The organism is Carboxylicivirga sp. M1479 (genome assembly GCF_007097485.1).
Lineage (GTDB): Bacteria > Bacteroidota > Bacteroidia > Bacteroidales > Marinilabiliaceae > Carboxylicivirga.
In genome coordinates this window covers 353,281-410,951 of the sequence record NZ_VKDE01000001.1, presented here as the reverse complement: position 1 = coordinate 410,951, position 57,671 = coordinate 353,281, and the positions used below count along the sequence as shown (strand labels likewise).

Sequence of the window (57,671 nt, the reverse complement as noted above, 5' to 3'; positions counted from 1 at the left end):
TCTTTTAGAATTGGTTTCGTTTTAAAAAAAGCCTTGGTAAAATCGTGAAGCCGATCTCGATTATTCAGGAGAAGATCGCGCGGTTGCACTTTGCACAAGGCTATTTTGGGTTCATCCTTTCAGGATTTTCAACTTTTGCTTGCATTCCACTTTTTGAGAAAGCGCTGATGAATTAAAGTGAAACTAGTTTCTTTAGAGCCTTAAACCCGCAATATGCATTAGAAAATCTATTACACATTGAAATTGCTTCAAAACAAGTCACTCCGTTGTTTCATCTCAACTCACCAGAACGGTGCTATGTCTCGTTTCGATAAAACCTTGTTTTATTGCACTTTCAATGTTCATAACGACATTCTAATACATAATGCGGATTAAACCTTTATTGGAATAATATCTTTGGGCGAGATGCCTTTGACTTTTTTAAACATCATGGAAAACTTAGAAAGGTTTTGGTAGCCCAAATCATAACCAACATCCATTACCGAATAGTTACCTGTTTTGAGTAAACGGTAGGCCTCATCCATTTTAGCATGCGTATAAAACTGATATAAGGAACAATCGAAGAGGGCTTTAAAGTCGCGCTTGAGCTTTGATACGCTAATGCCAAACTCTTGTGCTATATCATCAAGTGAAATACGTTGATCAAAGCTCGACAACAACTTTTCTTTTATCTTGAGTAAACGCTCATAATCATCTACATGAAGCCCATGGAGGTTATTATTTTCGAAGTGATTTTTAGCACTCAAAAACAAGGATGAAAATACTTCAAAGCCACGTGCCATCACCATCATTTGTCCGCCAAATTCCACGTCTCTAAAATAGAAAATATCGTCGGTTAGCCGCTCAATCTCTTTCGATGCCTGCATGTGGTAAGCTATTGGCTGCTGGTCACCAAATAACTCATCGAAGATGTAAACTGCTTCGGGTATTAATTTTTCCAATGCTCGCTTATTAAATTTAAAAGCAACCGACTTATAATTGATACGGGCAGGTATTTCTGCTTTTAAAGGGAACAAGCCATTGTATACAAACACACCTTTGGAGGTATCTGCTTCATCAAGCTGCTTTTGATTGGAATAAAACTGTGTTAATTGCCCCTCTTTAATAATGTTTATATGGATGTAGTTGGGATCATCGTCGGGTTCCCGATCAATTTCCATTGCATTGGAACAGGTACCTGAAGCAATTAGCAACTCTATATCTTGTTCGTACTGATATGCGGACATATGAATATCAACAAGGGCATTCTTAACCTGATATTCTCCATTATTGACAGAACCACCAAAAAGCTTTTGTAAGGCTTGGTAATAATTAATGGCAGGCCCCTCTTTGGTTTTAACAATCGTTTTATCTGGCATATTGGTATTTATTAAGCGGCTATTAAATTACAAGAACTTCGAACACAAATCAAACATTGAGCTAAATGGGATACAGCTTGAACTTTTAGGATTCAAATCATGCATTCCAACACTGCATATTTGTATTGTAGTAATTAACTAAGTATTCATTAATTTTTTGAGTCATGAAAACGTTTAAATCAATTTTCGCATTAGGCATTTTTATTGTCGGTTTAAGTCTAACATCTTGCAGTAGTGATGATAAATATGTTGAACCACAAAATCCAGAGCACTTACCTGAATACCCAGGACCAGTTCATCCTATGGAACCAGTTAAAGAGCCTGTATAATTTAATACATTATTCTTTAATATTACTTTGAGTCGATATTCGTGACTCCGTATATACTAAAAGGTTGCTAGCCCACTTGGCTAGTGGCCTTTTTTTGTATTCGCTAACTTTTCTACTTAACACTCGTTATTCAACTAACTTTTTAGTTATATTTGACTAATCAAAAATCTAAACCTATGAAAACAAGCTTTTATCTTACCTTCCTTTTGCTATTAATAACATTGAGTAGCAATGCCCAAAACCAGTATCAATTGCTGTTGGCCGAAGGTCGCTACTCAGCGCTTATCGAACAACTATCAGCTCAGGAATCCACTCTCAGCCCAAGCAACAACTACTATTTAGCCATCGCCTATCAACAGAATGGATATCCACAAAAAGCCATCAATTGCTTACTAAAAGATTCGACTAACTTAAGCACACAACAATTAGATTTATTGAGCAGAAGCTATTTATCTTGTGGCCGATATAATGATGCTCTTCCCATCTGTGTACAGCGCTATAAAGAAGAACCCCAAAATATTGCCAACCTTTTACGGTATGCAGAGATTAACAGCGTTTATAAAAATTTTGATGCCAACATTAAACTACTTGAAACATATACTGAACATGATTCAACTAACCTAAGCATCAATACACTGCTGGCCGAAACATATGAAAAGGAAAAGTTATTTGATGCTGCAATGGATAGCTATAAGAAGATATTGGAGCAACACCGCGACAACCAAAAAATAGCGCAACGTTTAGCCAATATTTATTATCGCCAAAAAATGTATGTCGAGTGCCATGAGTTGTGCATGATTTACATCGAAAAGTTAGAGCTTAACAAAAACTTCTTGCTTCTTGCTTCTTGCGGGTTTGGCAAATTACAGGAACGGTTCGAACCACAATGCAAAAGTGATGTTCCAGCGCTTAGAAGCACAAGGCGATAGTTCGTTTATGACCAAAAAGCATTTGGGCATTACGCTTTACCGCCTAGAGAACTTTGATAAGGCAACAGTATACCTAAAAGCAGCCTTTAAAATTAAAGATACAGATCCTGAAGTCGCTTTCTTTTTAGGAGCTTCATTAGGGCAATCGAATCAACCCATGGAGGGATGTTATTATTTGTACCTCGCTCAATCCTTAATTAAACCATCGCCTGCTCTAATGGAAAAAACCAACGTAAAACTAGCCTTGATACACTTTGATACAGGTCATTACCAAATGGCTATTAATTATTATCACGAAGCTTTTAAATATGATAATAAAGCACAATACCTGTATCGTCAGGCAGTTATATACGATTATCAACTGAAAGATTTGAAAAATGCCAAAGAGATGTATGAACTGTTTATTAGCTCTCTACCAGAAGATTTAAATCCCAAAAAAGGGAATGATCGCTATGCGATTCAACTTAAAACAGTTGCCTCCAAACGACTGACAGCACTAACCGAAGAGGACTTTTTTAGAAACGGTATCTAATAACACGGATGACATCAATATTAACATCCTGAAAATATTGATGTCATCCGTTTTTATAAAAAATAAAAGCTGACTTGTATGAACAAGCCAGCTTTTTGAGAATAAAACTAAACAACTAATTATATTATAAGGCTTTTAAAGCAGCTTCGTAATCTGGTTCGTTGACAATATCATCTACCTGCTCGCTATGCGAAACTTTACCATTACCATCAATAACAACAACAGCGCGTGATAATAAACCTGCTAAAGGTCCATCTGTCATTTTAACGCCATAGTTTTGACTGAAAACTTCATCTTTATATTCTGATAAAGAAACCACATCATCTAAACCCTCAGCACCACAAAAACGAGCGTGAGCAAATGGTAAATCGCGCGATACGCACAACACTACTGTATTATCTTGCTTAGATGCTTCGCTATTAAAACGACGTACCGAAGCGGCACAAACACCTGTATCAACACTTGGGAAAATATTTAATACGACATTCTTTCCTTTAAAATCACCTAAAGAAACTTCGCTTAAATCAGTTTTTACTAATGAAAATTCCGGAGCCTCAGCTCCTACTCTTGGTAGGTCACCTGCTGTATTAACAGCCGAACCTTTGAATGTTATTTTTGCCATTTTGTTCTATAGTTTTGTTATGATTCCTAAACAACGCATTGAAGTCTTTTGTTTGCCCATAATCAAAAAAAATGGCTGAAAGTATTAATAACCTTCAGCCATTCCTGTGATAATGTATCACTTATCTCTTTAAAATTTATTCTTTCTTTTCTTCTTCCAAAAGGGCTTTTTGCACTTTACTCTCGTTGTAATAGGCAAAAAAGGAAACAACAGCTACCACCACAATGGTATAATAAACAAACGATGGTATTGGTACCGGATCACCTTTGGCATAAGAGTGCATCCCGGCTAAATAGTAGTTTACCCCCAGGTAGGTCATTATTACTGAACTAAAACCAATGACTGACCAAAAGTTGAAAGTTGTTAAACCTTTCATCCCCGGAATAAATCGCATGTGTAACATAAAGGCATATATTAAAATAGTTACAGCCGACCAGGTTTCTTTTGGATCCCAACCCCAATAACGTCCCCATGACTCATTGGCCCAAACACCTCCTAAAAAGGCACCTATCGTTAACAGATAAAGCCCTACCGTCATTGTCATCTCACTAATAGACGATAACTCTTCAATGGTTAAAGAAAATGCTTTATTGGTTTTGGTTGACTTGATGCCGAATAATATCAAATTCAGAAATCCTAACAAAGCTCCCAACGCTAAAAATCCGTAACTCGCTACAATAATGGCTACATGAATAGTTAACCAATAGGATTTTAATACTGGCACCAGATTCGTAATTTCAGGGTTCATCCAACTAAGGTGAGCCACCATTAAAATAATACCTGTGAAAAACGATGTGACAGATAAGGCTATTGGGCTTTGTTTACTAAATAACAACCCGGCCAACAAAGTACTCCAACCAATGTACAGCATCGATTCATAGCCATTACTCCATGGCGCATGGCCGGAGATATACCAACGAATGGCTAAACCAAGCGTATAAAGGGCGAAAGCCACCACAACCAATAACAAGCCTCCTTTTATCAACCACTTAAATTGCAATTGCGGTTTTACAAGCGTTATTAATTGGAAGAACAACAAGATTAAACCCAGTACCAAAAAGTAAGGCATCAGGCTCATAAACAATGAGCTGTTATTATAAAAAATCTCTATATCCTTTCTAACTTCAGATGGTAATATTTCACTTCCATATTTGCTCTGATAGTTGGCAATGGCAGTCATGTATTGGTTTCCTTCAATCACATTGCCCGATGAAAGGGCATTGATGTACATGCCAAATAAGTTACGTACCAACAAGCTATCTTCATGCGAGAAACCTTCCGATTTACTACCTGGCGCTAACCAAGATGCTTGCTGATCTGTTGGTTGAGGGAAAATACGCAGCAGGCTTCCCATTTGCGACATGTAAAACACATTAATCTGCTCATCAACCTTAACAGCTTCTTGCTCCAGTTTATTTCTATAGGCAGGTCGCTTACGGTACGAATCTTCAACTAACTCGCGAATTTTATACTGCCCCTTGGGAGTAAAGAAATCTTTAAAAGCAGCCTTTTTACCACTAATCTGAAGTTGTCCCTTCAGGTCATCGTGCTTCACTGTTATCATGGGCACAGTTTGCCAATAGGCGGGATCAACCATCATACTTAATACCACCTTATCAGCCGACCATCCTTTAAAGGTATGGTGCTTAGCCAATTTTCGAAGCACTTCGCTATTCAAGGTATTTAAAGGCTTCATGCGCCCTCCATTATCCTGCACCCACAATTGGCCAAAAGCTTCAGCTGACTCATCGCTTATCGCATGTGGTGGATTAATTTCGATGGCCATTAAAGGCGTACTCATCAAAGCAAACAGTAAAACCGTTAAGGTCTGCTTCTGTTTGTAAATTTCTGAAGTACGTTTTATCAACTGTCGGAAACGGGTATTAGGAGCTATTAAAGCGCCAAACATACCCAAGGTTAACAGCAAGTAACCTGCATAGGTCAACATTGTTCCCCACCAGTCGCGGTTAACAGATAACACGGTTCCCTTTTCGTCCATATCATATGATGACTGAAAAAAGCGATATCCATGGTAATTCAAAATGTTATTCATAAAAATACGACGATTTTCCACCAAGCCAGTACGTTCATCCTTTAGTGTTACTTCACTAGCGAATGAACTCGGACTTTCACTCCCCGGGTAACGCTCTAACTCAAACTTATTCAAATGTAAAGCAAAGGGTATATGAATTTTTTTAGTTCCATAGCTCACCTCAAATTGAACACCATCAATTTCTTCGGTATAAACCTGTCCTAACACATCCTTTTTTCCAAACACAAAGAAATCCTTGCGCTTATCACCCAACTCAGCCACAAACTTAATCGCATCAGGCAAGCCACGTCCTTGATCTCCTTCGACCGACACCGGCTCAATAACGGCACTTTCAACATAAGAACTTAACACCATGCGTAAATCGGCAATACTATATAATACACCATTAAATAATTTATGAAGCGAATCGGCAGCAAAAGTCTGACTGGTGCCTGTTTGCATTTGCATCATACTGGCCTCAACCGATGGCTTATAGTAAGGCATTCCATCTTTTACACTTAACACAATTGTTTGACCATTTTCCTGCGTTGGATTAAACGCAACACGATGCTCTCCCACCTTCACTTCGTCGCCTTCAAACAAAGAAAATTCCTGTCGGCCAGATGCCGCAGACAGAACCAAATTGATCACTTGCTTGCCCCCTGGCTTTTCAACTGATCGTGACATAGCCTGAGGAATATAAATAGTACTGCGTAGTTTGAGTTTCCCTTTAGGCGTTGAAAAACTACCCGAATACTCATTGGGACTCACAACAGAATACAAAACGTGCTCTTCATCCGTATCAGAATAGGCACCATCGCTCACCTTTACATTTACAAATTGCTCGCTGGATAATATATCGCTCGACTCTTCGCCCTCTCTAATGTGCATTACTCCTTCGTAGCCAATGTAGCGCGTTACAGCTGCTCCTACAATAATGAGTAAAAACGATAAGTGAAAAACTAGACCTGGTAACTTTTTTAAACTAAAGCTTTTAAACTTGATTAAATTACCTAACATATTAATGGCCAAAATAACAAACACCAGTTCGAACCACCATGCATTATAAACCAATGCTTTAGAAGCATTAGTACCAAAATCATTTTCAATAAAAGTAGCAACACCAAGTACTGCTGCCAGGAACAATAACAAACTACCCATCAGCCAATAGGCAGTTAAAAATTCAAATAACTTCTTCATATTTTAATCAATTGGATTTACTAAACATTTTTATAATAGTGCTACCAAAGCAGGCAAACATATATACCTCCCGAGAAAGCGAGCTCAAAATAGCAAATAAGACCAAGAAATCTTTAATTAATTCTATATTTTTTGCATTAAGAAAAAAGTACTTGAATTACCCATTTACCGGGTTCGCTTCGCTGTCAAATTCATCATTAAAAAAACAACCTTTTAAGCGAATGGACGTAAGCTTGGCTCAATCCAATTCAAGTGATAAACTAACATTATGCAAATCACAACAAAAATTATTGTCTTTTCATTAGGCATGCTAGTTCTATTGGCCTTGGCCACTACAATTCCGTCAACTGTAATTTCTGTACAAACACATAAAAAAGAGCTTATAGAACTGGAAAAAAGTCTGCGAAACGATTTTGATCAATTAGTAAAAGATGAAGTTGTAACTGTAATAGGCATATTAACCGATATCAAAAAGCAAATAGACTCAGATAGTCTTACGCAACAGGAAGGCATTAACATTGCTACAAGTATTGTTAGAGAATTAAAATATGGCAACAACGGCTATTTTTGGGTAGATACCAAAGAAGGTGTTAATGTTGTGTTACTAGGAAAAGGCGATGTTGAAGGTAAGAGTCGATGGGATTTGAAAGACGCAAATGGCAAGCGTTTGATACAAGAGATCATAAGTTCGGCTACTTCAGGAGATGGGTATACTGAATATTGGTTTCCTCGCCCTGGAGAAACTGAGGCAGCACCCAAACGAAGTTACGCCGCCTACTTTGAACCATTTAACTGGGTTGTAGGAACAGGTAATTACATTGATGACATTGATAAGGTAATTACAGAAAGAAGTAATAGACAACTTCAAGAATTAAAAAACAACATTATTACCAATGCTATTATCGTCTTGATATTTCTACTTGTATTTTCTTCCCTCATCATCATTATTGGCCGTCGGTTTGCTGCTAACATTGTAACATTATCGCATTCTACCGAAGAGATTGCCAAAGGAAACTTATTAGTCGAGCTTAAAAAAACACAAAACGATGAAATAGGTACGCTTCAGGAGTCCTTACAACACACTATTCAAAAGCTAAAGGATATAATAGGAGAAATAATAAATGGTTCGGCCAATGTTAATGCTGCCAGTCAGCAAATGGCACAATCGGCTGAACACATATCCAATGGGGCAACATCGCAAGCTGCATCAACCGAAGAAATATCTTCCTCCATTGAGGAGATGGTGTCAAACATACAATCGAACGCCAATAATGCTCAAAGAACTGAGGTAACAGCTGCTAAAACAGAAAAAGGCATCAACGAACTACAGCATACAGTTAAAAATAATTTGGATGCCATGCAGCTCATAAGCGATAAGGTTGCTGTTATAAAAGACATTGCTGTTCAAACCAATTTACTAGCATTAAATGCCTCGGTGGAAGCTGCACGTGCAGGTGATGCGGGCAAGGGCTTTTCGGTTGTTGCCAGCGAAGTGCGAAAATTATCGGAAGTAACACAGTCCGCCGCAGGTGAAATCGATGACTTATCATCAAAAAGTTTGTCAATAGCTGAAACATCATGGCATTCGATGGAAGAGCTACTACCCGAAATTGCAACCATCATACAAATGATACGTGAAATATTAGCCTCGAGCAAAGAACAAGAAGCAGGAGCTAATCATATCAACAGCGCCATTCAGTCATTGGTTAATATCACATCGGCCTATTCTGCTTCTTCGGAAGAGATGGCTTCCAGTTCGGAAGAATTATCCAGACAATCAGAAATACTAAAAGAGACAATTGCTTATTTTAAAATCCAATAAGTATCAAAGCTCAGCTATTACAAGCCTCTAGTTTCTTGCACAGCTAAAGGCTTTTTCGTTGCTTTGCATCGTTTTTTAAAACGCACATAACTTAGGTAGATAATTATATAACAATGAAAAAAGTTCTAAGCACATTATTAGTAGCTATAATAACTACAGTAGCGTTCGCACAAGAAGAAAAAAAACCATTTAAAGTTGAGATACATGGTTTTGTAGGTGTTAATGCACACATGGATACCCGTCAAAGCGCTACAGCCCGTAATGGTAATATCTATTTATTTCCAAAAGCTGAGCAACTTGATGCTGAAGGAAACGATTTGAATGATCACGCATCGTATGATATTGATGCTGCATTTAGCCGCTTTAACATTGGCGTATCAGGTCCTGATATGTTTGGCGCAAAGAGTTTTGCATTTATCGAAGGGGACTTTTTGGGTGATAAAAACCCAAATCATCAGGATGTAAACTTCCGTCTTCGCCATGCATTTATTCGTTTAAATTGGAAGAAAACCAGCTTATTGTTCGGTCAGTACTGGCATCCATTGTTCATCACTGAGAACTTTGCGAATACCGTTAATTTAAGTTGTGGTACACCCTACCACCCTTTAAACCGTCAGCCAATGCTACGCGTTGGACGCCAACTTAGTGATAAAATAGAGGTAATTGGATTCCTTATGTCACAGAATGACTTCCTGGACAAAGGCATGCCTAAAGCAGCGGAAAACTCACTGATCCCGGAAATGGCCTTACAGGCAAAATATAAGTCAGAGAACTTTTTTGCTGCGGCAACAGGTGGTTATAAAGTTTTAAAACCAAGCTTAGCTGATCCTAACACTGGTATTAAAACTGACGAAACAGCCACGGGCGGTTACCTTGCTGGCTCATTAAAATATAACTTTGGCGCTTTTACATTCAAAACAGAAGTTTTATATACGGCAGGTATGACTAATGTAGTAATGCTAGGTGGATTCGCAGAGAAGACAACCGACACACCAGAGCGTGAATACTCGGCCATTAAAAACTTTGCCTACTGGGCCGATGTTGAATCAAACGCTAAAAAAGTGAAACCAGGTGTATTGTTTGGCTACACTAAAAACCTAGGTGCAATCGACGAAGCAACTCCGTTAGTCAATGGCAATGGAATACCAACTCACACAATTGGTGGCAACATTGCCAACATGTACTCATTCATTCCACGCGTTAAGTTTATGGCTACACCAAAAATATGGTTCGGTCTTGAGTGGATGTATACAGTGGCAGCAATTGGCAGCACATATGATGAATTTGCCATACCAACTGACACGAAAGACTATAGCAATAGTCGTTTCACAGCCAGCATGCGTTACACATTTTAATTAAAGCAATGAAACGAGCCATCAGAATAGCTTCTTAAACAGGAGTATGATTGTTTTTGGCGAGTTCCATCTGACAAATGGAAAATAAATTCAAACAGATGAAACGAGCAATGTAAATTTGATTATCCAAATTTTCACACAGGAGGATGATAAAATTTATTTGGGAATTCCATATGGCCTCTGAAAATAAATAATAATCATATGAAAAAACAAAAATTAGCAGTTGTCGCCATCCTCATGATTATTACTGGATTTGGCTCTATACACAGCACCAAAGGAGCTATGGAGATAATTAGTCTCTTATTAATTGGCTTGGGTGCTGCATATCTGTTATTTTTGTTGTTGAAAAATAAGTCCGACGATCGCAACCCTAAGTCTGAAGACGAGTAAATTGTTGATGCATGTTTTCCAAAGATGAAGCAAAAGAGATAAGGCAACAATTCTGGCACAAGCTAGAAAATCGCACACGTCGCCTACCTGGTCAAAAAGGTAAAAAAATCAAATGGATATTTGATGACACAGGCATTAAAGGCCTTGACTTACGCTTTGACATTGACAGGCAACGAGCGATTGTAGCCATTGAGGTTAACCATCGTAGTGAAGCAAAGCGCTTGCAGCTTTACGAAAAATTGGAAGCATGTAAAACCATTATTGAGAATGAATTTGGAGGTGAACTCACTTGGGATTACCTCTATACAAAAACAGAGGGCAAGGAAGTTTGCAGGGTATACGACAAGTTGGCACCCGCCGATTTATATCAGCAAGAGCAATGGCCTGAGGTGATGAAATTTATGATTGACCGCATGATTCGAATTGAAAAGGCTTTTAATGAAGTAAAGGACTTTTTATTACACGATGAATTAGGTCAATAAAAACCTATAAATACAAATGGCTAAAGGCTTATCCACTTGGATAGGCCTTTTTTGTACACCCCACATACATGTTCAGTACTTGTAAACAATTGACCTAGCTCTTTGCTACAACAAGGAAATTCCAAGGTTAAATTAGCCCCTGCGTTATTTCGCAACATATGGTAAACAATGGCTTTTATACCCATTAAACCATCATCTTCACTAGCATAATGAATAAGTGACAAACATTTGTTCGACCTCAACACAAAAGCCACTCCTATTAATTGGTTAAATTGATTGTAGGCCGTATATAAGCCTGCACTCTGATAACGTAAAGCATAACTCAACAATGGCCTCAAATGCACTAAATGTATTGTCTTAGGCTTATAATCTAATTGTTGGCAAGTTGTCAAATATTCCGTAACATCTAAATCTCGCACCACAGCCACCTTTTTATTCTTATACAAGTCTACCACAGGCTCTACTTGGGGCTTAAACTGTTGCTCTATGCGTGCAATATCGCCAACCAAATCAAGTACGGAAAAGCGTTCTTGCTTATGACGATTAAGAGCCTTAAACGGCAACTTATTATACGGATTTAGAACCAATTCAATATGCTTGTACGGTATTGCCTGAATCATTTGCCATAATACCTCACTAGCCATTGGCATTGAGTTGATGACACCTGTATAAGGAATTAATGTAGGACAGTAGACTCTTTTAAACCAACCCTTACGAATGACTGGCAAAGGTAGTACTGCGTAATAATCGGCGAGTACAACAGCTTCCCAATCGGGGCAAACAATGTCGAGATACCACGTCATTGCAAACACATAGCCATTCGTAGATTTTTGAACACATGCATTCCACTTCTTCTCGTTGATGTCGATGCGTCGTAGCCATTTTACTTGCATAGTTCAAGTTATAACATGCCCTCATCAGCGTAACTAAAATAGGCATTATCTGTAACGATGATGTGATCCAGAACTGGAATGTCCATAATTCGTCCAGCCTCACTCATCTTATTGGTAATTTTATTATCGGCCTCACTGGGTTGTCTGTTTCCACTTGGGTGGTTATGGCATAAAATAATTGATGAAGCCAGATGATCAATGGCTGATTTAAGGATTAAGCGTACATCGATAACAGTGCCTGAGATACCTCCCTGACTCACTTTATTTTTACCTATTACCTTATTAGAACGATTCAGCATTAGAACCCAGAACTCTTCATGGGGTAAATCGCCCAATAAGGGCTCCATTATGTCGAACACGTCATGGCTGCCAGTAACTTTACTCCGCTCCTCTCCCTCTTGTAATTTACGACGACGCCCCAGCTCCAATGATGCCACAATACTAATTGCTTTAGCATCGCCAATACCATGGTAATTCGCCTTAAGATCATTAATCGTTTTCTTACCTAAGGCGTTCAAATTGTTTTTACAATCTCGAAGTATTTTCTTTGAAAGCTCAACAGCACTCTCTTTAGTGCTTCCCGAACCTATTAAAATAGCCAATAGCTCGGCATCAGACAATGATGATAAACCTTTATAAAGTAATTTCTCACGCGGCCGGTCTTCCAGAGCCCATTCCTTAATACTGAGGTGTTGATAGGTATCCATTTTTCTCTTTTATCAGAAAAGATAAAGAGGGTAATCGACAAAGTAAATATCAGATACTAAAAAAGCTCTTCAAAAATTTGAAGAGCTTTTTTAGCGTAGTCCCTAGGAGAATCGAACTCCTGTTTCATGGATGAAAACCATGTGTCCTAACCACTAGACGAAGGGACCTTAATGCCTTTTATAAGGCAAATAAAGTCATATGTAGTCCCTAGGAGAATCGAACTCCTGTTTCATGGATGAAAACCATGTGTCCTAACCACTAGACGAAGGGACCTAGTGCCTTTTATTAAAGCTTATTAACGAAAATCGTTAATTTAGACTTCATATTGGCTGCCTTATTCTTATGAATAATGTTTTTCTTAGCTAATTTATCAAGCATAGAAGTTACTTTAGGAAGCAATTCCTGAGCTGATTCTTTCTCAGATGTACCTCTTAATTCTTTCACAGCATTACGAGCAGTTTTTGCGAAGTAACGGTTGTGAACTCTTCTCTTCTCTATCTGACGAATTCGTTTTTTTGCTGATTGATGATTTGCCATCGTACTACAATTATAAATTGTTATTCTTTATATCTTTGTAGTCCCTAGGAGAATCGAACTCCTGTTTCATGGATGAAAACCATGTGTCCTAACCACTAGACGAAGGGACCATTAATTGCTTTTGAACAAACTATCTGTCTCAAATGCGGATGCAAAGATATATCAAATTCAAATCCTTGCAAATTTTTTGATAAAAAAAACCGTTAAAAGTTTACAATTTCACATCATCAAACAGCATATAACACACTACATCAAATCAATACAAAGATAAAAAAAATTAATCAAGACAATTTACTCTTATTTAATTTGCACACATTTTATTTATTACGTTATTTTGCACCTAGTGAAAGTGGAGGGATTTGGCTGATTGCAACCACTTAAAAAAAGTGCTAAAACGCATGTATCGTTTTTAACTTCCCTCTTTTTTCATATCAATTAGTTTTAATTTATATCTGTATGTTATAAGGTACAGACTTTATTTTTTAATGATATGGGATATTTATTTACATCAGAATCGGTTTCTGAAGGACATCCAGACAAGGTAGCTGATCAAATTTCAGATGCTTTACTTGATAACTTTTTAGCTTTTGACAAAGATTCAAAAGTGGCTTGTGAAACATTGGTTACCACCGGCCAAGTTGTATTAGCCGGAGAGGTACACTCAAAGCATTATGTTGACGTTCAGGAAGTAGCTCGTCGTGTTATTAATAAAATAGGATACACCAAAAGCGAATACCGTTTCGATGGCGATTCATGTGGTGTTTTTTCATCTATACATGAGCAGTCTGCTGATATTAACCAGGGTGTTGATCGTGCTGAAAAGATGGAACAGGGTGCTGGCGACCAGGGAATGATGTTTGGCTATGCGTCGAAAGAAACTGACGATTACATGCCAATATCACTTGAGCTATCACATCGCTTGTTAATGGATATGGCAGATATCCGTCGCGAGGAGAAAGAGATGACTTACCTACGCCCTGATTCAAAAAGCCAGGTAACCATCGAATATGGTGATGACAATTTACCAAAGCGTGTTCACACCATTGTTGTATCAACACAACACGATGATTTTGACGCAGACGAACCAATGTTGGCTAAAATAAAAGAAGATGTTCGTAACATCTTAATTCCGCGCACCATCTCACAATTACCTGAGCGTGTAAAGAATTTATTTGATGAAGATTACATACTTCATGTTAACCCAACAGGTAAATTCGTAATTGGTGGCCCGCATGGCGATACTGGTTTAACAGGTCGTAAAATTATTGTTGATACTTATGGAGGTAAGGGCGCACATGGTGGCGGTGCTTTCTCTGGTAAAGACCCAAGTAAAGTAGACCGTTCGGCAGCATATGCATCGCGCCACATGGCTAAAAATATGGTAGCCGCTGGGTTGGCTGATGAAGTATTAGTGCAATTATCATATGCTATTGGCGTTGCTAAGCCAGTAGGTGTATTTGTAGATACTTATGGAACGTCGAAAGTTGGTTTAAGCGACGGTGAAATTGCAGTTAAAATTGCTGAGGTATTTGACCTTCGTCCAGCTGCTATTGAGGAGCGCTTACAACTTCGCAACCCAATGTACGAAGAAACAGCAGCATATGGTCATATGGGACGTACACCACGAAAAGTAACTAAAACATTTGAATCACCTTATTTTGGCAAAAAAGAATTCAATGTAGAGCTGTTCACATGGGAAAAACTTGATTACGTAGATGTTATTAAAAAAGCGTTTAACGTGTAAACGTTATCAAGCATAATATATTTAAAGCCTTATTGCTTAAGACAAAGTTCTTAAACAGTAAGGCTTTTTTTGTGATCTCTATAAAAGATTTTTTTTATTCAATACAATCAATTAATTTTAATACGATATTTTACTAACATCCTAACACCTAACCCAATGAAACACCTTTTATTTCTTCTGCCAATTGCCATAATATTGAGTTCATGTGCCACTCACACAGGTGTCATGACTGGTAACGCTACTATCTCTGATGCTAATTTTAATGTTGTTGGATTAGCGGTTGGAAGCTCTAAAACCAAACATGTATTTGGCATGGGTGGCTTGGGTAAAGATGCACTTGTATTCGAAGCCAAAAGAAACCTTTACTCTAATTACCCATTGAAAAAAGGGCAAGCACTGGCCAATGTTACAGTTGATTTCAAACGTAGTTATTACCCCTTTGTAAATAACACCATGGCTGTAATATCAGCTGACATCTTTGATTTTAACACACGTGCAGCTGATTCTACATTTAATACAATTGATCGTTACAGTGCTAAATACTCAATAAATCCAAAGCTCAATATTCATCAGAATGTTGTTGCTATTATCAACAACAAGCCACGATCTGTTAGAATTGTTGAATTATCTTACCCAAAAACAACTGTATTATATAAAGATGACAAAGACAACGTCAAGTTTAAAAGAGTCGCCAATAAAAAAATAGACTTTCTGAAAGCTAATACAAGTGATGAAATTCAAGTAGGAAACTTTATCGAGTTTACATATTTCCAAAAGACTTATACTGGTGTAGTTAAATCCATGGAAGATGATCATTTATTAGTATCGACCTTTTTGTTCAAAGACACATCAAGTCTTGTTAAAATTAAGTATGACGATATTTTAAAGCATTAAAAAAAGCCGCAGCTTATAATAAACTGCGGCTATCTCTATTTTTTTTTTGCTTTTAGCGTTTAAAGAAACTAATAGCCTCCTTTAATTTCTCTGCCAACTGGGTTAAATGCTCCGAGTTATTTGTGAATATGGAAGCCGAACCTGAATTCTGTTGTGTTACTTCATTCAACTCCTGTATGGCTTTATTGACCTGTTCTGCACCACTCTGCTGCTCATAGCTCGAAGCAGTGATCTCTTGAACCAACTGTGTTGTTTTTTCAATTTCAGGAATTATTTGCTCTAGCTGATTTCCAGATTTCTCAGCTGCCTGCACTCCATGCTCTGTTAAATCCATTATTTCAACAGCTGCTTTTAACGAACGTTCGGCTAGCTTTTTTACTTCTGCAGCAACAACAGCAAAACCTTTGCCTTGCTCACCGGCGCGGGCCGCTTCCACTGCAGCATTTAAGGCTAATATATTCGTTTGCTTTGCTATCTCATCAATTATAATAATCTTCTCCGAAATCTCCTGCATGGACTTGGTTGTGGCTTGAGAACTTGCGAAACTCTCTTTAATCCCTTCTGCTGATTTTAATGCAATCGATTCTGTTTGTTTGGAATTCTCACTATTCTGCTGAATGGTGGCTACCATTTCCTCCATTGAAGAGGATATTTCTTCAGATGAAGCTGCTTGGTTTGATGCGCCGGCCGACAACTGATTAGACGAACCTGACAATTCAACACTGGCTGTATTTATGGCATCTGAACTCTCAACAATTTCAGCGATAATATTTTTTAAATTCTGAATCATATCGCGCAAAGCACGACCCAAATCACCCGCTTCATCCTTTTGTTCATCGTTAACATCAATTTCAGATCTTAAGTTACCATCTGCAATAGCGCGAGCAACTTCAGCACTTTTTACAATTGGGCTTACAATATTACCTGCTGTGATATAAACGATGATGTATAAAATTATCAGTCCAATAAAACCAATGATAATGCTTCGATAAAAGATTCGATTAGCACTGGCCAGAATAATTTCCTTTGGCACCTCAATACCCAATGTCCAGGTGGTTTCAATACCTTTAAACTCAATTGGTGCATATGAAACATAGAACTCCTCATCCACATCAGGCTTTACAAAATCAAATCCATAACTTTCTGAAACAAGTGTTTTATCTAGTGCTTTTTTATAGTCATCAGAATTAATGCTAATAGCAGAAAATAACTTTTTAGCAACCAAATCAGCATTAGTATGCGCCACAATACTGGTATCACGCGACAAAACATAGGATACCGCCCCTTCATACAAATCTAGATTTGATATTATTTTGGACATATCGTTCAATCCAACATCAACCCCGACCATGCCAATAAACTCTCCTTGAGCATCCTGCTGTGGAACAATTATAGATGTCATCAAGATACCTGCTAATTCCTCAGTAACAACATCGTAGTAAGGATCCCATATGTCTGTTTTATTATAATCACGCCCCTGGTAGTAAAGACTAGTTAGGTTATCGTTATTCATATCGACCGTTTCCGATGTAGTAGTTATCTGACCATTTAAGCGAAAGCAAACATTTCGCTGTCGCCCATTTTTCATATCGTATGATTCATCCAAAGCTTTGAGCTCCCATATTTGCCATGTCGATAACAGCTCAGGGTTATTATCCAACCAGCCGTACAGGATGTCTCCATACACATCGTCACGGTACGACTCATCCTGAGACAAATACCCATCATAAGCATCACGAATGGTTTTGGTTGCCACAATCACTTGATTAATGTCGTTCTCAATCAAGTTACTTGATGCTTTAAGGTTGGCATCAATAATGGCTTTTGAATCTTTGAGTGAATTTTGCTTGAGACTAATACTTATGTATCCAAGTGTTACTCCGTAAATAATAGTAAACGACGCTAATATGTATAGCAACAGCTTACTCTTGAGACGTAAATTAATTAATTTGCTCACAACAGTTGATTTTGGAATTAATACAGAAAGTAGCTAGTATCTAATTTACGTGTAAAAGAAGTAAAAGTTTTGACTTTGAACAATAATAAATATCATAAAGTCCGACACATGACCGGACTAAACGATATTTCACCTAAGATTCGTAAATTATTAACCCCATTTATTTCAATAAGAATAACTTATTCAATAGCTTATATTACAAAATTTAAATTCGTAAGTTTTAATAGTTTTTTTAAACAAAAAAACATTCCAAAATCACCTATCAGACTACATCACACACAATTGAACCCTTACAAAGAAAAAGTGGTTTCATAATTTGAAATCATCACACCATCAATACCGAATCGAATTTATTTAAGTAAGGCCACTTTAAAATTAAGCTCAAATACATCATCTATCATTTTATCACCCAAATTATCAAAAAACTTACCAGAACCGTAACGGACATCGTAAAGTGTTCGATCAATTGAGACTTTTCCGCTAAAATAGCTTCCCGATTGTTGAACAGAAAAAATAACAGCTTGTGTTTTTCCTTTGATAAATAAGTCGCCTTTTACTTCATAAGCATCACCTTTGGCCTTTACCTCTGTTAAGGTTAAAGTGCTAACCGGGTAGCTGGCTACTCCAAAAAAATCGTCGGACTTGAGGTGCCCTACCAACTTCGCGTTATAATCTTCATTTTCAATATCGGTGCAGGAAATGCTATTCATATCAATTACAAACTCACCACCTTTTAATTTTTTTCCATCAGTTATAACGCTACCTGATTTAAAAGCAATATTTCCACTGTGCTCACCACTTACTTTTTTACCCAACCAACTAACTTTACTTAGTTTTACATCTATTGGCTTATTCTGCGCCGTAAGAGTAAAAACACACATTAAGAGTGCTGCTAATACGAATGTTCCTTTTTTCATAATCGTCTATTTAAGTTATTACAGGCCTATAAACCTAACAGCACCTCAACTTAAAAGGTTTAGTATTTAAACTGTTAATGCGTTGTTAACGCATAAAAAAAGACTCCACCTTAAGTAAGAGTCTTTTCCTGTTGTTTTTCACCTCATCAGACAAACATTTATTGCGGTTCTGATTAAACTTTATGACTTAGTTTTTAAAGACTTTAATCACTTTCTGCTCTTTTCCTGCATCTACTTTCAATACATAACACCCTTTGCTAAGCCCTGATAGATCAAGCTGATCACTACCTGACATAACAGTACCTTCTGTAACTTTCACACCCGTTAAACTATACACAGCTATAGTTGCTCGTTGAGATACCTCAACATTAATAAAAGAATTGAATGTTGTTGGATACACTTTAATACTAATTTGAGGTGATTGTTCAAGATTAGTAGAAACATAAGAGAATGTTTCACGCGATTGATTTTCGTATTGGCTATTTGGCACACTCCATGCTTTGTGAACCTTTATAAGCACCTTTGAGGTAGCTCCTTCGTAGGTGTAAACATATTGCATCCCTCCTTGCTGTTCCCATGCATCATTGGTATAATTCTCATTTTTTTCTTCCAACAAATTATCAAAAGTATCATAAGTACTAGAGTATTTACTCCCACCTGTCATCACCCCATCGGTATAGTATTCATCAAGATTATAGGCCAGCATATCCGTATCATACATTTGTAAATACGTTTTTATCCAAGCTGAACCATTCCATTCTTCGTCCAAATAACTTTCATAGTCACTTTTATCTTCATACGTCCATCGAGAATCATCAACCCAGGCACTACCAGTCCATGTTTGATAGGTCTCTACAGTTACTGGAGGCATACCACTACCCGTTCCTTCAGGATAGGTTCCTAGCATCTTCTCGCTATTTTCGTAACTCGCATCATCATTAACATCGCCAGAGCCATCGTAGGCTTGAAAAGTATAGGTAGAAACAACATTTTCTGATCCTAAATTTGGCAACCATACTAACCAATCCACATCAACAACTCGAGCATCCAATACCCAAGCACCCATGTCGTAAGAATAAAACATTCCACCATCAATTTCATCATCAACATTATAAGACCATTCTATTTTACTCTCTTCCATCCAAGCCCCATTCTCACGATAGTATTCGATTTCAGAGTCGACCAAGCCATTGCTCATTATATACTCTGTTTTATACCCATCTTGTTCTTCCCAGCCCGGAGTACTTGTATTATAGCTAAAAGAGATTTCTTCGATATCGTTACCGTTACTATCATAGACCCTATCGAAACGAGATCCGTATTGAATTACCCAAGCACCATTTTCCCAATTTGAAGTAATGTAAAGTGACTGATCACCAGCCTCATCATAAGCCCACTCACTTTTTGATGAGTTCTCCCATGCAACACCATTGTGTGATTCGCTAATTAACTCACTTACGCGATTTTCATCATCATATTGGTAGGTTAAGCGATGATACTGCCCTTCCTCAATGTGCAAATTACCGTTGCCATAGTACTGTAAACTCACCATATCATTTTGTAACCACTGGCTACCATCCCAGTAGTCAACAATCTTAGAGTCTGCTCTATATTCGGCCTGCACGGCTTTTAATTGTGTTTGTTTTTCAGTTTGCTTCTTAAAGTGAGTACGCTTACTTAATTGCGTTACTTCTTGTGCATTGATGGACAACCAAGCCATAGCACCAATTAAAATAGTAGTTGTTTTTTTCATCTAACATGTGTTTTTCAGGTTTTTAACTAACTATAAAACAACAATGCTATTCTATGGTTGTCTGAGCAATTTACAATTTAAGACCTTTAGGTATGATTATGTTTATTCTACTTAGAACAGCCTAACACCAACAACCTAACTACACTGACCTACATGTACATAAACTCACATACAAATACCCCTCTAATTTAAAACTCAATGCGATAATTAATCACGGGAAACAGAGCCCATTGATATCCCTCTTCAATCACTTCCTTATTCGGATGCCAATAGTCATACACCACTGCTTGCGCGTTTGTAATATTCTGAATATCTAACTCCAAGGTATGCGTGCTCTTTTTACGATTAACTTTATAGCTTACTTTTAAATCCACTTTAAAAAAGTCATCGCGCTGCTGACTAAAGGCCAATTCATCGGGGCGAATGGTATAACCTTTATCCTGCGACTCGTTAACATCGATGGGAGAATAATAATTACCACCTGCTACAATGGTTCGCAGGTTAAGCCCAAGGGTTTTGTTCTTCTCTTGGCCTAAGAAAAAATCTTTACCACCAGTAAAGTTTACTACATAACCATTGTTAAAGCGGCTGTTACGCTCTCGCTTATCAAAAGCTGTGTACTTGGCATTAAAAACAGAACTCGTTAGCAAGAAATAAACATTGTTGCTCAGGTACTTTTCCAAAGTAGCTTCAATACCATAATTCTTTCCTGTGCCGTCATTATTGAGTCGCTCAGTAATATAGCCCGACATATCGTTAAGGATGGAGTAGGACGAACCCTCTTCCATTTCAACAGGCACATCGTACAAGTTTTGATAATAGGCTTCTAACTTCAAGAGTAAATTACGACTGATTCTGTTTTCGTAACCCACCACATAATGCATCGATTTCATCATATCCAGGTTCTTATTGTACTGCACAATTTGTCCATCATCGAGCAAGGTGCGCGCCAGGTAAATGGATGTATTCTCGGCTTTAGAATGCAAACCCACTCCAGCAGTAAAGGCATGCTTATCGTTTACCTGATAGCGCATACCCAAACGTGGATCGATGGAATAGTTGTTATTGAGTTGTAGGTATTGCGCGTGAGCACCAGCAGTAATGGTTAATGCCGATGCGGGCCGCCACTTAACACTTGCATAACCGTTAATAAAACCAGCCGAACCATCATCGTCAAGCGCCGTATACACTTGCTGCTGCTCATCGTCGTATATAAGCATGTTCATATTATAAAACTGTTGGTTATAATAGGCCCCTCCCTTTAGCGTTAACTGCGACGAAACCTTATGCGTTACATCGGCCCCCAAGCGTAGAGTATGATATTCGAACCGATCGCTCCCTCTAAACTCGTAGCTCTCGCTATCCTTTACATACTCTTCGTAATACCATTTATTAAATGTTCCATTGTACGATACACTTGACTTCAGGTAAGTACGCTCGTTGAGCGGGCATAAATAATTTAAACCAGTGACCCACATGTCGGCCTCAAAATCCTGCTTATAATCCTCCTCATCGGCCTCAATATTACTATAGCCTGCCACGCCAAACAGCTGCAAACGACCATTTTTACACCCTGGCAAGTTGATGTTAAACGATGCATCGCCATATTCTGGAACGGCCTCTCCAGCCACTTTAACGCCCATGCTTTTAAGCAGTGCCAAAGATGAATAGCGTGCATTTACCAAATAAGAACCGCCATTACCCAATGGCCCTTCGGCAGCGGCATCAAGGCCCAAAACACCACCTTGCACCACATACTCTCGCTTTTGGTCGTTGCCTTGTCGTAAATCAATATCAAAAACACCCGAAACGGCATTACCGAATTCAGCCGGAAAAGCACTGGTATAAAAATCAGAATTGCTGAGGATGGAACTATTAAGGATGCCAATGGCACCGCCCGTGGCTCCTTCATTAGCAAAATGATTGGGGTTAGCAACTGGCACTCCTTCTATTCGCCATTGCAAACCGCGTGGAGAGTTACCACGTACAATAATTTCATTATTCCCACTAGGATCGGCCATTACGCCAGCATAGGATGCCACCATACGTGCAGGATCGTTAAATCCACCAGCATAACGTTGCGTTTCTTCAACACTAAAGGAGCGTGCACTAATCATGGCCATTGAGTTTTTGGCCTCTCCTTTTTTTGTGGAGCCTAGTACTTTTACCTCTTGCAAACCAGTAATTGACTCACGCATGCTAATGCTCAGCACCGTTTCTTTACCCGACGATAATAACACATTGGGTATTGTTTGAGACTCATATCCTAAAAACTGAAATTGCAGATGGTAGCGACCAACCGGCATAGGCTCAAACTCGAACAAACCGTTGACATCGGTAATGGTGCCCACAATAGGATCAGATCCTTTTATAATCACGGCCACTCCCACCAGTGGCATTTTAGTATCTTCTTCGATTACTTTACCCCTGATAACATTATCGGGAGAAAAGTTATTGGCGCTTGCAATAAGGCATAGCATTCCCATGACACATAGTGCCCATTTTTTAGGTAAAAGCATGATTTACGGTTAATTAGTTAATTTCATTTTAAAGACAAGAGCTACCTGAAAGGGTTGCACCAGATTAAAAAAATAATACCAATGCATCAAAATTGCTTTTGCTTTGTTGTACTTTTACGCCCCAACCGTATGTGGCTAAACAACTAATTACTAACAAGCTTAACCGTAGCTATGAAACAAATCAAAAAGAGATATTATGCACTAATATCTTTATTCGTAATCATTTTCGTTGTTCTCTTTTTTCTTTCGAGCATCATTACCAACTACATTAATAAGAATGGTCAAGAATTAACTGGCCGCAAACTAGAATTAGGCAATTTAAGCATTAACTATTTTCGTGTTTCGGTGAGTGCTAGCGACTTGATCATATACGAAGCCAATGGCACAGACGCTTTCGCAGGCTTTAATGAGTTGAGCATTAATTTCGACCCCATCAAACTTTTTAGAAACGAATATTCCTTTTCTAAAGTAAGCATAGACAGCTTATTTGTTAATGCTATTCAAACTGATATGGGCTTTAATTTTGATGACTTAATACCCGCCAGCGACTCAACAGTTATTGAAGAAACGGATAGTATTGATGCCTCTCCCTTGCGTTTTTCGGTATACGATATAAAGCTAACACGTGGTAACTTGCAGTTTGACGACCAAACCGTGGACAACCTGATTAAATTTGATGATCTGTACCTAAATTTACCCATGATTGCCTGGGATAGCGAACAGTCCGATGTGGGTATTAATTTCGCTTTTGGTGAGCAGGGCAAAGTATATGTTGGCGCCCAGGTTGATCAGCTAAAAAAAGTTTACAGTGTTGATTTTAAAGTTGAGAAACTGGAGTTACAGGATATCTCCAATTATGTTGAAGATATGATTGATGCCGGTGGCATTGAAGGGTATGTTAATACGAGCTTAAACATTAAAGGAAGCATCGTTAATACGCAGGAGATGGTTGTTAAGGGCAATGCCTCCATAGAAGATTTCCGTTTATGGGATTTGGATGAAAACGATGTGTTTACCCTGGACTCCTTGAGCATAGGCATGCACTCGCTTGATTTATTAAACAATAACTACCATTTATCACACATAAGCCTTAAGCAACCCATTTTTACGGGTCATTTATACAAGGATATGAGTAATATTGAGCGCATGATGGCTCCCTTAATGGCAACCGATAGTATAAGTGAGGAGCTTGAGGAAGAAATTGAAGAAGCACAGGCCGATAGCATCAAGTATCGTATTGATAAAATTAGTATTTCTGATGGACAGGTATTATACACCGATCATACCCTATACCGTCCGTTCCACTACGATTTTAAAGATATTACTTTACAAATGGATGATCTGTCACAGGCATCTGAATCTGTGCCCCTCACATTTTCAATTAACATGAATGATCAGGGTTCGTTTACAGGCCAATCGAGCTTTAGCATGATAAACCCGGGGGTATTTGACATGCAGGCCAAAATAGATAATTTGCGACTTCTGAGTTTCTCTCCCTATTCGGAGTACAACATAGCGCGCCCCATAACCAAAGGACGCCTGAATTACGACTTAAGCATTAGCATGACGCCGACCCACATGCTTAATACCAACAGTATTTCCATTAAAAACTTGGACATAGGCAGTAAAACGGAACACAAACCTCAGGTTAAAGCACCGGTTAAGTTGGGGCTATACCTAATGAAAGACCCTAAAAACAAGATTGCTTTTGAAATGCCTGTTGAAGGCAACCCGTCGGATCCTGATTTTAGTGTGCGAAAACTAATTTGGAAAGCCTTTGGAAACCTACTGGTGAAAGTGGCTGCCTCACCCTTTAATGCCTTGGGTAAGCTAGTAAGTACACGCCCCGAAGAGTTGGAGAATATACCAATGCCTTATGCCCAGGATTCCTTATTGATTGATCAACGCGAGATATTGGATAAAATTGCTCAAATAACACAGAAGAAGCCCGAGCTGATATTTACTTTTGAGCAACAGACCGACCCTGCAGAGGAGAAAAATGTGCTCGCTGTTAAACTTGCTAAAAAGCAAATGTTGGCCGAAAAGATGTCGCTTAAAACACCTGATGACATGCAGGCCTTTGCCACTGCTTTAAATACGCTATCCAACAGCGATGAGAAATTTGTTGCCTACCTCAACAAAAATGTAGAAGGCAGTGAAACAATGGACTTGACTCAATTATGCCGCACACTAATTGGAGATGATAGCCTTGATGATGAATTTAGAAAACTACTGATAAACCGTAATGAATTTATCCGCTATTACATGCTGGAAGAAAAAGGAACCGACCCAACCAGCATTGAAGTGAGCACAGCTGATTTACGTAATCTGCCCGAGGAACTGAAAAGCTGTAATTACAAAGTGGCCGTATCGGTTAAGTAAAAAGATATGCCTGTGTTGTAACGCAAGGGTAAAGGTATATGGATTGTCTACTAATTGGTAATTTGCTAATTAGTAGACGATCTTTTTTTATTCGTAACGCAAAGCTTCAACAGGGTTGCGTCGAGCGGCACGCCATGTTTGCCAGCTTACAGTTAGCATTACGATTGCAAACGCTATAGCACCCGACGAAGCAAATAGCCACCAGGTAAGATCAGTTTGATAGGCAAAATTTTGAAGCCACTTACTCATCACAAATACAGTAAGAGGAATAGAGGCTAGCAAAGCAACTATACAATAAACAAATTGCCATTTAAGAATGGGCCAAAAAATACTACCTAGTGAAGCGCCATTGACTTTTCTGATACCAATTTCTTTCGTTTGAGATTCACTAATAAAAAGGCTTAGACCAAATAAACCCATTACTGCAATTAAAATAGTAAAGATGGCAGCTATACTTATAAGTATACTTAAATTAAGTTCCTCGTCATACACTTCCACAATAAAGTCATCAACCGTACTATATTTAAACGGCAGTTCTTCATCTAGCTTATTCAAAAGCTGCTTTAAACGAGGCAAAAGAGATGGCAATACCCCATCAGCATAGTGTACCGAAATATTAAAATAGTAATCTTTAGCCAAGTACATTGCCAGAGGTGGAATTTTGGAATGCACAGAACGAAAATGAAAATCTTTAACTACACCAATCACTTGCCACTCCTCTATCTGCTTACCAATAGTATCGTCGAGCCCCAACTCATGAACCGCCGTTTCATTTAAAATCATCAGGCTTTTTTCGTCCGTATCCGTCGATGCTAAACTACGCCCATTTAATACACTCAGCCCCATTGTTTCAATAAAACCATAATCAATAACAAGGCCATCCATCTCTACTTTTTTATCTTTCTCTTGTTGATGTGGCCACAAAAAAGTACCACCACCCAAACAGGGTAAGCCATACATCGACCCTCCTGCTGACAAAACATCGGGCATGGCCCTTACTTCATCCATAAACACATTGTAATGCTTAAAATGACGGCCTAAATCTATCTGTATAATATTTTGCCGATTAAATCCCAGTTCTTTCGTCAAGGCATAATGGTATTGCTTTTGTATGATGAGTGCAGAGGAGGCCAAAACGCAAAAAATTAGTAATTGTAATACAATTAATACTTGCCTACTTTGCACCTTTCTCTTACCCAATGTTGCTTTATTCTTTAATACTTGAACAACATCAAGCTTTGATAAATAAACCGCCGAATACCACCCCGACACCATGCCAATAAGAAAAACAATTACGACATAAGTGAGTATGTATAATAATAAATTGGACTCAAGAATAAGTAGTTCGTGTTGTATTAGTTTTTCTGCAACAGGTAGCATAAGTGAGGTTAATAAAACCGCTATTGGCAATGCCAGAAGCGTTAATAATACAGACTCGAAAAATAGCTCACCTCGTATTTGACCAGTATTGGCTCCACTGGTTTTTCGAACACCTATTTCCTTGGCTCTTTTGGACGATATGGCTGTTGACAAAATGATATAATTAAGTGTGGCAACCAACATTATTAGGAACGCAATACCCGATAAACTGTATATCTGAATAAGATTACCCTCCGCATTAAGCTGTCTTACATCTTCGTAATAAAGGTAGATATCACTAAAACGTTGCAAACTATGCTTAAAACGATACTCGTCTCCTATGACAAGTTTTTCCATAGCTCGAAAAGCAGCATCAAGCATTTTCGGATCGCAATTATCGCGCAGTAATAGCCAAGTATCCCAATAATTAAAATCCCAATTTTCATGGGCATCACCTACGCCAAATGCCTGATTCAATTCAGATAAGAGATGACGCTCATTGATAAAGCACTCAGCTTTAAACGTTGAATTAACAGGGAAATCTTCAAAAACAGCAGTGACGAAAAACAAGTACTCAACATCGTAAATCGATAGCTTTACCTCTTGACCCAATGCATCGGCATTAGGAAATAACATCTTAGCATATTTCTCTGATAATGCGATCGCATTCATCTGTTCTAAGGCACCACTTTGTTGTCCTACTACCTTTCTGTCAAACACCTTAAACACATCCGATCCTGCACCATACACATTTGTTTCTTTCAAAAACACACCGCCTCGTTTAAGCTTGCAGTTTCGTACTGCCCGTGTTCGTGACAAAGCTTCAATTTGAGGGAAGCCATCGTTAAGGTGCTCAGCCAACACATAGGCTGTGCTAGCAGTAGTGCTTTTAAACATGGTATCGTAAGCAATAACTCGTGCCATACGATCCTTATGCATATAGGTGCTATTAACCCGTAACTCATTTATTACGAATAGCACAATGATAAACGTAACGGCCAAAGCCAAGGACAATCCAATAATATTGATAGATGCAAATAATTTATTGCGCTTAATAAAACGAAAAGATGAAGTAATGAGCTTGCTTATCATTATAAATGTGACAATAGGTTATATATAAAATTAGTTACTCGTAACGCAATGCTTCAACAGGGTTGCGCCGAGCGGCACGCCATGTTTGCCAGCTCACCATTGTTAACGCTATAAAAAGAGCAAAGCCACCAACAACGATAAAGAACCACCACGAAAGATGGATGCGGAAAGCAAAATTATTTAGCCATTGGTTAAGTGAAACAAAGGCCAATGATGCAGCCAAAACAAAAGCCAAACCAACCCATTTTATAAAATCAACATTTATCATCAAAAGTACTTCTGGTACCGTGGCACCATTTACCTTTCTAATACCAATTTCTTTGGTTGAGTTTTCAATTATAAAAGTTGTTAATCCAACAAGGCCTAGGCTACTAATAACAATTATTAAAATACTAAACAGAAGCAGTAATTTTTGCTGAGTGTCTTCTTCGTTATACATATTACTTAGCAGTGCCTCCATTGAGTCTATTTCAAATGGGGCATCCGATTTCGAACGCATTAAGTCGTTAAGCCCCGCTGCTATCTGAGCATACTTTCCCGGTTTTGATTTTATCATCAAGCCGCAAATCCATTGCGTTCGGTACAACATCACTAAAGGCTCAATTTCTTGATAATAGTTTTCAAAAATAAAATCTTTACAAACACCTATAATTTTATAATCCTCACCAGCATGGGTAAGACTGGTATTTATTACTTCATTTACTCCACCCAACTTTATAGCATAGGTTTCGTTCACAACTAATTTTTTTGATTCATTAAAGTGCAATGGCTCAAAAAAACGACCGGCTAAAAGTGGAATATTGACAACGTCTAAGAGATGCTCATCACTGCGATACATCACATTGTAAAAATTATTTTCTTCAGGAGACCAATCGTCTCTCTTAAAACCTGTTGTGCGCGATCCAAGTTTGTTAAATCCTCGTTCACATACCGAGAAAGAGGCCACATTTGGGTTGCTAGATAAGTACTCTGTAATGGCGGCCTTATGCCTATCAAATGGGTAGTCCCAAGTTTCTACAACCATTAAATCACTCGAGTCATAACCCTTATCCGATTCGATGGCAAACACCAACTGCTTATGCATTACAAGCGCTGCAATACCTATGAAGATAGCCAAAGTAAACTGAGCAACCACAAATACCTTACTTCCTCTGCTAAGTTTATTCTTTTTAGATTGTTCCATTAAGGAATTTCCGTTAACAACGTCTTTAGCATTACTTAAAACCATGTAGGTAGCCACCACAATAAAAATCACAATTGCACTACATAAATGGATAAGCAACAAAGTTGATTCATCGACAATTTGTAAGACCTTAAGGCCTGTTACGCTGCCAATAAAAGGTAGTATTGCATAACTTAATACAATGGATGATAGAAATGCAAGGCCTAGGTATATAACTATTTCAACAAGTGCTTCTTTTACACGGTCAAAAGCAGATGCTCCTAACATACGTTTGATGGCTTGTTGCTTGTTGCGTTTATTATTGATTGCCGTTTGAAGATTTACATAGTTGATAGTTGACACCAACAGTACCAATAAACCACTAAAAAAAATCATTAAAAGATGCGATACAATGGATTTCTCTCCGATGGGTTGAAAATGATAACTCGTAAGAGGCGACAGGGCATATAAATCATGTTTATCATGCTCCTGGTGTAATAACTGTGTTATGAGCTGCCCGATCTTTTTAACATCTGCCTTAGCTGGCACCTTGCACAAGGTAACGTAGCAGTTACTATCCCACCCGCTACAATGTACAAACGCCGCTTCATTAAGGGCATAGCTACACAATGCAACTGGCTTAAAGGTTGAGTTCTCTGGAAAATCTTTATAAACAGTTCCCACATGTGCAAGAATGGAGTCCTTTACCAGCAGGTTTTCTCCTATGCAATCGGATGAACCAAACAACTTTATGGCTAGTGATTTACTTAAAGCCATCGCATCGGGCTGCATTAGCGGTTTTCCATTACTGGCAATAATATCAAAATCTAAAATATCAAAAACCTGTGGTTCAACAGATGTAATGGGCACGAACAAAGTGCTACCATCAGCACTCAGTTTATCCTGATCAGGCCACATAGTAAGGGTGGCTGTGTTAGCCATTTCGGGTATATGATCCCTTAATTCTTGTGCTAAAGGAAATGGCATCACCATGTCCGTTTCGTAATAAACGGTATCGGTATTCTGAATGAGGTAAATATTTTCGGCTCCCTCATGAAAACGATCAAAAGACCAATGAGCATAAGCCCAAACAAGTATAATGGTAAAGCAGCTTAAGCCAATAGTTAAACCTAATAAGCTTCTTGCGGCATTGTATCGATAGGCCAATATGCCTCTAATAATAAATTTTAGTTTCATTATCAATTAGGGTTTAGGTTTGGTAGGTTACTCGTAACGCAAGGCTTCAACAGGGTTGCGATTGGCTATGCGCACATAATTAAACATTGCAATAAGGCTCACCAAAACTATAATGGCTAAACTACAGCTTACAAAAATGCTCCAATGCAAGGGTATTTTTGATGCAAAATTTTGCATCCAACGCTCCAGCATTATCCATGCACCAAGCAAACCAATTGCAATAGCCGGCACGGCTACCAACTGCAAGTCAATAATAAACACGCGTAAAATATTTGTTAGACTAGCACCGTTAATACGGCGTATTGCTAATTCTTTACGGCGACGAGTTGCCTCATTGGTGGTATAACCCAACAGGCCAATTATAGTGGTAAGCAATATTATTAGATTACCAGCTAGCATGGCGTTCCTAAAACTCTTCTCCCCTGCATAGAGCTCCATCTGTTCGTTCTCCAAACTTTTTATTACGGCATCGTTATGGGGTAGTGCATCATTAAAAACCCTCTCAATTTTACTGAATACTCCGGTTTCTTGCTGCTCATGTACCCTTACAACAATCAAAAATTCTAATGTAGGATCTTCAATACGTGCCTGTTTAAAATGATCTTCGGGCACATAAAAAAACACTGATGCCCGGGTATCAGGCGATGACATAGACCCAATTACAAAATCGTTATATACACCACGAATCGTTGTTTCGCCATGCTCGCTTATCCTTAACTGCTGACCAAGCACACCATCGTCCCAGCCATTATTTACAAGCAACTTATCAGCTCCCTTTTGGCTAATCATTACATCTCCAATATGGGCATCAGCAGAGTTAAAGCCGTTACCAAGCCTTAGCGGAATATCCAATATCTTCATGTAGTTCTGATCGATAAAATAAAAATCGGCCACATTGAACAGTTCACGGGTATTATCGGGTGCCATCACATTATTACCTGATGCACCACTAATAGGCATTTCTGTGCCAAAACCCACCATTGCTACTTCTGGCATTGTTCTCAGTTGATCGACTACAATACCAACTTTAGTGCCGTCCATCCCTATGGTTGAGCCGTAATAAATACCCTTAGCACGATAGCCATGACCAGCATTGACCATGTTATTATACTGTAGTGTAACGACCACCATTACGGTTACAATAAACGATACACCAATAAACTGAACAGCCAACAATCCCAGTTTCCACTTATTTTTTTTCTGTTGGTAACTACGAAAGGCAGCCGTTACGGGTATATTGGCAAAAAAGCGACCCGGCAAGTAACTACTTAATACCACCATTAGTAATAACAAACCCAATATGGGCCACACCACATATGGGTTGATGGCAGCCTCAAGTGAATGCCCCAAATACTGTTCGGCAAACGGCTTAATACTCCATATTATGAGCAAGGCACTCCCAACCGATGCCAAAAACAGCAAAAAGCTTTCGGCAAAAATTAGTTGCTGCAGATTATTGCTTTGCGCACCGCAAGTTTTATGTATAGCCGACAACTTGGCTCTATTAACCAAAGCACTAAGCGTAAGCAATATGTAATTTAATAAGGATACGAATAAAACAGCCAAAGCAATGGTGCATAAAATGATCATTTTATGTCGTGCTGCATCTGTTTGCATGCTTAACAGAGGCACCAATGAATATCTTAAAAACACACCACCTTGCTCCTGCTCTAGCTGCAAAATATCCTGATGCTTTTCTTGCATCTTTCGTATGGCAGTATTAAGGCTATTTGGATGTACATCTGGCATTAACTTTACACATGCGAAGTAGCGATCATTCCCTAACCAATTATTTGAGCCATCCCACATAAACTGATCCAATGATTGCATGGGAACAATTACGTCGTAGGTAAAATTGGTATTATTAGGCAATGCTTCAAATACGCCCAGTATATTCAGCTCTTTACCAGGAAACTGCTTCAGCTCAATCTGCAGACCTATCACATCACCTCCCATTTTATTGGCCACAATGTGCGACACCATACACGCCATTGGGGTGGCCAATACCTCATCGGCCGTACCACTTATCATGGGTCGAGGCAGCACCTCGTATAAGTGAGCATCGGCAAAAACCACTTTTGCAATATGGCGCTCTTTGCTTTGTGTATAAAACACTTGCTTACCAATTGAATTAAGCCGCGTGGCAGCCTCAACACCTGGCACTTCGGCCTTTAAGCCCGGAGCAATAGCTCCACTTACACGCGGGTAAAGTTCAAACTCACTCTTATCATTCATTTTAATATCCGACTGAATATTATAAATGCGATCAGCATTGGGATAAAAACGATCATAGCTGTTGTAAAAAAACACTTCACTGAGGAGTAAAATTCCAAAGGCCAATCCGGCCGCTAGTGAAATAATGCGAATAATGCTTAGCTGTCCTTTTACAAACAGGCTTCTAAAGGCTAGTTTTAATGCGTACATTGTGTTGTTCTTTTTTTGTCTGATGGATCCTTTTCTTATTCGTAGCGCAAAGCTTCAACAGGGTTTAAATTTGATGCTCTTACTACCTGATAAACACACGACAGTAGGGTAATTGCCATGGTGCCCACCAGTATTAATCCTGCATCGAAAATTGTAAAGTGATATTTATAAATGCCCGGCATAATATTTTCGATGACTTCAGTCACTGGAAATACAATTACATTGGCCAAAAGGGTCATGATCACAAAATGCTTTGTTACCATGGGTATTATTTGCAATACTCCAGCACCTTGCACTTTTCGAATCCCTATTTCTTTAAAGCGTTTTTGCGTGGCATAATAAACCAGGCCAAATAATCCTAAAGCAGCAACCAAAACAGCTAGCATGGTAAAAAAAGCAATGGTCTTTTTTGCACTCGTCCATATTTTAAGCTCTACACGTTCCAGGTTGTCATCGTAATGGCTCACATCAAATAGTACATCGTTAAAGTGCTGGTCAAGTACACTTTGCATATGCAACAAAGCACTCTTTGCCGAAGCTGGATGAACTTTAAAAAGCAGGTCGTTGCGCATGGATAAATCCCTTTCATTAGAAAGCATAACAAATGGTGGAATAGGAGAATGCACATCCATCACGTTAAAGTCTTTAATCACTCCAATAACGGTGTGCTTGCCTTCTATCTCCAGTGTCTTCCCTATTGGATTTGCCCATCCGTAAGCTTTGGCCGCCGTTTCATTAATAAGGCAGTTAAAGGTTTTGCTATTCTCATTTTCAGAGAAATTACGTCCTTTAATAATCTCCATGCCCATTGTTGAAATGTAATTGGAACAGGCCATGTTCCATCGCGAAAAAACAGCATTCTCGCGATCCCAATCTTCAGGAATCACAAAGGTGCCCCAGTTTGAATGCATTGGCGAGTTTAACGAAACAGCCATATTCTCGATGCCAGCATGGGCTAGCAAATCATTTCTTAAAGCCTCGTACGAAATAGAGCTGTTTTGATTTGGCATGCTACAGCGGTAAACAGTCTCTTTATTAAAGCCTAAATCTTTATTTGAAAGTAAATTTACCTGTCGATATACCCATAAGCTGGCAGTGATAAGCACCACTGAAATAACAAACTGTAAATACACCAAAACCTGAAGACCAGATAGATTATTTTTCTTGGTGGATTTAATTCCATGCAATACGTTAATTGGCTTATAGGCCGAAACAATAAAGGCTGGATAAGCTCCCGCCAGTATACCGGTTAAAAGTACAACTGCCACTAAAAAAAGGGTAAATAGTAAGTTGGTATGCAGGTTTAATTCGATGTTACGATCTACTACCTGATTAAAAATGGGCAAAACTAAAGCAGCTATAAAAACAGCCAATACAAAAGCGATAAAAGCAATAACAACTGCCTCACTTATAAACTGTATCCTAATACTACGCCTACTGCTACCAATGGACTTTCTAACACCAACCTCAACCAGTCGTAAGGATGAAAAAGCGGTGGTCAGGTTCATAAAACTGACACATGCAAGTAAAAGTGTTAATAGCCCCATTACCGAAAACATATAAACGATAACGCCTCTGTCGTCGCGCGGATTTTCTTTCAGATGCAAAGTACTTAATGGATTTAGATACAGTAACCGCTTGGCATTCTCATCGTGTATGTTAATCACATCTTGTATTTTCGACGACACCAATTCAGCCGAGCTTCCTGGTCTTAAAAGCACATAGGTGGTAAATGAACTATTGTACCAATCATCTTTATACTCATTCAACAAGTTGGTGCTTGAACGGAAGTAATCTGCCTGAATATGCGATTGCTCCGGCATATCTTTCATCACGCCCGTTACCCTTAATTGATTTTTGTAGCTATCGTACAGGTATTGACCAATTGCATTTCCATTAGGGAAATATTTTTGAGCCATTGATTCATTAATGACAATGGAATTAGGGTCATCCAAAACACTTCGTCTATCGCCCCGAATGAGTTCAAATGAGAACACATCAAATATATCTGATGGCACCCAACACCCCATTCCCTCACGGTAAATTATTTCCTTATCAGCCGATAAGTGTTCAAACCAAATCTCACGGTAAACAAAAGCCTTTTCAATTTCGGGTATGTTATCTTCCAGGTATTGGGCTACTGGCACCGGAATTTGGGTATAATCATCGGGTCGGTCACCAATTTTGTAGGCTTGTGCCCTGTATATTAGCTCGTAACTCTCGTTAAACGTATCCCATTGCTTTTCATACTGAACATAGCGAGCTACCAATATAAAAGCGGCTAAACCCAGCGCCAGACAAAATATCTGAATAAACGAAAGGGTTCTCTTCCGCTTAATATTTCGCCATGCTATTAAAATATAATGCTGTAACATTGCTTTGAGTTTTGGTGATTTTAAGTGATAGTCAATTACTACGCATAAACCTTTTGAAGACCTATCTACTCGTACCGTAAGGCCTCCACTGGATTCCTCCTGGCCGCCATCCAGCTTTGCCAGCTAACAGTGAATAGCACCATAATTAAAGCAATAGACCCGGCCAGACCAAATATCCACCAACTGAGTTCTGTTTTGTAAGCAAAGATGTTAAGCCAACTTTCAGCAGTCCAATAGGCAATTGGACTTGACAATATTATTGCAATTAAAATCTGTATAAAAAAAGAACGGTTTATCATTTTTACAACCTCTGTAGCAGAAGCTCCATTTGCTTTTCTTACACCAATTTCTTTAATACGATATTCACAAATGAAAGAGGCCATACCTAAAGTACCAATCACTGCAATTATTAAGGCAACTACACAGGCCAGAAAAATTAGTTTTGCTTGTTTCTCGGCCCGAACATATTGTTTGTTGAGCTTATTATTCAAGAAGAAGTAGTCGAATGGGTATTTACTTTCAAAATTTTTATAGACATTATTGATATAGTCTATTGTATTCGAGACATCATCACCTGTTATTCTCAAACTTAATTGGTTGTGTCTTTCAGATGTTAACCAAAAACACATAGGTTCAACATCCTCATACAATGAAGCGTATTTCATATCTTTTACAACACCCACCACTTCGCCTTTAAAATTAAAGCCTGGTACCTTTTTCCCTATCGTGTTGTCCCAACCGAATTGACGCACTGCTGTTTCATTAAAGATGAAATTGTTTTCATCAGCCTTTAAATTTTTCGAAAAAGGACGACCTTCTGCCATTTCAAACCCCATAAAATCAAGGTAGCGTTCATCAATTGGCCATGCCTTGTAATTCACATATTTGCCATCTATTTCTCGACCCCATCCCATGCCAACACCTCCAGGAACAAATTGAGAAAAAGCGTAATCTAGAACATTGGGGTTTTTCAGAACTTCTAAGGCAAACGCTTTTTCTTGCTTTCTGATTTGGCGTGTGGTGTTAACAACTACCACATTTTCCTTTTCGAATCCTAAATCATAATGCTTTATAAAATTTATCTGCTTATTAATTAGTATGACTCCAACAATTAAAACAATGGCAAAAACATATTGAATTATTGGCAACACATTACGCTTTGCTCCTTTTTTTACAGATATTGGAATAAGTCCTTTTAACACCATTGAGGGATTCAATTTTAGCATTATGCTTGTAGGGATTGTTGACAACACACCTGCTATAATTACTAATAACAGATAAAGCACAAAAATCAACAACCATGAATCTCCCAGTGATAGTTGATAATCATAAACTTCAGGATTAATTTTTAATGCTGAAGACGAAATAACGATTCCTAAAAGAAAAGAGATACTTGTGATTTTTATTGAATCCTGTATTCTGTTCCAAAAAATTATTTTCCCGGATGCTCCGTTAACCTTTCTTAGACACACCCCTTTGACTTCTCGTGGCAATGAAGCAAGCGAAAAATTGAGATAATTAACAAAAGCCATTAACAACAGCATGATAGAAATGGCCATCAATACCAACACAATCTTTTTATTACCACTTCCGAGTACGCTCTCAAAATGCACATCGGATAACTGTGTTAAATGAAATGAATAGCGCATATTTCCATCATCATCAAAACTTCTTTCTTTTATTTGCTCTAGCTCGTTTATTTTTTTCTCCACAGATGAAATATCAGCCTTCTTATCAATGGCAAAGAAATTATAGAAACTCCATTCGCTCCATTTATTCACCCAATCGGCTTCAATGAAACTACAAAATCCATCAATTTTGTAAAAAGAGTGATTCGCAGGAAAATCCTCATAAACCGCTTCGACGGTAAGAGGAAGTTTATAGCTCTCAAGAAGAACTTCACCAATTGGGTTTTTATCGCCAAATATTCTTTTGGCCGCAGTTTCTGAAAGGATGATTGAGCGTTTGCCTTTTAACGATATCGCATTCCCTTGTTTTATTTTTAGGGTAAATAAATCGCAAAATGTCGAATCAACTGAAAAAAGAGATAAATTGTGATTAACGGTTTGTTTGTCCTTTCGGACATAAATCCCTCCCCAACTTTTAAGCGTACAATGCTTGTCTACTCCAGGAACTTCCTCTTCGACTAAGGCACCTAAAGGATTGGGTAAATTAGGACTCTTTTTGTCCTCACCCGGTCGTTTAGCTTCAATTAAATACAGTTGATTACAATTTTCATTGTATCTGTCAAAAGTAAATTCATGATACAAGTAAAGCGCCAAAATGATTAGTACTGCAAAAGATACGCTTAAACCAATAAAATTGAATAATGATATCCGTTTTGAGGTGTAAAATTGAGGCAATATTATTTTGAGAAAGTCCATACAGTAGCGATTAGTTAATGGCTTCTATAGCTGGTTCTTTTAAAATCTTCTCCGTCACCACATGACCGTCAAACAGGTTAATGACACGGTGGGCATATTCGGCATGTTCAGCAGAGTGCGTTACCATCACAATGGTAGTTCCATCTTCATTTAATTGGCGTAACAGGTTCATCACTTCGGCACCGTTTTTTGAATCAAGATTACCAGTTGGCTCATCGGCCAGGATTAGCTTAGGGTTAGCTACCACCGCACGTGCAAAGGCCACACGCTGCTGCTGACCACCTGAAAGCTGCTGTGGAAAATGCTTGGCACGATGAGCTATCTGCATGCGTTCCATCACTTTCTGCACACGTTCTTTACGTTCTTTGGCCGACATTTTTAAATACACCAAAGGCATCTCAATGTTTTCAAACACGTTCAACTCGTCAATCAAGTTAAAGCTTTGGAATACGAAACCAATATTTCCTTTTCGTAGGTTGGTGCGCTGACGCTCTTTAAAGGAAGCAATCTCCTGACCATCAAAATATAATTCGCCATCACTAGGATTATCCAGTAAGCCAATAATGTTTAATAAGGTTGATTTTCCACATCCCGATGGTCCCATAATGGCCACAAATTCGCCTTTTTGCACATGAATATTAACGTTGTTCAAAGCCGTGGTTTCCACCTCTTCTGTTCTGAAAATTTTTTGTAGGTTGTTTGTTCGTAACATAGGTTTATTTGTTTAGTGCACTGTGCACAATGTTTAGTTTAATATTTACTTCGCGTTTTAATAATGTGGTATTTTTCGGCACTACTTAAGTAATACCACTTCATTATCTCCAAAAATCTCGTAGCCCGAGGTTATCACTTCTTCGCCGGCCTGCAAACCATCAAGCACCTCAAAATACTTCGGATTTTGCCGACCTATTGAAATGTGTCGCTTGTACGCTGCTGTACCCTCTTTATTAAGTACAAACACCCACTGACCACCCGTACTCTGAAAAAAACTTCCTCGGGGTAAGAGCAATGCTGGCATCGAGTTACCCAACTGTAGCTTCACGTGGCTGGTTTGTCCTATTCGTAAATCGGGAACGGTATCCTTTGAAAAAACTAAATCAACAGCAAACTTACCATCAATCACTTCGGCATATATTTTTTTTATCGACGCTTCGATGGTACTGGATGAAAACTGACAGTTGGCATTTAATCCTGGCTTAATGCGTGTAATATAGTGCTCATCCACTTGGGCTTTTAGTTTAAAGCGATCCAGAATATTTACTTTACCAACGCGTGTACCGTAATTAATTACCTGACCTTCTTCTAGATTCAATGAAGCTAACTGTCCATCTACAGGTGCTTTAATTGTTAAATGATCTAATCGCTTACGAATTATCCCCTGGTTTTCCTCCATGCGCATCGCCGAATTCTCCAGTGTTTCTATTTGAATACCCCTGTATACCGAATCGCGTTTAAAGCTCTCTTTTAACAAATTCATCTGCCTGTATGAAGCCTCGTAATTGGTTTTATCCTGTAAATATTCATCCTCCGACACCAGTCCCTCTTTATAGAATGTGGCCGAATTATCAAACTTTCGTTTTTGAATAAACAGATTACCTTCCAACTGTACAATCTGGTTCTGCAATTCCATGGCATTCATCTCCATTTGTAATCGAGCAGTGCGCAGTTCGTTTATGGCCCTTGCCACGTTGGCTTCGTTATTCGATATTTCTAATATTAGGTTGGTATTGCTCAAATGTGCAATGGCATCACCTGCCTGAACCATATTACCCTCCTCCAAAAGAATCGACTCAACACGCCCGCCTTCAATGGCATCTAAATAAATGGTTTTAATGGGCTCAACAGTAGCTGTTACACTAATGTAATCCTGAAAAATATCTTGGTTTACCTTCGATATAGTTAATCGATTGCTATTAACTTTCACCTGGCTGCGATGATCGGCAAAAGCAATAAAGTAGATGCACCAACAAACGAACACAAAGGCCGCTATAAGCCACCTTAAGTTTTTCTTCCACCAGGGTTGTTTTTTAATTTGCTTATCCATTTAGTTTGTCTTGTGCCGATGACTGTGCCAAATGCATGCCTCTTTCTTTTTTACCTGATTATGTGACGATTAAATAAACAACACTCCAATCAAGTGTTGGAATTTCCAACAGTGTTGTATGATTTTCCAACAATAAAAAGGTATTTTGCAGATGTAAATAGCGTTTCTCACTTTGTGAAGTAGAATAACAGTAAAGCCTAATATCATGATAAACAGATGGGGAGTCAGATAAATTGCTTTTAAAACTAATTATACCACCCCGCCTGTCGGCACCCCTCCTAAAATTCGGGAGGGGACGGTTTTTCATCCCTCTCCTCTTTGCCAAGGAGGAGCACCACGAAGTGGGGAGGTGGTTAAAACGCTTAAAAACGAATTCCCTGAATGGGGAATTGGCAAGAACCTTTACACATAATAACTCAAATTTAACCCATGCCCAAAGACGGAAAAATTTTAATAGTAGACGATAACAAGGAGTTGCTTCTGGCCCTCAAGCTCTATTTAAAACCTCACTTTAATAGCATTCATACCGAGCACAATCCTAATCGCATTCAAGAACACTTGCAAAAAGAATCGTTCGATATAGTAATGCTGGATATGAATTTTAAAGCTGGTATAAACAATGGCAACGAGGGTTTATACTGGATGCAGGAGGTGCATAAAATAGACAAAGACCTAGCCGTTGTATTTATTACTGGCTACAGCGATGTGGAATTGGCTGTTAAAGCCATTAAAAAAGGAGCAGCCGATTTTATTGAAAAGTCTTGGGACGAACGTAAGATTCTCTCGACCTTAAAATCGGTTTTTGAACTATTAAAAAGCAAGCGCGCCATAAAAGGCCTGCAAAAAAAACAGAAACACCTGAACGAATGTATTAATGCGGACAAGGATGTGTTTTTAGGTCAATCAGATGCCATGCAAAGCATTATGGCGATGATAACCAAGGTGGCACCTACCGATGTGAACGTTCTAATACTTGGGGAAAATGGAACGGGCAAGGAAGTGATGGCTCGTACTATTCACCAATCATCAAATCGAAAAAGTGAAATGTTTGTTTCGGTTGACCTGGGTGCCATGCACGAGAATCTATTGGAAAGTGAACTATTCGGTCATAAGAAAGGTGCTTTTACAGATGCTAAAACAGATCGCACCGGACGATTTGAGCTAGCATCAGGCGGCACACTCTTCCTCGATGAAATTGGCAACTTATCCTTGGCGGCGCAAGCAAAGCTGCTGACAGCTCTTCAAAACCGCGAAATCACACCAGTGGGAGGCACGCATCCTATTAAGGTAGATATACGATTAATTTGTGCCACCAATATGCCGCTTCAGCAAATGGTCAATGAGGGAAGCTTTCGCGAAGATTTATTGTACCGAATCAATACCATCGCATTAGAACTTCCGGCCTTACGACAACGAGCGGATGACATTGATGGTTTGGCCAATTTCTTCTTAAACAAACTGACTAATAAATACAATAAGTCGCCAATGACATTTTCCATTGATGCACTAAATGAGTTGAAAGCACAGCAATGGCCAGGTAACATACGTGAATTAGAACATGCTATTGAAAAAGCAGTTATTTTATCTGACCATACTATTATTGAGCAAAGCAACTTATTTCTGAACCAGGAAAACAAAACGTCGCTAAAAGACGATTGTTATAATTTGCATGACCACGAACGTTTGCTTATTGAAAAAGCACTTGCCAACTGCAAAGGCAACATGAGTAAAACAGCTAAGAAATTAGGCATTAATCGTTCAACTCTCTACGAGAAAATTAAGAAATATGAGCTATAAGCACTTTACTTACAGCATTGCTTTGCAGGCCTTATTTATGGCATTAACACCCATAATTATCTTGCTTATATGGAGTAATCAAAGCCTCGATGCCATCAAATACCTATTGGCATTTGCTTACATTGCTCAAACCGTCTACCTCATCTATTCGGTACGAAAAACAAATCGTGAACTGGCCAAATTCATCCAGTCTTTTGGCTTTGGTGATACAACTATACACTTTCACTCACGCGATAAAGATGCTTCGTTCCAGAACCTTTTTCAGTCGTTTAACAGCGTTGTTGAAGCATTTAGACAACTAAAGCTGGATAAGGAAAAGGAATACCTGTTTTTTGAAACAGCACTCAAAAAGCTGGGCGTTGCCATTATTGTGGTTAACGAACATGGCAATGTAACAATGACCAACGAGGCCTTGCTAAAAATGCTGAACATTAAATACCTCCATCGGCTTGATAAACTCAACCAATTTAAACCAGGCATTGCCGATGAACTAATGCAACTGCAAGCCAATCAGCAGAAGTTAGTGGAACTCATGGTTGATCAGCGCCTACTGCAAGTAGCCCTTACGTCTGTTATGATGAAACAGGAACAAAAGACATTGCGGCTTTTGGCCTTTCAGGATATCCGTGGTGAGATTGAGCAAAAAGAGTTAGAATCGTGGCAAAAATTAATTCGAGTATTAACCCATGAAGTGATGAACTCTTTAAGCCCGGTTAACATTATTTCGGCTGGTTTAAATCAACGCTTTAAACAAACCGAAGCCCCCATTGTACTGGACGAAAAGGAACGACTGGAAGTGACAGATGCACTTGATGCTGTTCATAAACGTAGTAAGGGGCTTACTCATTTTGTGGAGAGTTACAGAAGCATGGCCGGTCTAAAACACGCTCAAACGCAGTTATGCGATATCAATTCATTGTTAACGCGTGTTCAAACGCTCTTTACCAATTCGGAACACGAAACAAAGTTTCAGTTATTGCTTGAGTGCGATAAAAACACATCGTATTTATTGGATGAACAACTGCTAGAGCAAACCCTTATTAATCTTATCAAGAATAGCATTGAAGCTTTGGATAAAGAACCTGCGTTGATAACGATTAAAGCTCATATTAGAGATCATCTACTAAAAATTCAGATCATCGACAATGGCAAAGGAATACCACCGGATGAACTGGACAAGGTGTGTGTTCCTTTTTACACAACACGACAAGGAGGCAATGGCATTGGACTGGCTCTATCGCAACAAGTGATGCGTTTGCATGGTGGTCAGCTGCAAATACAATCTGAAGTAGGAAAAGGCAGTAGGGTAACTCTTCTATTCAAATAAAAAAAAATAGGCACGAACCCTCTATAAGCCAGACAGAACACATATTTGGCTATTTTTTTATTGCCTGATAAGTTTTTATTTCTGATTATTCTCCTATTTTTGCATTCGCATTTGCAAAGGCAGTGCAACAAAACACACGGGTGTAGCTCAGTTGGTAGAGCACTGGTCTCCAAAACCAGGTGTCGGGAGTTCGAGCCTCTCCTCCCGTGCGTATAAATCCCGACTTCGGTTGGGATTTTTTGTTTTTATACGATTGAACTTATTCAATGGCAATGAGTTTAACTATTTGAAAGTACAAGGAGAGGTGACAGAGTGGCCGATTGTGCACGCCTGGAAAGCGTGTGTACCCGTGAGGGTACCGGGAGTTCGAATCTCCCTCTCTCCGCAAAAATATATTGTAACTACTGCATAGTTACCATCCTCCATTTAACACAAAAGCTGCCATAATATGACAGCTTTTGAATTAATTCATCTTTTACAGACTAGTACTAATTTTTACGGGTTCTGCTTCAGAGATTAGCTTTGGAATTGCCGCTCTAACAGCCGCTTTTTCGTCTTTGCTTAGTTTCTTATACTTTTTATTAAAAGTAGCCGTCGCAAACTCATCTCTTAGCTCATTAAAGGCTCTGATAATTTCATTCTGCACCATCAGGTAAACCTGGTATTCAGTATCATTTGCTGTTTGTAACGAAATAACACCTTTACTTACCATTATTTCGCCTAACAGCATAATCCTTTGTAATTCCTTAGCAGATAAATGGGCTTCATCCTGCGGGTTTAAAACAAAGTTCTTGGTGGCTTCTGTCAGATATTTAATATCCATCTCTTTTTTTTCCACCAATAGCTGATTATTGCCATTTACCAAAATCTCAAATACATTTCGCTCGTTTTTGGCCTTGTTATCTATTGGTGGTTCTTCCTCATAAGGCGGTAGTATAGTACCCAAGCCTGTATCTGAGTCCATTGTTGTTGTAACAAGGAAAAAGATTAGTAGTAAAAACGCAATATCAGCCGTTGAACCGGCATTAACTTCCTGAACTTGTCTTTTAGTCATAATAGTCAATTTTTTGGTTGATAATTGACCCTGCATATTATGACTTCGAATACTTATCTAAGATAAGAAAAAATAATTCTTTTGTAACACCGAACCAAACGAATAAATACATCGCTTGTATTTTTGATAATACCTAGTGGCCATAGCGAATAAGCCAATAAACAAGTTTGAATTATTTAATTTTGCTTGATTCCGAATTAGAATTTGTAGGAATTTAGATGGTAAATTCCAAAAGGTTCTTAACCGGAAGAGTTTATCATGAAAACTGGTATTTTAAGTAAATTGGAGTAAAGTGTAAATCATAAACTCCATAAACGACAAACATGATTGAGAACTAAAAAATTGGAGTCATTACGACTTTAGCGTAAAAACAATTAGGCAACATTAATGCATTTCCTTAACTTAAAATCAACTTATTAATCACTAAACCCAAGAATACGAATTGTATAATTAATTACAATATCTTTCTAAGTAATGACTATTACCGCATTATTAATATAATATGTTACATCTATTTTATATTATTATTGCGATAATGACTGTCATTTCCTAACCCATTTAAGTCATTTCCTATAATAGTTTTGTCGTGCAAATGATAGTATTTAAAGTGAGTTCGCCTTTTTACGATAGTTTCGTTGCTTTTCTCGGGCATAGGAACTGGCATAATGCTGGAGGATGTCTTTTTCGCCTTTAAATACAAATTGGCCATAAGCCCTTACTTCATCCACATGCAGCTTTAAGCTTGTATAGGCTTTATCGCGCAATACTCTATCCTGATCATCTTGCAAACGGTAGGAGTTGGTTATTGCCAGTAGTTTTGAGGCATCTTCAAGCATTTCTGAAGCTGTATCCAATTTTGTCATGTTGAAATTAATGGCCTTGAGCAAGTGTTTATGCTCTTGTGCCAACACAAGTATATCGCTTAAAGACTGGATAATCATTGCGTAGGAACCCGCTTTTCTGGCCTCTCTCAAAGAAGCTAACAATGGTGGTTTGTTACGAAAGGCGAATGACAATTCATGAATTAAATCATAGAACAAGGTTTTGAGCTGCTTGCCCTTTTCTTTCCATTGAGTCATGTTATTTTGCCTGGCCGATGTTTTGTTTTGCCAGATGGATTCAGCTATGATTAAGGCTTCAGTCCTGATTTTTAGTTCGCGGGGTAATGTCTCAGGCATATTTACCTTCAACAGTCGGGGCAAATCAATATCAACACGCCTGCATAATAAACTGGCTTCGTTAATGTATATGGCAATTGGAATGTTGCATTTTTTAACTTCAGATGCATCCATTTTCTGAAGTTCGGGCAAAAGTAGTTGAAAAGAATCTTGTATCATTATTAATAGGGTTTGGCTAATTACATATTAACGATACGTAAATATAGCAAACTAATAAAATTTCTTTGTCTCTCCTTTTAGCAGATACGTCGCTATCAATCATATACCGATTACGGATCAAAACGATTGATAAAAAATCAATCTGTGATCCTGTTTCGGCATTATACTAGCGTATTTTAATATGTAAATGGCATTACTTGTATACCTCATCAATTAAATAAAAAAAATGAAGGCCACCCATAAGGCAGCCTCCAAACGTGAATAAATCACACAATACACAAACATATTACAGGTTAAATCATTAATTCCAATCGTTTAGTAAACGAGTTTTAGTTTTAGGTTTTCTTCAACAACAATTTTACCTGAGTTAGTAATCTTGTTGTTGGCGTGGATATTATTTTTAGCTCCCCAAAGCAAAGCCACTAGCTTCACTCGGTTATTTTTAAAGCTATTATTGTTGATGTTAACATTTACAATACCACGCGTATTAATTAAAATACCATTCTTTTCTTTAGCTCCACATTTGGTGAATGAGCAATTACTTAAAAGTAAATTACCGCCTATGGTTGACTCATCATAGCCTCCTCGGTAATAATCGACCACATTACTGGCGATTGACTTAAAGTGGCAATTATTTATTGTTAGAAACTCAACATTATAATCTCCCTTGTCATTTGTTTCCTGCGATAATTCCAAGCCATTGGCACAATCACTCATTGCTGTTCCTTCAAAAGTAATTTCTTCGGCAAAGCTTTGTTTGTAGGCCTTTAATACATAATCAAAGTTGCTAATATCACAGCCTTCAACATTTAATATGTAATGGCTCGACATATTTTTCTTTAAACTGGCAAAGGCATATTGGGTCTTTTGACCGTTCAGCTTCACATACTTTAAAGTCAAGTTTCCTTTTGGATGCATCTCAAAAGCTGCTGTTTCTTTTTCTCCAGAATAAATTAACTCAGCCATACCGCTATTTTTAGCTTTGATGGTAATGGTTTTATTAACTACTAATGAAGACTCTATTTTATAAGCACCATCGTTCAGAATTAAAACATCACCCTCTGAAGCCTTATCAAAAGCATCTTTAAAAGAGCTAGCATCTACTTCTGTTTGTTTAGCTGTTATGCTTGCTTCTCCTTTATACCATGATGCGCCATACTTTGTTTTATCCAATAAATTTAAATCGCTTTGTGGCGCGGCACTAAAGGCTCCCAAGGACGTTTTTGGGTCACGCACTTGTCCGGTTACATCTTTGGTGAACAATTCAAACTCAAAGCCCATGTATGGTTCTACATCGCCAGGCTGACTGCCAGGCACCCAAATACCTTTACCCTTTTCAGATACTTCAAATGATGAAGCCACTAAACCATCGCGCTTCGCAAAGTCAACATCCTGATTGTTGATGACATTACTTTTAAACAAAACTCCATCAGCTTTATCATGTTCAACAATAGGCATGGCATCGCCTGTGGCGTTATAAATAATGTTATTGGCCACCAAGGTACGCAAGGGGCGTGCTGAACGAATCTCCGACTTAGGCAATACCTCACTTTGGCTGATGTTGGTACCAACACCGAATTGCCATGGAGAAGCACAGTTAACCCAGGTATTATATGCCACCACCACATCGGTTACCTGATTGTATCGGTTTAATGGTGATTTTGGAATACCATTCATTACTGCCAATGGACTTCTAAAACTCTTTCCTTTTAAGTTGTAGAAATAGTTATTGCTTACTTTATGACCCGTATTAATAATTCTAATTCCACCAATATTTTCTGAGTTATCATCTCCAATAAAGTAGTTTCCATCAATGGTACAATAGTTTCCGTGGCGTGTTACCAAAGAGCCTTCACTCTTGTAAAAAACATTGTTTCTGAACTCGTTAAAATTGGTTTTGCTCGAAATAATTTCCACCTCACCATTACACCTCTCAAAAAGATTGTAAGCTACCGTTGTGTAACTAGGAGACATTGAGCTAAAGCTATCACCCAATTGAATGGTTTCAGCTTTTGGCCCACCTTTTCGTGGTCGAGGACCAAAATGGTTGTGTATAATTTGATGGTAATTATTGATGCTTCTATTACCTTTTATATCCACTCTAACGGTTGGCCCTTCATTGGATTTACCCGAAAGATAACAATGATCGAGCTGGTTGTGGCGTCCCCAGAATTCAACCCAATGATCTTTGCGGTCGCGGCTCATCTGGTTAAAATCCTTAATAACACAATGGCTGACTCTACAATGGTTGGCCAACTGCTCTTTGTTCAGTTTAAAATCAATTACGGCGTTGGATGGCGTGTATCCATTTCTAAAATATAAACCATGCACCTCAAGGTATTTGCCACCAAACTTTAAACACGATACACCTTCAATAAATACTTCTCCTGCTGTTTGAGCTTTAATTACAATGGGAGCATCTTTGGTGCCTTTTCCAGTAAACTTAATTTCGACATCCGTCCACACCCCATTGGCCATGATGATGTTATCGCCTGGCATGGCGTTTTTAATGGCCGCTTTTAACTCTTCCTTGTTTTGCACCAATATACCCGTATTGTCGTTTGACAACTGGCATGCACCCATGGAAACGATTACTGCTAAAAGAATCAGTATTTTATTCATGATTTTTTCTCTTCGATTATTAACTACCAAACTTTGTGACTACTGACAGATTGTATCAACCTAATATCAATGTTGACTTTTTTGTTGGGCTATCCACCCAAACTGGACTTCATTTTTTGTCATGACACAAAAAACGAAAGCAAAAAAAGTCTAGGCTACTTTTTAGATAGCCCTAATAAATACAACAATAACAGCTTAACTCATATTTATTAAGGTAAGCTGTTTTGTTGTACTCGTTTCGAACTACCAATTTATAAATCCATTAATCCGATTGTGATCGAACTTTTATTTTAAAGTTTGCACAATGGCGATTGCCTTTTTAACAGTTGTCGTTAACTCGGCATAGTTGCCATTGGCAATAACATCTTTACTAATTAATTGTGAGCCCATACCTACACAATGTACGCCTGCCTTAAACCACTTCGACAGGTTTTCTTCGGTGGGCTCAACACCTCCTGTTGGCATAATACTCGACCACGAACAAGGTCCTTTAACTGCTTTTACAAACTCAGGTCCACCTACCTGTTGGCCAGGGAATATTTTTACCACTTCTGCACCCAGCTCTTCGGCCTTTGAAATCTCTGATAAAGAACCACAGCCTGGAGACCATAAAACCTTACGACGATTACAAACTTTAGCCATGTCTTCGTTAAGAATTGGAGACACGATAAAATCGGCTCCCAATTGCATGTATAAAGCGGTGGTTGGCGCATCTAAAATAGAACCAACACCCATTGCCATTTCGGGGCAACTCTGGCGTGCATACTTGGTTAATTCGCCAAATACCTCGTGGGCAAAATCGCCACGATTGGTAAATTCAAATACTCTTGCTCCACCCTCGTAACAAGCTTTTAATACCTGCTTACATATTTCAACATCGGCATGATAAAAAACTGGCACAATGCCCGTTTCTTTCATTTTGATGGTCACATCTATTCTTGAAAATTTTGACATAATAAAAAGTTTGAAGTCAGAAGACCGAAGATAGAAATTAGGCAATACTCAACTTCTGCCCTCTGCCTCCTTTACTTATTTTCTTAAACTTATCGACTCACTCGACCCGAAGCGTCGCCACCCATTAATTTCTCAACCTCAGCCACTGTAACGCGATTGTAATCGCCATACACAGTATGCTTTAGGCACGATGCAGCCACGGCAAAATTCAAGGCCGACTGCACATCCTCTTTATAAGTTAATAATCCATAGATTAATCCACCCATAAATGAATCACCACCGCCAACGCGGTCAACGATGTGGGTAATTTCGTAACCTGGGGATTTATATAATTTTTTCCCGTCGTACAATACACCAGCCCAAGAATTGTGGTTGGCATTAATTGATCCACGCAAGGTTGTAATCACTTTTTTAACACGTGGGAATTTCTCCATAATTTTTTGCGATACCGATAAGTAAGCTTCTGCATCAACATGTCCATCGGTCACATCTACTCCTTCAGGATGAATATTTAATGCCATAGCAGCATCTTCCTCGTTACCCAAGACCACATCGCATCCTTCAACTAATTTAGGCATCATTTCGTCGGCAGTAACACCATAGTTCCACAAGTTTTTACGGTAGTTAAGGTCGGTTGATACCGTGATACCTCTTTCGTTAGCCGCTTTAATAGCTTCTAAACACACTTCGGCAGCAGATGCCGAGATAGCAGGTGTTATACCAGTCCAGTGAAACCAATTGGCACCGTCAAATACCTTGTCCCAATCAATCATTCCACTTTTAATTTCGGAGATAGCTGAGTGTGCACGGTCATAAACCACTTTACTGGCACGACTAACGGCACCTGTTTCTAGGAAATAGATACCCATTCGCTCACCACCATAAATGATATCGTTGGTATCTACACCAAGACCGCGTAGCTGTTGCACACATGACTGTGCAATATCATTCTCGGGCAAACGCGTTACGAAACTCACAGGGATACCATAGGTCGCCAACGATACCGCTACATTTCCTTCTCCTCCGCCAAAAGTGGCTGTAAACTCATCAGTTTGATTAAACCGTTTATATCCTGGTGTTGCTAATCGCAACATGATTTCTCCGAATGTTACTACTTTATTCATGATCAAGTTTATTTATAATATGGCAAGAGGCAGAAACGTACCCAATGCCAACTTTATTTTTTAAAATACCCACAATTTAACAGCCATTGCGATTATTGCTACTAGAACAATGCGCTTTATCCACTTGTCACCTTTCTTCACTGAAAAGTTACTTCCAAGCCAACCGCCAGTTGCACTTCCAATGGCCAATATCAATCCTGCTTTCCAATCTATCATGTCTTCGATTATGAAAACACCCAAAGCGGCAACTGTATAAATTAAGGCCACTGTTACTTTAATACTGTTCGTTTTTACCAATGAAAACCCATTGATACGAACAAGTGCCAGCATAATAATAAAACCAATACCAGCATGTAAAAAGCCTCCGTATATACCAATTAAGAAGAAAGCTATGTAGGCATATAAACGGCGTTTTTTACTTAAGTTTTCGCCATGAAGGCTGTTGTACGATGGATTAAATGCCATTAATATGGCCACCCCTATCATTACAATTGATAAAATACGATTGAAGAGTTTGGCAGGAATATCAACAGCTATATTGGCTCCTATTAAAGCACCAAATAAGGCCGCAACTCCTAAATAAATACCAAACTTACCAGGCGATACTTTTTTCGCCTTAAAATTGCTTACTGCCACAATGTTTTGCGCCAACAAGGCAATTCGATTAGATCCGTTAGCAACAGCTGGAGGAAGTCCTAAAAAAATCATTAAAGGAAGTGTAATTAACGAACCTCCTCCTGCTACTACATTAATGAATCCTGCTCCTACACCCGCAAGAACAAGGATTGCATAATCAAATAAATCCAAAATAAAAAAACCTACCGCAGCTCTTTAGCTGCAATATTTTATACTATTAAATTCCTAAAGCCTGACCTCCACCAATCTGAATTGTCTCAGCAGTTAAGAAAGAGGCATCAGTACTTGCTAAGAAAGATACAACTGAAGCAACCTCTTCAGGCTGTCCTAAGCGACCTAGCAAAATATTGTTTTTCCAAGAAGCAAAAACTTCTGGTTTAGTAGACTTGATTTGCGCATGGAAAGGTGTATCGATTGTACCTGGAGATACAGCGTTCACACGGATACCATATTCAGCTAAATCTTTTGCCAATGCTCTTGTAATAGCGTGCACACCTGCTTTTGATGTTCCATAGATACCAGCACCTGGACCACCTGCGTTCCAACCTGCGTTAGAAGTGTAGTTGATGATGGTAGCGTTCTCTCCTTTTTTAAGGAATGGAATAGCTGCGCGAGAAGCAAAAAATACAGAGTCAAGGTTTAAAGCCATTACATTACGGTAAAACTCGGTTGTCATTTCTTCAAAACGAGAACGACCACCTAAACCACCTGCATTATTTACAAGCACATCAATACGGCCATATTTTTCACCAATTGTATTAATATTTGAAGTTACTTCATCTTCGTTTGTTACATCAAAACCATAGTACTCAGCAGTAATTCCCTCAGCAGTGAGTTCTTTTACCTTTTCTGCTCCTGCTTCATCTTCAATACCATTTAAAACAACAGTATATCCATCTTTACCTAATCGTTTAGCTACTTCAAAACCAATTCCACCTGTTGCTCCGGTTATAATTGCTACTTTACCTGTTTGAGTCATAATTATTTATTTAAAAATCTTAATCTTTCTATTTTATACAATATGCTTTCGACAAGTGGTGCTCAACGGGCCTTTGAGCACCACTGTCGTTTTTGATTATTTGTCTTCTACTGGCTTAATATCTCTTGCGAAGAAATAAATTGCTCCTACTCCCAGTGGTACAAATACCGCTATCATTACAAAAATTGGAGTGTAAGAAATTTCTGAGATAATTGGCACTAAAAAGTTCATCACAATTACTGAGAATACACCTACTGTACCACCTAGTCCAGCTAATGAACCAACAGACTTTCCACTGAATAAATCACTAGGAATGGTTTGAACATTACTAATGGCAAACTGGAAACCGAATAATACCAATGCAACAATTCCTACGAATTTCTCCGGTGTATCGGCAAACAAAATGGTTGTTACCAATCCTAAGAACATGATGGCTGCACCAATTACAATGGTTGTTTTACGAGAACGGTTAACACTATGTCCTTTCGACATTAATGAACCAGAATACCATCCGCCAGCAATACTACCAACAGCAGCACCTACGTAAGGTACCCATGCAAAGAAACCGATTTGCTTAACATCAAAACCATAAACATCGGCCAAGTAAAGAGGCATCCAACCAACAAATAGCCACCAGATAGGCTCCAAAAAGAAACGTCCGATTAATACCGACCATGACTCTCTGTGTGATAATAATTCAGCAATGCTTTTGCCTTTCGCTTCAGCATCCTGATCGGCTTTATGCTGTCCTGATTTAATATAGTCGCGCTCCAAGTCAGTGATCCAAGGGTGCTTTTCAACACCACCGCGGTTAATGATTAACCAAGGGATTAACCACAACAGGCCTAATGAACCTACGCACATAAAGGTAATTTGCCAGCCAAAAGCGGCCCACAACAAGGCAATTAATGGTGGTGCCACAACAGAACCTACCGATGCACCCGCGTTAAAAATACCTTGCGCTATCGCACGTTCTTTAACAGGGAACCATTCGGCATTACTTTTGGCGGCTCCAGGCCAGTTACCAGCTTCACCAAGTCCTAGTGTTACTCTTAAAAAGCTAAATGATAAAATACCGCGTGCCATCGAATGGAAGAATGAAGATAAACCCCAAACAATAATTACCACAACGTAACCCATGCGGGTACCAATCTTATCGAATAACTTACCAGATATTGACTGACCAACAGCGTAGGCCACCATAAATACGTTCAATATCAAGGCATAATCATTCTTTGTCATTCCTAAATCTTCAGAAATACTTGGCCACATAATTGCCAGGGCACTTCTGTCAATATAATTAATGATGGTAGCTAATCCGATTAATCCAATAATCCACCACCTTAGTCCTTTTAACTTCATAGTTTTTTATTTTAAGACTTTTAGACAATAGACATTTAGATTATTAGATGAATATCTAATCGTCTTTGGCCTAGTAGTCTAATCATCTATTTTATTTTTTATCTCCAAAATAATTAACAGTATCGCCCGTCAAGAAATCTTCGCGAACAGGACTAAATACATCAATTAGGATACCTGCCTCAAGACAAAGGGCACCATGTACTAAATTTGGTTCGATGTAAACACCATCACCAGCTTCTACAATCTTCTTTTCACCATCGATGGTAAACTCAAATTTACCAGCAGCACAATAGGTTGCTTGTGTATGAAAATGATCGTGAGGCGAACCTTCAGCACCCTTTTCAAATTTCACTTGTACCATCATTATTTGGTTGTCGTAACCTAAGAACTTACGTGATACTCCGCCACCTAACTCTTCCCACTCCATTTCTTGTGTGAGGATAAATTTTTCGCTAAATCTTTTCATAACTCTATGTTTTGTATTGTTGTATTATTTGAATAATTGATATACTCCAGTCCAGTTGTAATCCTTTGCATCCACCTTTATAGAATGCGATAATGATGCATCGTTTTTATTATTACACATTGCGAATACCAAATGACTATCATTGGTAAAAACAATTTTTACCACGGTATATTCATCATCGTTTCTTAGTGTATTTATCTCTTTAACCACGCCTTTTAAGCCTTCTACCAGTTCGGTAACAGGATGCTTTACTCCATGCACCTCAATGGTTGATGCAAACAAGGTATTGGTGCTATTCTCGCGCTGAAGCATCACCATTGGTTCGTTACGCAAGCTAAACTCTGGGTCACCAGCTCCAATGCGAGCCATTACCATCTTATCATTGTTTTCTGCTTGCGTTGATAAGGTATAAAAGTTGTCTCCTTTTAACCAAACAAAGCGATTTGTACCTGCTGCCATTTTACCTTCGCCTGTTTGCCATAGGTGCTGATACCCATCGTTGGTACCCATGGCCTTAAGCATAGTTGTTTCGGGTTGATAATCGACATTCGTATCCATCATCTGCCCCATGTAATAATAAGGCAATTGATATTTGTGTGCTTTATCAGATACAACTCGATACAAATCAAGAATAATGGATTCTTTAGCCACTTCGGGCAGATTGATCATGGCGATGGTACGGTGCATTCTCACGCCTTCGTAGGCCTTATTTTCTTTAGCACTCATCACCTGAATATCCGTTGCCGTAGCATCAAATACCCAAGGGTCAGAATGGTGTTTTGAAGCAATTTTCACATTCCCTTCAGACTGCGAATCTTTATCAACCACCAAGGTATTATGCGCAATGGTTTGACACGCCCAGGTTTTATTCTCTGGCAGGTAACGTCCGCCATGCTTGTATTCAACATTCACATATCTGGCAGCACCATAATCTTGTAGTATCTCCTCATCTCTGTCGTACAACGAAATAGTCAATCGATCGAAATGCCCATGTCCCATTCCTTGTGAGGCATATTTCATCGTAACGGTTTGGCTTTCTTTACCAGTATTGGAACGCAATACACCAAAAGCTCCCTGCTCCCCATTTGGACCATCACGAAACTCTTTTGATTCCCATTTAAATGGTTTAGTCTCTCCATTGGCAATCGCACGTGCCACCTTTAAACCAGCTTGGCAAATAATAACTTCGCCCTGCTCTTGTGCAATGCTTAATAGTTCCTTTTGTGATTCATCCAAACCATAAACAAAATCAACTGCATGAATCAATGAAGTTGACATATATGACATACTTTTCAAGGCATCATTAATCGGGAAGAATTGTCCGTTGGTATTGGTTAATTGCAAGGTGGTTATAGCTGCCTTTTTCAATACGCCATCACGGTATTCAAAAATTTTCATTTCCGGACGATTATTATCAATGGCTTGCGCAAATAACAGATATGGCAACATGGCATAACGCTGATAGTATGGCCCTTCGGTGTAATAACCATCTGGCGAAAACAATTGCTCTAACTGCACTAAAAAGCCCGATCCTACTTCTGGCTTTGGACCTGTTTCAACACCACTAAAAGCACGTTTTACCAACTCCTCATTATCCAGTGCAAATCCAGTCATTCCAACAGCCGAGGCAGCCCAAACACCATGATTATGCACACGGTTAAAAACTTTTGGGTTTTCAACAGATAAGAAATCAGCATAAGGAAGAAGCAAGTTTTTTTCTATTAACTCTTGTTGTTCTGTCGTTAAAATACCTGCGATGCAATCGTAGGCCTGGCTAACATAGACCAACCAAACAGCTTCGTTTAATTGTTGCCAGAATAGGCGCCCTAGTGCATAGGAAGCTTTAACAGGATGCTCGCCCAAAGTAGGATATAAAGTGGCGTACTCCAAAAGCATATCGCGCACGTAATTGGCATAATTGGCTTTACCTGTTACTTGCCATAAAACACCAGCACCATACATGGTAATGTAATTTTGTTTATGACGATTATGAGTATAACCTCCAGCTGGATCAACAGGAACAGGTACATTAATGCCGTTGAGCATGTCCAACTCTACCTTTTTCTCCAAGCTCTCGATTGAATGCTTTAGCAAAGGCAAATGGTCCTTTACGGCCTTAATGGCCTTAACAGCCTCACCTGTTAAAATAACCTTTGGATAGTGTGTGTTATCGCTTTGCTTGCTACATGCACCTAGCACTACAAGCAACACCACAATCCATATATTTTTAATTATTAATTTCATCTACATTTTTTTTTAGCTCTTTATACCAACTTTAATTATTGACAATACTATTCGTCTGCACTATAACTTTAGGCTTGGTTTAATACCGATTACGAATCAAAACGATTGATAAAAGATCAATCTGTGATTCTGTTTCGGCATTAACCCATGTAATAAGCAAAATGCTTTATCAATCATTTTGTTATACATTTGGTTTAACTTATACTCGTATGAATTGAACCTGTATTTTATTTCCATTGCCCAGGTTTTTACATTCATAAGGCAACGTTAAGTCTTTATCTAAAAAAGATGGATTCACTCAACCTTTTTTTAGTTTTAAATCAATCTGTTAATCATTAAGTTAATTCCAATACTTACCTCCTGAAATAGAAAAACACATATTTCTCAATTAAGCATCGATAGAGCATACACTGCACTAAAAAAATAAAAAGAGACCCGCCATCAAGCGTAGATAACAACCTTTAACAGGCCTCTTTCTCCTCCAAGAAAATCTAAAAAGCAATATAAACTGACAGTCGATACATCTATTTTAAACCGACTGTCAGCCAGTCAAAATTTTATTAATCTTAAATCTAATGAGAGATACTTAGCTCATAAAATCTTACTTTTGAAAAAGCTCCCTCATCTCTCGTTTGAAAATAGTTACCAGCTTTAAAATAGTTTTCAAAAACACCCCATTTCTCGATGTGAATGTTTTCGTAAACTTTAAATTCATTTTTGTTTAAGATGATAACCATTTTCCCTTCTGAAACTTTGACCTCCAAAGTGAATTTTCTGAATCCAACTTCTTGTTCAAAATTAAACCCCTTATCATCGCCCCAGGCATCTTCATGCAAGGTCTGTTCATAAGTGGCTTTCAAGTTTTTAAGCTCCTTTGTTTTAACACGTATTTTACCTTTATCCCAATATATTTTTAGTATTGGAGGTGCATTGTTATCTTTTGCTCCAATTAAATCTCTCTGTTCATTAGTTAGTCTACCATGAATCTGCATTATAATAGTTCTATGGTATTTACCATCAGAGTCTCTTGATGTTGCCTCCATTGCTAATTTACCCTTCATGTAGGCACCATCTTTAAAAGTCCAATTCACATTGTTTTCACCTGGAACCATTTGCTCTCTTAATTCTGAGCGTGTATACTTGGTATTTCTGGTTTTTGAATCTGTTGGCATGGCATGAAATACGATAGCACCTCTGGTAGAATCAATATACATATATGCTTTAGCAATTTCCATAGATGCAAAATTCGAAATTTCAGGTGGTTCAATTTCAATAGGCTTACCTGACTCATCTGATACAGGTAAGGTTACTTTCCAATGACTTAAATCTATATTAGGAAGCTTAACTTTCTTCTTTTTATTCCTTTTGTCTTGTTTTTCAGTTTTCTTCTCCGATTCTGTAACACTACTTCCCTTTTTTTGAGAAGTAGCGTTAACAGAAAGAAATGTTATTAAACTGATTAGTAATATATTTCTTCGGAAGTTTTTCATTATAACTGAATTATATAAGACTAATCTTAATAGACCTTAACGTTATCAATCCAGGCATCAACTGATGTAACTGCATAGAACATAATTGCCACTTCACCACTATCATTAGTAGTAAAAGGAATTAGCACTTTTGTTCCTCTTGTATCAGAAAATTTACCCTCAGCGATGGTTCCTACATGATTACCTAAATTAGAACTCAAGTTATCAACAGCATCTGCGCCATCAACGTAGTGATCGTCTAAAATAAGTCCAACAATACTTCTGCCTCCAATCGGATCATCAGCATCGTCACTCTTAATTGCATATTCGTACTCTAATGTATATGCTGTATTAGGTGCTAACTTAAGAGCCTGGTAGGCATATCTCGAACCAGAACTCTGAAGATATCCTCCAGATTGACTTGCGGTCCATTTTGCTCCTTTTGTTTTTGAACCATTAGGTGTTCCATCATAATTAGTCCAGGATCCATCGGAACTTGATCCAAATGGAGTCGTAGTCCCATCTGTGAAGGTAGTAAACCTCCAATGATCAGTTTTAGCATCAAAGTCACCATTTAAAATAACAGAAGTAATTGGTTTATGCAGGTAAACATTATCGATGTTAAGAGTTGCAGCATCTTTTGCCATACCATCAGTACCTAATTCAAACTTTATTTCAGTAAACTGAACGACCGGCGCTGAAAAGTCAGTTGCTAAATCTAAATCTAAACTGATCCACTCACCGTCAGTTAAATCTAAATTATAGTCATACTCTGTAGTACCATTAACTAATGAGATTTTCAATTTATCAATACCAATAGCAAAAGCAGAATTAACATCTAAATGTAGATGAGTAGCAGCAACGCCAGTTCCGAATGCATCAGCAACAATAATTTCATCAAGTCCTAT

At 38.5% G+C, this 57,671-nt stretch carries 41 protein-coding genes and 5 tRNA genes (1 of these 46 running past the window's edge); 14 read left to right on the top strand and 32 right to left on the bottom strand.

Annotated features, from left to right (window positions below; genetic code table 11):
- Positions 1–371: 371 nt before the first annotated feature.
- Positions 372–1,358, bottom strand: a complete 987-nt coding sequence (locus tag FNN09_RS01730) for an AraC family transcriptional regulator (RefSeq protein WP_143299740.1) — start codon at positions 1,356–1,358, stop codon at positions 372–374.
- Positions 1,359–1,522: 164 nt separating this feature from the next.
- Between FNN09_RS01730 and FNN09_RS21055 the strand changes: the two genes are divergently transcribed.
- The 3 genes from FNN09_RS21055 (at position 1,523) to FNN09_RS01720 (ending at position 3,148) form a co-directional block, all read left to right on the top strand.
- Positions 1,523–1,687: a hypothetical protein gene (locus FNN09_RS21055; protein WP_185968812.1), complete on the top strand. Its 165-nt coding sequence runs from the start codon at positions 1,523–1,525 to the stop codon at positions 1,685–1,687.
- 176 nt (positions 1,688–1,863) lie between these two features.
- Entirely contained in the window at positions 1,864–2,616 is a 753-nt protein-coding gene (locus FNN09_RS01725) for a lipopolysaccharide assembly protein LapB (RefSeq protein ID WP_143299739.1), read from the top strand.
- Positions 2,585–3,148: a lipopolysaccharide assembly protein LapB gene (locus FNN09_RS01720; protein ID WP_143299738.1), complete on the top strand. Its 564-nt coding sequence runs from the start codon at positions 2,585–2,587 to the stop codon at positions 3,146–3,148. The genes FNN09_RS01725 and FNN09_RS01720 overlap by 32 nt, the downstream gene beginning before the upstream one ends.
- A gap of 124 nt (positions 3,149–3,272) precedes the next feature.
- Here FNN09_RS01720 and tpx read toward each other — a convergent pair whose 3' ends face one another.
- Positions 3,273–3,770, bottom strand: coding sequence for a thiol peroxidase (gene tpx, locus FNN09_RS01715; protein ID WP_143299737.1), 498 nt, complete (start codon positions 3,768–3,770; stop codon positions 3,273–3,275).
- A gap of 136 nt (positions 3,771–3,906) precedes the next feature.
- The gene (ccsA, locus tag FNN09_RS01710) at positions 3,907–7,002 is read right to left on the bottom strand and encodes a cytochrome c biogenesis protein CcsA (protein ID WP_143299736.1); all 3,096 of its coding nucleotides are present in this window, start codon (positions 7,000–7,002) and stop codon (positions 3,907–3,909) included.
- 268 nt (positions 7,003–7,270) lie between these two features.
- Here ccsA and FNN09_RS01705 point away from each other — a divergent pair, with 268 nt between their 5' ends.
- From FNN09_RS01705 to FNN09_RS01690, 4 genes are all read left to right on the top strand, one after another.
- Positions 7,271–8,824, top strand: coding sequence for a methyl-accepting chemotaxis protein (locus FNN09_RS01705; protein WP_143299735.1), 1,554 nt, complete (start codon positions 7,271–7,273; stop codon positions 8,822–8,824).
- 113 nt (positions 8,825–8,937) lie between these two features.
- Positions 8,938–10,179: a hypothetical protein gene (locus tag FNN09_RS01700; RefSeq protein ID WP_143299734.1), complete on the top strand. Its 1,242-nt coding sequence runs from the start codon at positions 8,938–8,940 to the stop codon at positions 10,177–10,179.
- Between the two features lie 201 nt (positions 10,180–10,380).
- The gene (locus FNN09_RS01695) at positions 10,381–10,569 is read left to right on the top strand and encodes a hypothetical protein (RefSeq protein ID WP_143299733.1); all 189 of its coding nucleotides are present in this window, start codon (positions 10,381–10,383) and stop codon (positions 10,567–10,569) included.
- Between the two features lie 11 nt (positions 10,570–10,580).
- Complete coding sequence (locus tag FNN09_RS01690; protein ID WP_143299732.1) at positions 10,581–11,051, top strand: DUF4268 domain-containing protein; 471 nt, start codon at positions 10,581–10,583, stop codon at positions 11,049–11,051.
- Between the two features lie 20 nt (positions 11,052–11,071).
- On the opposite strand, the gene FNN09_RS01685 is transcribed toward FNN09_RS01690, so the two are convergent.
- From FNN09_RS01685 to FNN09_RS01660, 6 genes are all read right to left on the bottom strand, one after another.
- Complete coding sequence (locus FNN09_RS01685; protein ID WP_143299731.1) at positions 11,072–11,944, bottom strand: hypothetical protein; 873 nt, start codon at positions 11,942–11,944, stop codon at positions 11,072–11,074.
- An 8-nt stretch (positions 11,945–11,952) separates the two neighbouring features.
- Positions 11,953–12,651: a DNA repair protein RadC gene (radC, locus tag FNN09_RS01680; RefSeq protein WP_143299730.1), complete on the bottom strand. Its 699-nt coding sequence runs from the start codon at positions 12,649–12,651 to the stop codon at positions 11,953–11,955.
- Between the two features lie 96 nt (positions 12,652–12,747).
- A tRNA-Glu gene (locus FNN09_RS01675) sits at positions 12,748–12,819 on the bottom strand.
- Positions 12,820–12,853: 34 nt separating this feature from the next.
- A tRNA-Glu gene (locus FNN09_RS01670) sits at positions 12,854–12,925 on the bottom strand.
- A 12-nt stretch (positions 12,926–12,937) separates the two neighbouring features.
- On the bottom strand, positions 12,938–13,189 hold the full coding sequence (rpsT, locus tag FNN09_RS01665) for a 30S ribosomal protein S20 (RefSeq protein WP_143299729.1): 252 nt from the start codon (positions 13,187–13,189) through the stop codon (positions 12,938–12,940).
- A 38-nt stretch (positions 13,190–13,227) separates the two neighbouring features.
- A tRNA-Glu gene (locus FNN09_RS01660) sits at positions 13,228–13,299 on the bottom strand.
- A gap of 380 nt (positions 13,300–13,679) precedes the next feature.
- Between FNN09_RS01660 and metK the strand changes: the two genes are divergently transcribed.
- Together metK and FNN09_RS01650 are read left to right on the top strand one after the other, a co-directional pair.
- Positions 13,680–14,933 (top strand): methionine adenosyltransferase, encoded by a 1,254-nt coding sequence (gene metK, locus FNN09_RS01655; RefSeq protein ID WP_143299728.1) that lies wholly within the window; start codon positions 13,680–13,682, stop codon positions 14,931–14,933.
- A 156-nt stretch (positions 14,934–15,089) separates the two neighbouring features.
- Positions 15,090–15,827, top strand: coding sequence for a DUF6567 family protein (locus FNN09_RS01650; RefSeq protein WP_143299727.1), 738 nt, complete (start codon positions 15,090–15,092; stop codon positions 15,825–15,827).
- Positions 15,828–15,879: 52 nt separating this feature from the next.
- Here FNN09_RS01650 and FNN09_RS01645 read toward each other — a convergent pair whose 3' ends face one another.
- The 4 genes from FNN09_RS01645 to FNN09_RS01630 all read right to left on the bottom strand — a co-directional run bounded on the left by FNN09_RS01645 (position 15,880) and on the right by FNN09_RS01630 (position 22,973).
- Positions 15,880–17,784 (bottom strand): methyl-accepting chemotaxis protein, encoded by a 1,905-nt coding sequence (locus FNN09_RS01645; RefSeq protein WP_143299726.1) that lies wholly within the window; start codon positions 17,782–17,784, stop codon positions 15,880–15,882.
- A 350-nt stretch (positions 17,785–18,134) separates the two neighbouring features.
- Positions 18,135–18,701 carry a YceI family protein gene (locus FNN09_RS01640; RefSeq protein ID WP_143299725.1) on the bottom strand — a complete coding sequence of 189 codons (567 nt, stop codon included), beginning with the start codon at positions 18,699–18,701 and terminating at the stop codon, positions 18,135–18,137.
- A 187-nt stretch (positions 18,702–18,888) separates the two neighbouring features.
- The gene (locus FNN09_RS01635) at positions 18,889–20,454 is read right to left on the bottom strand and encodes a T9SS type A sorting domain-containing protein (protein WP_143299724.1); all 1,566 of its coding nucleotides are present in this window, start codon (positions 20,452–20,454) and stop codon (positions 18,889–18,891) included.
- A 188-nt stretch (positions 20,455–20,642) separates the two neighbouring features.
- The gene (locus tag FNN09_RS01630; protein WP_143299723.1) at positions 20,643–22,973 is read right to left on the bottom strand and encodes a TonB-dependent receptor; all 2,331 of its coding nucleotides are present in this window, start codon (positions 22,971–22,973) and stop codon (positions 20,643–20,645) included.
- 171 nt (positions 22,974–23,144) lie between these two features.
- Between FNN09_RS01630 and FNN09_RS01625 the strand changes: the two genes are divergently transcribed.
- Positions 23,145–25,355: a DUF748 domain-containing protein gene (locus tag FNN09_RS01625; protein WP_143299722.1), complete on the top strand. Its 2,211-nt coding sequence runs from the start codon at positions 23,145–23,147 to the stop codon at positions 25,353–25,355.
- Positions 25,356–25,442: 87 nt separating this feature from the next.
- Here FNN09_RS01625 and FNN09_RS01620 read toward each other — a convergent pair whose 3' ends face one another.
- The 7 genes from FNN09_RS01620 to FNN09_RS01590 all read right to left on the bottom strand — a co-directional run bounded on the left by FNN09_RS01620 (position 25,443) and on the right by FNN09_RS01590 (position 39,392).
- Entirely contained in the window at positions 25,443–27,806 is a 2,364-nt protein-coding gene (locus FNN09_RS01620) for an ABC transporter permease (protein WP_143299721.1), read from the bottom strand.
- Positions 27,807–27,840: 34 nt separating this feature from the next.
- Entirely contained in the window at positions 27,841–30,165 is a 2,325-nt protein-coding gene (locus FNN09_RS01615) for an ABC transporter permease (RefSeq protein WP_143299720.1), read from the bottom strand.
- A gap of 27 nt (positions 30,166–30,192) precedes the next feature.
- Positions 30,193–32,589, bottom strand: coding sequence for an ABC transporter permease (locus FNN09_RS01610; RefSeq protein WP_143299719.1), 2,397 nt, complete (start codon positions 32,587–32,589; stop codon positions 30,193–30,195).
- A gap of 35 nt (positions 32,590–32,624) precedes the next feature.
- On the bottom strand, positions 32,625–34,964 hold the full coding sequence (locus FNN09_RS01605) for an ABC transporter permease (RefSeq protein ID WP_143299718.1): 2,340 nt from the start codon (positions 34,962–34,964) through the stop codon (positions 32,625–32,627).
- A gap of 65 nt (positions 34,965–35,029) precedes the next feature.
- Positions 35,030–37,348, bottom strand: coding sequence for an ABC transporter permease (locus tag FNN09_RS01600; protein ID WP_143299717.1), 2,319 nt, complete (start codon positions 37,346–37,348; stop codon positions 35,030–35,032).
- A gap of 10 nt (positions 37,349–37,358) precedes the next feature.
- Positions 37,359–38,060, bottom strand: a complete 702-nt coding sequence (locus tag FNN09_RS01595) for an ABC transporter ATP-binding protein (protein ID WP_143299716.1) — start codon at positions 38,058–38,060, stop codon at positions 37,359–37,361.
- An 81-nt stretch (positions 38,061–38,141) separates the two neighbouring features.
- Positions 38,142–39,392, bottom strand: a complete 1,251-nt coding sequence (locus FNN09_RS01590; protein WP_143299715.1) for an efflux RND transporter periplasmic adaptor subunit — start codon at positions 39,390–39,392, stop codon at positions 38,142–38,144.
- Positions 39,393–39,821: 429 nt separating this feature from the next.
- Between FNN09_RS01590 and FNN09_RS01585 the strand changes: the two genes are divergently transcribed.
- The 4 genes from FNN09_RS01585 to FNN09_RS21050 all read left to right on the top strand — a co-directional run bounded on the left by FNN09_RS01585 (position 39,822) and on the right by FNN09_RS21050 (position 42,901).
- The gene (locus tag FNN09_RS01585; RefSeq protein WP_143299714.1) at positions 39,822–41,189 is read left to right on the top strand and encodes a sigma-54 dependent transcriptional regulator; all 1,368 of its coding nucleotides are present in this window, start codon (positions 39,822–39,824) and stop codon (positions 41,187–41,189) included.
- Positions 41,179–42,516 (top strand): PAS domain-containing sensor histidine kinase, encoded by a 1,338-nt coding sequence (locus FNN09_RS01580; RefSeq protein WP_143299713.1) that lies wholly within the window; start codon positions 41,179–41,181, stop codon positions 42,514–42,516. Before FNN09_RS01585 ends, FNN09_RS01580 begins: the two co-directional genes overlap by 11 nt.
- 136 nt (positions 42,517–42,652) lie before the next feature.
- Positions 42,653–42,725, top strand: a tRNA-Trp gene (locus tag FNN09_RS01575).
- A gap of 89 nt (positions 42,726–42,814) precedes the next feature.
- Positions 42,815–42,901: transfer RNA gene (locus FNN09_RS21050), tRNA-Ser, on the top strand.
- 90 nt (positions 42,902–42,991) lie between these two features.
- Here FNN09_RS21050 and FNN09_RS01570 read toward each other — a convergent pair.
- From FNN09_RS01570 to FNN09_RS01515, 12 genes are all read right to left on the bottom strand, one after another.
- A complete protein-coding gene (locus FNN09_RS01570; protein ID WP_143299712.1) occupies positions 42,992–43,570 on the bottom strand; it encodes a biopolymer transporter ExbD in 579 nt (192 codons plus the stop codon).
- Positions 43,571–44,172: 602 nt separating this feature from the next.
- Positions 44,173–44,907, bottom strand: coding sequence for a hypothetical protein (locus tag FNN09_RS01565; RefSeq protein WP_143299711.1), 735 nt, complete (start codon positions 44,905–44,907; stop codon positions 44,173–44,175).
- 315 nt (positions 44,908–45,222) lie between these two features.
- Positions 45,223–47,529, bottom strand: a complete 2,307-nt coding sequence (locus FNN09_RS01560; RefSeq protein WP_143299710.1) for a chondroitinase-B domain-containing protein — start codon at positions 47,527–47,529, stop codon at positions 45,223–45,225.
- A 285-nt stretch (positions 47,530–47,814) separates the two neighbouring features.
- Positions 47,815–48,483: a bifunctional 4-hydroxy-2-oxoglutarate aldolase/2-dehydro-3-deoxy-phosphogluconate aldolase gene (locus FNN09_RS01555; RefSeq protein WP_143299709.1), complete on the bottom strand. Its 669-nt coding sequence runs from the start codon at positions 48,481–48,483 to the stop codon at positions 47,815–47,817.
- An 89-nt stretch (positions 48,484–48,572) separates the two neighbouring features.
- Positions 48,573–49,607 carry a sugar kinase gene (locus FNN09_RS01550; RefSeq protein WP_255433939.1) on the bottom strand — a complete coding sequence of 345 codons (1,035 nt, stop codon included), beginning with the start codon at positions 49,605–49,607 and terminating at the stop codon, positions 48,573–48,575.
- A 60-nt stretch (positions 49,608–49,667) separates the two neighbouring features.
- Positions 49,668–50,414, bottom strand: a complete 747-nt coding sequence (locus tag FNN09_RS01545) for a sulfite exporter TauE/SafE family protein (RefSeq protein ID WP_221932394.1) — start codon at positions 50,412–50,414, stop codon at positions 49,668–49,670.
- 46 nt (positions 50,415–50,460) lie between these two features.
- A complete protein-coding gene (locus tag FNN09_RS01540) occupies positions 50,461–51,222 on the bottom strand; it encodes an SDR family NAD(P)-dependent oxidoreductase (RefSeq protein WP_143299707.1) in 762 nt (253 codons plus the stop codon).
- Between the two features lie 96 nt (positions 51,223–51,318).
- A complete protein-coding gene (locus tag FNN09_RS01535; RefSeq protein WP_143299706.1) occupies positions 51,319–52,584 on the bottom strand; it encodes an MFS transporter in 1,266 nt (421 codons plus the stop codon).
- Positions 52,585–52,675: 91 nt separating this feature from the next.
- Positions 52,676–53,050 (bottom strand): cupin domain-containing protein, encoded by a 375-nt coding sequence (locus FNN09_RS01530; RefSeq protein WP_143299705.1) that lies wholly within the window; start codon positions 53,048–53,050, stop codon positions 52,676–52,678.
- 24 nt (positions 53,051–53,074) lie between these two features.
- The gene (locus tag FNN09_RS01525) at positions 53,075–55,294 is read right to left on the bottom strand and encodes a heparinase II/III family protein (RefSeq protein WP_143299704.1); all 2,220 of its coding nucleotides are present in this window, start codon (positions 55,292–55,294) and stop codon (positions 53,075–53,077) included.
- Between the two features lie 572 nt (positions 55,295–55,866).
- On the bottom strand, positions 55,867–56,784 hold the full coding sequence (locus FNN09_RS01520) for a polysaccharide lyase family 7 protein (RefSeq protein WP_143299703.1): 918 nt from the start codon (positions 56,782–56,784) through the stop codon (positions 55,867–55,869).
- 26 nt (positions 56,785–56,810) lie between these two features.
- On the bottom strand, positions 56,811–57,671 hold the 3' portion of the coding sequence (locus tag FNN09_RS01515; RefSeq protein WP_143299702.1) for a hypothetical protein. Its footprint extends 630 nt past the window's final position; the window shows 861 of its 1,491 coding nt (coding positions 631–1,491); its start codon lies off the right edge, out of view; it ends in the stop codon at positions 56,811–56,813.

Excerpts from the sequence above, each read along its gene's own strand:
- FNN09_RS01730 (WP_143299740.1), bottom strand. The coding sequence starts at position 1,358 with ATGCCAGATAAAACGATTGTTAAAACCAAAGAGGGGCCTGCCATTAAT.
- FNN09_RS21055 (WP_185968812.1), top strand. The coding sequence starts at position 1,523 with ATGAAAACGTTTAAATCAATTTTCGCATTAGGCATTTTTATTGTCGGT.
- FNN09_RS01725 (WP_143299739.1), top strand. The coding sequence starts at position 1,864 with ATGAAAACAAGCTTTTATCTTACCTTCCTTTTGCTATTAATAACATTG.
- FNN09_RS01720 (WP_143299738.1), top strand. The coding sequence starts at position 2,585 with ATGTTCCAGCGCTTAGAAGCACAAGGCGATAGTTCGTTTATGACCAAA.
- tpx (WP_143299737.1), bottom strand. The coding sequence starts at position 3,770 with ATGGCAAAAATAACATTCAAAGGTTCGGCTGTTAATACAGCAGGTGAC.
- ccsA (WP_143299736.1), bottom strand. The coding sequence starts at position 7,002 with ATGAAGAAGTTATTTGAATTTTTAACTGCCTATTGGCTGATGGGTAGT.
- FNN09_RS01705 (WP_143299735.1), top strand. The coding sequence starts at position 7,271 with ATGCAAATCACAACAAAAATTATTGTCTTTTCATTAGGCATGCTAGTT.
- FNN09_RS01700 (WP_143299734.1), top strand. The coding sequence starts at position 8,938 with ATGAAAAAAGTTCTAAGCACATTATTAGTAGCTATAATAACTACAGTA.
- FNN09_RS01695 (WP_143299733.1), top strand. The coding sequence starts at position 10,381 with ATGAAAAAACAAAAATTAGCAGTTGTCGCCATCCTCATGATTATTACT.
- FNN09_RS01690 (WP_143299732.1), top strand. The coding sequence starts at position 10,581 with ATGTTTTCCAAAGATGAAGCAAAAGAGATAAGGCAACAATTCTGGCAC.
- FNN09_RS01685 (WP_143299731.1), bottom strand. The coding sequence starts at position 11,944 with ATGCAAGTAAAATGGCTACGACGCATCGACATCAACGAGAAGAAGTGG.
- radC (WP_143299730.1), bottom strand. The coding sequence starts at position 12,651 with ATGGATACCTATCAACACCTCAGTATTAAGGAATGGGCTCTGGAAGAC.
- rpsT (WP_143299729.1), bottom strand. The coding sequence starts at position 13,189 with ATGGCAAATCATCAATCAGCAAAAAAACGAATTCGTCAGATAGAGAAG.
- metK (WP_143299728.1), top strand. The coding sequence starts at position 13,680 with ATGGGATATTTATTTACATCAGAATCGGTTTCTGAAGGACATCCAGAC.
- FNN09_RS01650 (WP_143299727.1), top strand. The coding sequence starts at position 15,090 with ATGAAACACCTTTTATTTCTTCTGCCAATTGCCATAATATTGAGTTCA.
- FNN09_RS01640 (WP_143299725.1), bottom strand. The coding sequence starts at position 18,701 with ATGAAAAAAGGAACATTCGTATTAGCAGCACTCTTAATGTGTGTTTTT.
- FNN09_RS01635 (WP_143299724.1), bottom strand. The coding sequence starts at position 20,454 with ATGAAAAAAACAACTACTATTTTAATTGGTGCTATGGCTTGGTTGTCC.
- FNN09_RS01630 (WP_143299723.1), bottom strand. The coding sequence starts at position 22,973 with ATGCTTTTACCTAAAAAATGGGCACTATGTGTCATGGGAATGCTATGC.
- FNN09_RS01625 (WP_143299722.1), top strand. The coding sequence starts at position 23,145 with ATGAAACAAATCAAAAAGAGATATTATGCACTAATATCTTTATTCGTA.
- FNN09_RS01620 (WP_143299721.1), bottom strand. The coding sequence starts at position 27,806 with ATGATAAGCAAGCTCATTACTTCATCTTTTCGTTTTATTAAGCGCAAT.
- FNN09_RS01615 (WP_143299720.1), bottom strand. The coding sequence starts at position 30,165 with ATGAAACTAAAATTTATTATTAGAGGCATATTGGCCTATCGATACAAT.
- FNN09_RS01610 (WP_143299719.1), bottom strand. The coding sequence starts at position 32,589 with ATGTACGCATTAAAACTAGCCTTTAGAAGCCTGTTTGTAAAAGGACAG.
- FNN09_RS01605 (WP_143299718.1), bottom strand. The coding sequence starts at position 34,964 with ATGTTACAGCATTATATTTTAATAGCATGGCGAAATATTAAGCGGAAG.
- FNN09_RS01600 (WP_143299717.1), bottom strand. The coding sequence starts at position 37,348 with ATGGACTTTCTCAAAATAATATTGCCTCAATTTTACACCTCAAAACGG.
- FNN09_RS01595 (WP_143299716.1), bottom strand. The coding sequence starts at position 38,060 with ATGTTACGAACAAACAACCTACAAAAAATTTTCAGAACAGAAGAGGTG.
- FNN09_RS01590 (WP_143299715.1), bottom strand. The coding sequence starts at position 39,392 with ATGGATAAGCAAATTAAAAAACAACCCTGGTGGAAGAAAAACTTAAGG.
- FNN09_RS01585 (WP_143299714.1), top strand. The coding sequence starts at position 39,822 with ATGCCCAAAGACGGAAAAATTTTAATAGTAGACGATAACAAGGAGTTG.
- FNN09_RS01580 (WP_143299713.1), top strand. The coding sequence starts at position 41,179 with ATGAGCTATAAGCACTTTACTTACAGCATTGCTTTGCAGGCCTTATTT.
- FNN09_RS01570 (WP_143299712.1), bottom strand. The coding sequence starts at position 43,570 with ATGACTAAAAGACAAGTTCAGGAAGTTAATGCCGGTTCAACGGCTGAT.
- FNN09_RS01565 (WP_143299711.1), bottom strand. The coding sequence starts at position 44,907 with ATGATACAAGATTCTTTTCAACTACTTTTGCCCGAACTTCAGAAAATG.
- FNN09_RS01560 (WP_143299710.1), bottom strand. The coding sequence starts at position 47,529 with ATGAATAAAATACTGATTCTTTTAGCAGTAATCGTTTCCATGGGTGCA.
- FNN09_RS01555 (WP_143299709.1), bottom strand. The coding sequence starts at position 48,483 with ATGTCAAAATTTTCAAGAATAGATGTGACCATCAAAATGAAAGAAACG.
- FNN09_RS01550 (WP_255433939.1), bottom strand. The coding sequence starts at position 49,607 with ATGAATAAAGTAGTAACATTCGGAGAAATCATGTTGCGATTAGCAACA.
- FNN09_RS01540 (WP_143299707.1), bottom strand. The coding sequence starts at position 51,222 with ATGACTCAAACAGGTAAAGTAGCAATTATAACCGGAGCAACAGGTGGA.
- FNN09_RS01535 (WP_143299706.1), bottom strand. The coding sequence starts at position 52,584 with ATGAAGTTAAAAGGACTAAGGTGGTGGATTATTGGATTAATCGGATTA.
- FNN09_RS01530 (WP_143299705.1), bottom strand. The coding sequence starts at position 53,050 with ATGAAAAGATTTAGCGAAAAATTTATCCTCACACAAGAAATGGAGTGG.
- FNN09_RS01525 (WP_143299704.1), bottom strand. The coding sequence starts at position 55,294 with ATGAAATTAATAATTAAAAATATATGGATTGTGGTGTTGCTTGTAGTG.
- FNN09_RS01520 (WP_143299703.1), bottom strand. The coding sequence starts at position 56,784 with ATGAAAAACTTCCGAAGAAATATATTACTAATCAGTTTAATAACATTT.